Genomic DNA, 57,671 nt, shown 5'->3' on the forward strand with positions numbered 1-57,671 from the left:
TGATCTGGCTGGCGCTGCGCAACATCACCGAGGACTGGACCCGACCGACTCACCACTGGAAAGCCGCGATGAACCAGTTCGCAATCCTCTACGAAGATCGATTCACCAGACCGGTGTCGTAGGATCCCCCACCGCCTTCACGAAATCGGTGAAGGCTCAACGAGCCTCACACACAGAAATTCGGACAGGCCCGACAAGGTACAGCCGACGAGGAAATCTAGCCTTGATGAGGCTCGCGAAGCGGGTGATCCGATTGAATACAGCGCTCCCCGAGTAGGTCTCGATCGGCACGAAGTTCAGCGACGCACCGCATATGGCATTGACGCCTTTACTGTCTACGTTGCCAAGAACCGTAGTTCTTTGTCTGGGCAGAGTCATCCCACGCTGTATTGTCGAATGGGCCACTGCACTTCAGGTGATCGCCTACAGCCAGATCTCCTCGTTGACTACCGTGTTGATGAAAGTCATGCCAATGACTGGCCTGAAATACATGCTGAGATCGTAAGAATCATCCAACTCCTGCGACCAGTCGGACCAGCAGCGCCTATTGACCGTCGACCACTCGCCTGCCGCCAGCCTGCAATCAGATAGCCAAGCTCACTGCTCCCATCGATTTCACTGAGCTTTCCGGACAGTATTTCTAGGACGGCTTCCAGCCTCTACCCGTAGTTCGCCCAAGTTCCGCTTTGGGCACATAGCGCCATTCCAACGCTTCGAGCAGCAGACATTCGCCGACGTTTGACGCGGTGAACGGCGGCCAGACCGCTTGGACGGCTGCTTCACCGCCAACAACGGTCATCGCCGCTGGCGCGACGCCAGGCGAGCCAATGAGGGCTTCGTGACCCGGAGCGTGAACCTGATAGTTCCAGGCTGTCGCAGACGTCGGCTGCGACTATGGCTACCGCAAGACCGACCGGCGTCAGCGGTGAGTTGGTGCCGCCGCATTCAATGCGTTTGAGCGCGCGCTAGTTGGCCTCAACGAGTTGGCGAACAGCCTCGATGGCCTGAGGTTCCGGGAATGTTTTCAGCATGTAGCGTGTGGGTGAGTAGTCGGTGGTCTCGAAGAACTCCCCGAAATGCTCTTGGGCCATCGACCACGAGATCATCAAGGGACTGAACTCCTTGTGTTCGGGCCGGACCAACGCGATGCGATCTGCCTGCGGCAACAGGATGTCGATCCCTTCGGTCCAGACGGCATAGGAGCTCAAGTGGTCGCCATCCCTTTGCACCAGTTGGTGCGCGCCGACGTAGATGTCGATTTCCTTGGCTTCGAAATGAGCGTCGAGGATCTGCTTTTGTGAATCATAGGCATCGGCCAGGTTGCGTTTTGACAAGTCCTGAAGCTGGGCCTGATGTTCTGCGGGGGCATACGATTCCCAGCGAACGCCGTTCAAGCGCAGTAGCTCAAAGCTGACCCACCGTGTGTTGTTGTCGATGGAGCCGACGGCAAGATCGACGATCTTTTGCACGGCCTGAACGTTAGCCTGGGATGTCACCAACAACACGTCACGGAACGGAACCATGGCAACGGGGTCGGTGACGCCCAGTCGGTGAATTAGGTCGGGCAAAAGAATGCGCGAACTCTCGTAGGTGTCGCCCCAGGTCCCTTGCCATAGGCCGGGATGGATCTGTGTCCATCCTCCGTGCTCAGGAAGTACGCGCAAGTTGTGCAGCGCGTCGTCAATGGCCTGCTCCAGGCTGACATTCCAGTCAGCGAGGTGATCGATGTTGACGTAGGACATGGACCTTGGGCGATCAATGACGAGGCTGACGGCGAGGTCGGCAACCAATGGCCGCTGCACGATGGCCGGCATGGGTTTCCCATCCGGATTGCGTATTGCCGCTGTCATCGCGACGCCAAGGGCTCCAATGGATCGAATGACCGGGAGCAGCATGGTCCTGGCATCCGCATAGCTTGCAGGATGCGCTGAGTCCTCGTTGACGATGCTGGCTAGGAACCCTCCGAGCACACTCTGGCGATCGCGGCGCTTGGCCTTGATGTATTCGTGGCGGAGGTTGCCAAGGTAGACGCGAATGGGAGAGCCATTTCGCTCGACGACGACCTCCTGTTGCTCGGGATGGACCTTGACAACTGCGAGCCCTTGAGCTTGCATAAATCGTCTTACATCGCGGATGAGGTTGGTGAGCGTGGGGCGGCCTAGCAGGCGGTCGATGAGGTCCATGAGTTCTCCCTGTCTTTGCGCATTGGAACATCGGGCAATGACTCACAGAAGAAGCGCAGTTCCCTTCAGCAGACGAGGAAAGCGAATGCCAATTTGGCAATCTTCGTGCCATCCGACTCCGCTTTGGATACCCGTGCGCATCGACCGGTTTGCAGCGGGTGCAGCCGGTGGCCGTCAGCGGGTGGCTTCACGGGGAGCGCCAACAAGCCGACGCTCGGTCTCGCGGCCGGCACCGCCACTGGCGGCAGCAATGCGGCGGTTAGCTGACGCTCGGTCTGCCACAATGCGGCCTAAGCCACGTGGCGCCTGGAAGAATGATGGGCTACGCCACAGAGTACAAGCTCAACGGCAGGGGCGGCGGCGCGCTGGCGAAGCCGTGCAACGTTCTGCTGAAGAACCCGGCCATCCACTACTTCCAAGAGGACGAATAGTCGCTGGACCGCGTGCTGAACGTCTTCGTGCGGCTCAACAGCGGTGGCATGCCTTCAGTCGCACCGCTGCTGAAGACGAGGCGACCCGAGGTGAACTTCAGGACGCGACGGGCGCCGTCCCGTACCTCATCGAGCAGAGCGCGCGCTCGCAGGCCGGTGCTGTGCACGCTGCCGGGTTGCCTTACGAGGCGGCCATGACGTTAAGTGCGGCCTCCAGAGCGGCCGGGAGAACGGCCGACGTTGCATTGGAGTCGAGGTAGATTCCATGCGAAAAATTCTGCCGACACACCCCCGAAATCCGCTTGCCGATGCACGATGCCACGCATACTCGGCATGCGTGGTCTTTCCCCCACTGAGTGCTATGCGGCGTCAACCCAGGAGTGTTCTCCGGGACTCTCGTATAGGGCCTCCAGCAGGGCCGGGATATCGGCCCATTCGTTGATCCACAGCGGCTTCACGCCAATCACTTCCAGAAGGACCGTAGTGGCGGAGTCCAGCTCAGGCGTGTTTTTTTTCATGACGGCCCAGTGGCGCAGCGAGCGCGCGCAGGCGGTTTCCTCGGTCTCGCCTTCTGCCAGCAACTCGCGGATGCGTTCCTTGAACGAGAGGTGCAAGGCACGGCGTAGGTTGGGGTCGCGCATGGAGAGACCGATGAAAAGGAACCGGTACTCGCGCAGCAAGTACAGCAAGGTGTAGTTGACGAAGCCGTTTGCGTCGGCCACCACATCGAAATACTGCTGCTCGGTCAAAATGAGCCGGTCAGCCGATTCCACCGCTTCCCTGCGCCGGGTGGCGCTGGTGAAGTCGCGCACCAGGAAGCCATGCAGGTGGTAGGAATGGATGCGGGATGAACTGGCATCGGCTGCCGCACGTTCCACGGTGCGCAGCACCCGCTTGCGGAATCGGGCGCGGGTGTACATCTCCAGCAGCGCGTCCAGGTTGAGGGTCAGCACGGCGCGCACGCGCGGGTTGGGCAAGAAGGTTCTTTGGGTCTCGCGTACGCCGCAGAACGTGCCAACGGCGTGCAGCGTGGGATTGGTCTTGCGGATGTGGGCCACAAACTGGGTATGCGTCTCCTTGCCCACCACGGGCCGGAAGGGGAAGTCGCGGTACAGCGCCTGGCGGACCAGCTCGGCAAACTCCTTCTTGCCCGGCGCGCTGGCGCGCAAGATAGTGGCCAGCACGGTGGCGTCGTAGCCGGCCGCGAGCAGTGCCTCCGCGGACTGGCGGCCCACGTTCGGGAACTGCTCCGCCAGCCGACACACCAGTTCATTCCATTCCGGCAGCTTGGAGGCTTGCGAGACGCCCGCACCGAGGCCGAGCGCCAGATGGCGATCCACAAACGCCGTCTGCAGGTCCTTGGGGATTCGCACTGCTCCGCCCGTCATGGCGTCGCGGCGCGCTGGATCTCGTTGTTGGTCAACCAGCCTAGGATGGCGGAATCCGCCTTGCCGGTGCTGGTCAGGAACACGTCCTGGCAGCCCTTGCGCGCCTCCATGGCCGCCTTGGCTTCGGCCAGGGTGGCCGTGGCGGGGATGCAGACCACGGAGTCCTTCACCACCTGACCGATGGGGTCCTTGAGCAGGTCGGCCAGCGTGAGAGTGGAGAGGGCGTTGGCCCCGGCCAGGGTGGCTTGCGCCACGCGGAAGGAATCCAGCGGCTGGCGGTGCACCACGTACAGCGGAAGGCGCTCGTTGGTGATGATGGGCGCGCGGGCGAAGGTGGTGGTCTTCAGGTGCAGGTCGATGTTGTCCAGCGCCAGTGCCTGGGCGTCCGCGTCGTCCTTCACTTTGATGGGCTTGATGGCGTCGAAGGCAATTGCGAACTCCACGGCCTTGGAGTCCAGTGGCTGCGCGGCGGAGCGCCTCGCCTCGCGGGCCCCGGCCTCGAAGTTCTCCTTGCCGAAGTAGAACGCCAGCACCGTGCCGATCCAAGTGCCCACGACGGGGAGCAGCAGGGCCAAGATGTTCTTTGCCTCTACGGCGGCTTCCTTTACTGGCGCCGCGAAGATGATGGCGGTGACCGCGCACAGCCCCACGACCAGCATGCCGCTGATCACGACCCAAGCGGCCAACTTCTGTTGAAACCATCCACTGTCTTCCGGTGTCGCCATGCGCTGTACTCCTCCTGGCGCCAGTATTGGGGAGCGGCGGGGCCGGCGTCAATGCGCGGCGGCCGCGCCGTCCTCTTGATTGAGGATGCCGGGCCATCCCTTGCGTCCTAGCCTCTCGCACCCTACTGGGAGGACAAGATGATGAACGTACACCGCGCGAAGCCGCTGTTCCTGATGGGCGTGCTGGCCTTGGGTGGCTGTGCCACCCCCATCGTCACCTGGCAGCGGGCGCCGGAAGGCAAGGACCCTGGCGAATCCATGCCTGCCGCGCTGGCCACGCTGGAGCGCGGGCGCACCGCGTACCGCGGCGCGGTGGAGGAACAGATGCGCACCGAGGCGGTGCTGGGCAACGGCCTGGTGGTGGCGGGCGCGGCGGTGGCGGCGCTGGCGGTGGGCAAGGCGCATCGCGACGCCATCTTCGGCACCTCGCTGGTGGCGGGCACCGGCTATGCGCTGGGCAACAAGAACCTGCCGCGTTCGCGCGTGCTGGTGCTGCTGGCCGGTATCGACGCACTGGACTGCGCCGAGCGTGCGGTGCTGCCGCTGGCCATTAGCGACCGGGAATGGACGGCGCTGGTCAAGGCCATCCAGGAGGTTCAGGACAGGAAGGAGACGTTGGTGGCGGCGATGGACACATTGCGCAAGAAGATGGCGGCGGTGCCGGCATCCGCGTCGACCTACACCGCCGCGCTGGAGGCCGCGACCAAGGCCAAGGAGTCGGCCGAGCTGGCGGCCGGCACGGCCAGCCAGTTCACCGACCTGGCGGGGCGCGCCGCCCGGGAGCTGGTGGCGGCGGTCAACCGGATCGACACCGCGGTGATCAAGGGCCATGTCGAATCCACCGGCACGTTGGCGGGCACGCCGGGCATCGTCTCCGGACTGGCGGGCATGGCCGGAGCATTCGCGCCAGGTTCCAATGTGGAGGGCCTGATCACCGACTCACTCAAGGCGGCAGGGGGCATAGGCGCTAAGTCCGCCACGGGCGCGGTCGACCAGGAACTGGCGGACCTGGAGGCGGCCACCAAGGCCACCGCCACGGCCACGGCCACGCTCAGTCGCCTGATGCGCGGGCGGGCCACCTCCTGGGCCGAGGACGCGTTCAAGGACTGCGGCGTGGCCCAGGTGTCCTCCGCCTTGTCCACCACCGCCACGTCGCTGAACTTCCTCGCCAATGCGGAAAGCCTGCGCACCTTCGACATCGCGGGTGGCGTCAAGCCCTACTTCGTCCAGTGGGATGGACCGGTGGTGGAGGGCCTGGAACTGCGCGCTCCCATCCGCTTCGACAGCCGCGTTGAGATACGCGCCACGGGCAGCAAGCTCAAGCAGGCGGCGGAAACCGCGCTGCGCATCAGCGACAGCTCGCCTACCGTGCGGGTGGCCTCGGTGGCGGTGTCCGTGGCGGCGGCTGGTGGCAGCGGCGGCGGCGGAGGGCCGTTGACGCCCGCGGCCACCCAGGCAGCCAGCGACTCCATCGACGACGCGCTGAGGGCGCTCAAGGAAAAGACCAAGTTCACCGTGGACGGCAAGACCTTCGACATCACCGCGATACCCATCAAGGTCGACGCCAAGACGCTGAAAGTGACGCTGCGCTGCCCGGCAGACGCGTCCAACGTGGACCGCGCCGCCCTGGCCAAGGGCCTACTCAAGGACATCGGCATCCCGTCCGAGCCGGCGGCCCGTGGCTGGGATCTGGCGTTCGAGGCCTCGGCCACGACCTGCCTGAAGCCGGCCTAGCGTGGGCGATGCAGCCATGCCCGCGAAGACCAGCAAGCCGAAGGACCAGCGCACCCGCATGGCGCGCGTGGAGGCGCACGCCGTGGCCGCCCGCCATCCCGGCGAGGAGGCCGCCATCGCGCGCTTCGCCCAGCTCGACGACGTGGCCGCGCAGATTCGGCTGGCCCGCGAGATCGTGGAGACACGCTCGGCCGAACTCACCCGGGCCTACAGCAACGTCATCAGCGTCACCGTTGGCTTCAAGTCGCGCCAGACCGGGCAGGGACAGGCGGCCCTGCATGACGAGGTCTGCATCGTGTTCGTGGTCAAGCGCAAGTGGTCCGCCGGGCAGTCGGATGCGGCGCAGTCCCTGCCACGCCACTTGCTGGCCTACGGCGACGTGGACGGCCGGCGCGAACTGCTGGCCGTGCCCACGGACGTGCAGCCGGCCAAATGGTTCCTGGGCGGCGTGGCACGGGGCCGCACGGCGGTGGATGTGCTCAATCCCCACAGCTCCGGCGTGGGCACGGTGACTTGCGGCGTCACGCTCGTCGGCGCGCCCGGCGCGTCGTCGCGCCTGCTGCTGAGCGCGCTGCATGTGCTGAGCCCGGTGGCTCGCATCAACGAGGTGGCCCCGGGCGCCGGGCTGCCATTCAGTGAGGTGGGCGGCGGCGCGGTGGGCGCGAGCGCGCCCTGGGGCGGGCGTTTGTCTCCGGCGGGCTTGAGCTTCGACGCTCAACTGGCCTCGGCCACGAACGACGCCTGGCTGGGCCAGGCCTTTGTCGGCATCAGCTTGTCCAAGACGCTTCCCTACGCGAAGACCGAGAGCCAATTCAACGCGCTGGTGAAGACGCATCGCTTCCAGATCCTTGCTCCCGCCAACCATCCCCGGCATCCGGTGCCGCGCGGCAGCATGCTCTCGCAGTTCGATGCCTTCATCGGGTCCGAACTGCCGCTGGAGTATCTGGTGCTGATGAATGGCAGCGTCGCGACGCTGGACATCCGCCACCGTGACCTGGTCCGGCTGCGCGTGTTGGCGGACTGCCCCGCACCGGAGGCGGGTGACAGCGGCTCGGCCGTGGTGGCCTGGAACCCGGACGGCAGCGCCACGCTGGTGGGCATGTTCATCGCCAGTCCGGACGATCCGGCGCAGGCGCGCATGGCCTACGTGCTGCCCGCCTGGCATCTCTTCAATGTGCTGGAGTGGGACAGGCTGCCCGGCGGCACCACGGAGATGCGGCCGCGTCTCGAGTAGCGGCGCCTGCCTAGTCGTGGGGGTATCACCCCCGTTTGCCTGGGAGTCTGCGCGCATGGATCCTTTTGCTGTGACTTCCTTGTTCTCTGCAAGGAAGTTAATTGCATGGCGATGCCGGTGAGCGCCGCCGGATGGTTCTGGCTTGGGCGGATCTGCTTGACGAGTTGCCGATGGGGAAGAACATTCAGCCCGTGGCCACCAATTTGCGAGCGCGAAACAGCCGCCAAGCTACGCATTGGAGCTGTTGTCCTCCTGGCTGAAGAAGCCTTCGACGCTAAGCGCCGGTGCACGCCGAACCCCGGTGTGTGGGAAGCTGGTCCTAGACGCCGCGTTGATACCGTCGTTCGCTCAACTCCGAGTAGGTGATCTTGGATGAGAGCGCTGGGCTGAGGGAGTCAAGCAATGCCCGGAGTTCGGCTTCAAAGTGAGCGGATGCATATGGGCTAACCACGATCTCGTTGGCGATCGATTCTGTCCGGAAGGGGAGGAAGACGAAGGGTTCCACTTTCCCTGGGGGCAGATCGGTGAATCCTGCAATGAACTTTGTATGCTGATATGCGGCATCGGCGTTGTATATGAGGACCCGAAGCTCCTGCTCGAATGCGAATCCCAACCGTTTGTGGAAGAAGGCGTCAACCTCCGTCTCGAATGGTCTCCCCTCGTGGTAGTTCCGGTATTCAACCGCACCGACAATGGCGTCCGTGGTTGCAAGCTCGCGCACAACTTGGCCGAACGACGTGAGTATGGCGATACCCTGCCCGCCGTTAGCGCAATAGAGGCGCCACATGCCATCAGATTCGGTGCCATGTCGCCAGCAACTGGCATGAGCGCATCGAATTTGTGCTTCGCGTCGTTGTCGCATTTCCTCGCGCCAACTAATGCTGCGGCGACGGGGATCTATCGCCTGGCGTGAGCGCTGCCGATAGATGGGCTCCGTGGGATCGACAGCAGCTGCGAACTGCTGATTCATTTGGACGATTTGGCTGTGTGGAAGTGTGCCCTCGAAGGGGTCGTCGAAGCCATCCAGGCGAGTCAGGCGCAGCGTATTGGAGGTCAACATCGCCGTGAGGCCCTGCAACCCCATGTAGCGCCAGAGGCGCGTATCGTCCGGGAGCGCTGATTGATCTCGAAAATAGTGCATGTCTGCGCGATCAAACCGATTGAGGGATAGAGGGCCCTTCGTGCTCAGAGTTCGTGAATCCGCCCTGGTGAGGCGGCTCACGCTCCATTGCCATCACGTCACCTTCTGATGAAGTGGAGCATGCACTCCGGATCGAGCAATCCTAAGCCCTTGGGAGGCTACACGAATCCGATCGTCAGATGACTCGACGCTCCTGCCAAGGAATCTGGTCCTACGGCAAACCCTCGCGCTGCATGTCTATGCAGGTGTGGGTGGCAGTCGTTGCGTTGCGGCCCAACCTGTTGCTGCAGCGGACGGCTTCGCCGCCCGCTGAGCGCGAACGTTGCGAGGTCCAAATGGAGTACGCTGAACTGAAGGTGCGGGAAGCTGTCCTTGCTCTACTCGGTGTATTTGAGTTTAAGGGCGGCCGCGCGTGGAAGCCCTACGACTTCGAAGTGATGGATGCGGTGCATGCTCAGGGTCTGATCAGCGATCCCCATAGGCGTGAGGAGTCGGTTCTCCTGTCGGACGAGGGGTTGGCAAAGGCGAAAACGTTGGCAGCGAGCTCTTCGGAGGGGGACCGCATCCGTAAGAGTTCCAGTGACTGACTGCTTTACGGCGATGAGATGGCCCGGCCGGGTGTCGCAGATGGGTCGGGTCCAGTCGATGATCGCGAGCGCAAAGAGTCGCTCGCGAACCACGAACCGGCGGGCCGAGGTCGACTCACCGGTGTTGGAGGTACAGCGGTCGATCGAGGCCGCGGTCGGCGGTTGACCGCTTTTTGCGGCCGCCGCCATTCACCATAAGCGGCCCAATGTCTCTGAACAGCCTGGTGCTGCCCTTGCAATAGCGACCGGCAGGTCCGCAGCGTCTCCGGTCCTTCGGTCGCCGCGGCCGAACTCATGCTCTCGGCCACCTACCGGTCACTGAGTAGCTCGGCCCACGGTCGGATAGGTTGTCGCTTCGAGAGGCTCTGCGGTCGTGCGTGCCTGGCTTGCGGCACCGCCAGGGCATCACGCAATCGGAAGACCGCTGCTCCAGCCGGCGGAAATGCGCAATCGACCCGGAGCAGGGCTTCGGGTAGCCAGGTGCGCAGCCGAAAAGCAGTCGACCGTCTCCAATAGTTCAGCAGTTTCGGGGGCGCGTTTAAGCTCAAAGCCGCAGACCGAGCAAATCATGCCGTTGACCTATTCGCTCAGGCTCGTCGCCGCGGCCGCCATCTACTGCCCGATGCTGGTCACGAGACGTTCATCGTCTCGCCCGCCCTGTCGACCAGCGCGGCCCGCTCGACGCTCGTCGTTGCCAAGTGCTTGGTCTCGCGCCCTGTCGCTGCCCTCCGGCCGGCCAGCTGGCGCACTTCTTTCGCGACGACCGCGACTCCTGCCCGGCCGTTCACGCCCGTGCCACCCCGCCCCCCGCGCCGCCTTTGGCGGCGATCGCGCGCACCAGCTTACCGACCTCGCCACGACGCGCCGTCTCGAGTCTGGCGTGGAAACCGATCAGCTCACGACCAAAGCGGTCGACGTCAAGAAGGCATCGAGGAGACGCTCGATGTCCCTCAACTCATCTGCCCGTAGACCGATAATGAGCTAGCGCTTTGGCTGGGATCGCCATGAACAACACCCTCTTCCTGACGCCAGGCTCCGGCAACAGCTTCAAGCCGGCTCTGGTGATGCGCCAGACCGAGCGCCGCTGCGCCGTGCGCTACCTCGACGTGCTCGTCGGCGAGAACCGCCAGCCGGAGTACCTCGCCGTCAACCCGCGCGGCAAGCTACCTTTTCTCGTCCTGGCAGATGGGCGCGGCATCGGCGAATCGAATGCAATCGCTTGGTGGCTGGCCGAAGGGACGGCGCTGATGCCTGCCTGCGCAGCGACCCGGGCGCAGGCATTGCAGTGGATGATCTTCGAGCAGACCTCGCTCGAGCCGGCCATTTCCCCGGCCCGGTTCTTCACCCATATCGTTCCGTCACAACGCGAGGCGCACGCGGCCGAGATGCCCCGCTGGCTCGATCAAGGCTATCGAGCGCTGGCGATCCTCGACGAGCACCTGGCCCAACGCGACTATGTCACCGACCATGGATACAGCGTGGCAGACGTCGCGGTGTTCGGCTACACGCACCTCGCCGGCGAAGGCGGCTTTGATCTTTCCCGATTTCCGAGCGTGGCACGCTGGATGCGCAACGTCCGCCGGTCGCCCGGCTACGTCGAGATCGACGCCCTGCTTGCGCCGTGAGCCGCACCGAGGTCGCTATGAACCTTGAGGAACGCAACCGGCAATACGCTGCGCTCGACCTTGTGACCGAGCCAGTCTGGATCTTCGACATTGACTGTCGTCGGATCCATTGGGCCAATCGCGCGGCTCTCGCGGTCTGGTCAGCACCGGACCTGTCCGAACTGTGCGGGCGCGATATGGGCACCGGGATGTCCGAGTCGGTCGCGCGTCGACTGGCGCAATACCAAAGCGATTTTGAATCTTGCGGAGCCAGTTTCAACGAGCAGTGGACTCACTATCCCGGTGGCAAGCCCGTGGCGTTGAACGTCCGTTTCAGCGGCCATCGGCTTCCCGATCATCGGATGGCGATGTTTTGCGAGGGACGCGTCTCCGGGCTGATCGAACCGGAGTCGCTGCGGTCGGTAGAAGCCCTGCTCCATACGGCGGTGATGATTTCGCTTTTCAGCGCCGACGGACAGGCGCTCTACCGCAACCCGGCAGCACGCGACTCGGTCCGATCTCCCACCGAGACACTGAAAGACCGCATCGTCGACGGCACAGCGTACGCGGCACTCGTCAGGGCGCTGGACGAAGCGGGCAGCGTGACGCGGACCCTCCAGGTGAGCACCGCGAATGGCGAGCGCTGGCACGAGGTCTCTGGACGGCGGTGCACCGACGCGGTCACCGGGCAGTCGGCCCTGCTGATCAGCGAAGCCGATGTCAGCGCGATCAAGCGCACCGAGGCCCAGGCCCGCTTCCTTTCCATGCACGACTCGCTGACCGGCCTGGCGAACCGCACCCACCTGATGCAACGCTTTGAGTCGATCGTCGCGTCGATGCGCGCTGTCGGCGAGCAGGCCGCGCTGATCTTCATAGATCTCGACCAATTCAAGGACGTCAATGACACGCTGGGCCACGCCGCAGGCGACCTGCTGCTCGTGGAGACCGCGCAGCGGTTACGCCGGCTCGTTCGCTCCGAAGACTTGGTCGCACGCCTCGGTGGCGACGAGTTCCTGATCCTGATGGTCGGCGAGAACGTGCGCTACGAGCTCGAGCGGATCAAGACGCGACTGATGCTCAGCGTCTCGGAGCCGATGATGATCGACAACCATGAAGTGCGTGTCACGCCGAGCATTGGGGTCAGCTTTTTCCCGGACGACGGTCACGACGTCCAAACGCTGCTTCGCAACGCCGACCTGGCGATGTACACAGCCAAGGCGCGCGGACGCAACGAGGTGGCGTACTACGACCCGGTGATGACCGAGGCGGTCAAGAACCGCACGGCTCTCGAAGCAGATCTGCGCCACGCGCTCGATCGCGGTGAATTCGTGGTCTTCTACCAGCCGATCGTCGACGTCGCAACCGGCGTGATCGTCGGCGCCGAAGCGCTCGTGCGCTGGCGCCACCCGGAGCGCGGATTCGTGTCGCCCGACGTCTTCATTCCGACCTGCGAAAGCACCGGTATGGTCCACGATCTCGGTCGATTTGTCTTCCGCACTGCTGTGGCACAGCAGGTCGCTTGGCGCGTCGCCGGCCACAACCTTCGCGTGTCGGTCAACTTGTCGCCTCGGCAGTTGCTGCACGCCGAGCTTCTTGCCGATCTGACGCAGGCGCTCGGCGATGCGCAGGGAGACGCTTGCCAGATGCAGGTCGAGATCACTGAATCGATGCTGGTTGGCCGCGGCGAGACCGCCCTCGAACTGCTGCACGAGATCCAGGCGCTCGGCATCGGCATTGCTCTTGACGACTTCGGGACCGGATACTCAAACCTGGGCTATCTGCAACGTTACCCGATCGGGACCCTCAAGATCGACAAGTCCTTCGTCCAATGCGCCGAAGCCAATCGCCCGTTGGCCGAAATGATCGTCGCGATGTGCCGTTTGATGCGGCTGAAGGTCGTCGCTGAAGGCGTGGAGACTGAGGAACAGTTAGCGTGGGTCCGGCAGCATGGCATCGAATTCTGCCAGGGCTACCTGTTCGCTAAGCCGCTCCCCGCGGACGAGTTCGCGGCGTTGTTGCGATAGGGCACACTCGCCGCAGTCGCGGGAGCGGCAGCAGCCGCACCGACTGGCCCTGCGCTATAAGACCAGCGTGTTTGCAGCCGCGCCCCAGCGGCGACGGCGACTGTCCGCTCGTTGCGTCAGTAGGCAAACTGGAGTCACTCGCCCTCGACGTGCCGCTCAAGATCGTTGGCATGGTTCATTCAAGCAGCGCGGCCTTGACCATGCAGCGCTGTCAGCGACGGGGAAGCCGCCCGCCGCGAGGACCTGCTCCCGGCCGGGTGCGGGTGCCCGCTCGGTCAACGTCATCGCCCGAGAGCAGTCGCTCAAAGATTGCGTCCTGAACGGCTACTTCAGGGCGAGCAATTCCGAAAGCTGGCGGGCGCGACCAGGCCAGGAGCAGTCTTCCACTTGACTGGTTCGTACGACAGCTCATGGCCTTGCAGCCGACATTCACGAGCACATCTCGGACGACCTACAGCTGCGCAGGCTCGTCACCGTGCGAAACTCGCTGTTGGCCGGCTCGCGTCTGCATTGGACGAACGGGTTCCTCTGGCAGCGTCGGCGCCTTCGCCGAGCGCCTTGAACAAGGCCGCAAGCGCAATGCGCATCCGCGCCTGGCCGTCGGCAATGTCGCGATGGGCTTGCAGCACCGTAGTTCTCGCCGCCAGCACCGGCAGGTGGTTGCTCATGCCCGTGTCGTAGCGAGCCTGGCTGCGTGCTGCATGATCATCGCCCAGGCGTAGCCGCTGCTGGCTTTGCCGCAAGCGCTGCGCTTCGGCCACATAGGCCGCCACGGTATCGTCGACCTCGTGCCAGGCCTGAAGCACCACCTGCTGGAACGCCACTGCGGCCTCCTGTTGCTGCAGTTCACGCAGGGCGACCACAGCGCGGCGGCGACCGCCATCGAATAGCGGCAGGCTCAGGCTCGGCCCCACGCTCCACTGCCGCGTGCCCCAGGCGGCGATGGACGCGCTGTCCATGGTCTCGAAGCCAAAGCTAGCGCCCAGCGTGATGCGGGGATAGAGGTCGGCTTGGGCGACGCCGATGCTGGCCGTCGCGGTGCGCAGTCGAGCTTCGGCCGCGGCGACATCCGGGCGCCGCCGCGCCAGGTCCGACGGCAGGCCAAGGCGCAGGTCCGGCAATGGTGCCGACGGCGGTTCTACAGCATCGGTCATCAGTCGCTCGTTGAACGCGCCGGGCTCAGTGCCACACAGCAGCGTCAGCCGATTGATCGCCTGTGCCGCCTGCCTTTGAAGTGCCGTCAGCGTGGCCTGCAAGCCGGTGATGCCGGCGCGCTGGCTCAGCAGCGCCGAGTCGTCCGCCAAGCCCTGCTCGTGGCGGCCCTGAAGCAGTCCTTGCGTTTCTAGCCCAACGGCCAGTTCCTGTTCGGCGAGCCGATACTGCGCTTGCGCCTGGCGCAACGCGAAGTAATTGCGTGCGACTTCGGCGGCGACGCCCAGTTGCATCTGCCGCAGATTCGCTTCGTGCCCTTGCGTGGTGGCCTGCGCGGCCTGTTCGCTGCGCAGCACACGCCCCCAAAGGTCAGGCTCCCACGATGCGTCGAAACCGGCCTGGTACAGGTTGAAGGGCGCACTCAGCGCGCTGATGACCTGCTCACCAGCAGGACCACCCAACGCGCCCGCGACGCGCGATCCGGAGCCGGATTCACTCTGGCGCTGTCGCGATACCGCTCCTTTCGCGCCGGCTTGCACGCCGCGCAGCGCCGAGGCCGTCGTTTCCTCGACGCGGGCCTGCATTAGCCGCAGCGCGGCCGTGCGGGCATCGGCATTCGATGCTAGGGCTAGGCCTTGCAATTCGACCAGCATCGGGTCGCCGAACACCGACCAGCGGTCAGCCGGCCAGGCGGCTATGGCCTCAAGCGGCGCCGCGAGGTTGGGCGCACCACCGTGCTGGTCGGCCCATTGCGCCGGGGAAATCACAACTGGTGGGTTGTACGCGGGTCCCAGGGTCGTGCAGGCGCCCAGTGCTATCAGCAGCGGCAGCCAAAGGACCGCACTGGGCAGCCGGTATCCGCGCATCGCGGCAAAAGGCGACCGGGGTGTCGAGTGCAGGACAGCGATTGTCATGACGAGCTTCCCTTCAAGCGAGTCGGTTGCGGAACAGCCATGCTGCGGCGGGCAGCGTAGTGACCGCGATCAGCATCAGCGGCAACAGGTCCGGCCACACGGTGGACAGTCCCGCGCCTTCAAGATAGACCCGCCGCACCATGTCGATGCCGAAGCGGATCGGGTTGGCCAGCGTCACCGCCTGCAGTACCTCAGGCATCGTCGCCACCGGCGTGGTCAAGCCCGACAGCAGCATCATGGGCATGAGCAGCACGAAGGTGTAGATCATGGCTTGCTGCATGTTTAGCGACAGCGCGCTGATTGTCAGGCCGATCCCGACACCGGCTGCCAGAAAGGAAACCAGCCCGATGTAGAGCACAGGCAGGGATCCGACCATCGGGATTTGGAACCACCAGCGCGTCATGGCAAGCACGATCGTGGCCTGAACCAGCCCGATGAGAACTGGCGGGATGGCCTTGCCGATCATGATTTCCGTGGGCGTCATCGGCGTCACCAGCAACTGGTCGAAAGTGCCTTGCTCGCGTTCGCGAGCCACCGACAGCGCCGTCAGCAGCAGGGTCTGCATCATGCTCAGCGTGGCGATTAGCGCGGGCATGAAGTTCCAGCGTGTCTGCAGGTTGGGGTTGAACCAGGCGCGGGTTTCGATAAGCAGCGGCGGCCCCTCGATGCCCTCGCGCGTGCGCCGTTCGGCATTGAACGCATCGACAACGGCCGCCATCGACGACGCTGCGGCGTTGGCGGTGGTGGAGTTGCGCGCATCCAGGATGAGCTGCACTGGCGTCGTCTGGCCGGCCAGAAGTTGCGACTCGAAGCGCGCGTCAATGCGGATCGCCATCAGCGCCTTCTGGCTGTCGATCGCGGACTCCATCTCGGCTGTGGACGACACGCTGGCCACGCGGCGGAAAAAGCCGGTACCGTCCAATTTGGCCAGCAGCGCCGCCGAGGTCGGGCTGCGGCTCTGGTCCAGCACCACATAGGGCGCGTTGCTCAGGTCGTAAGTGGCGGCATAGCCGAAGAGCAGGCTTTGCATGATCACCGGGCCGATCAGGATGGTACGGCTGGACTTGTCCATCAGCACCGACAACAGCTCCTTGCGGATCAGCGCCAGCAGGCGGAAGACGAAATCGGTCATGGCGGCTTTCAGGCGGGGGGGCAGGCGATCGTCTTGCGGGTGGCCAGCCGAGCTGCCCCGATGAGCGCCACGGCATAGCCGGCGAGGAGGGCGCAGTCCTGGATGACGATGGGCCAGACGTTGCCTGCCAGCATCAGCGTCTTGATCAGGTCAAGGAAGTGCGTGGCCGGCAGTGCCTGGCCGACGATGCGCACCGGCAGCGGCACGTTGTTCAGGTCGAACAGGAAGCCCGAGAGCATCAGCGCCGGCAGGAAGCTCGTTAGCAGCGCGACCTGGCTGGCGACAAACTGGTTCTTGGTCACCGACGAGATCAGCAGCCCGACGCCGAGCGCGACGAACATGTACAGCACCGAGGCCAGCAGCAAGAGGAAGACGGAGCCCTGCAGCGGTACCCCGAACAGCCAGCGCGCGGCGGCCAGGCACATCGCGAAGCCCAGCATGCCGACGACGAAATACGGGATCAGCTTGGCCAGCAGGATCTCGGTGGCCCGCGCCGGGGTGACGAACAAGGCCTCCAGCGTGCCGCGTTCCCATTCGCGGGCTACCACCATCGAGGTTAGAAAGGCGCCGACCAGCGTCATGATCAGCACCATCAGCCCCGGCACCAGGTACCAGGTGCTGGTGTTGGCGGCGTTGAACCACAGGCGCGGCTCGACATGGACGCTGCCGAAAGCATCGGTGCCTACCGTGATGGCCCGCGCCGGCAGGTCCTGCGCACCGCTGACGCGCAGCGCGCCGCGCGCCAGCGCGCCAGCGACGTAGGACTGCACGGTGCGCGCGGTGGACGCGTCGGCGCCATGCAGGAGGAGTTGCACACGGCCGCGCCCCGCGGCGAACTCGCGGCTGAAGTTGCCGGGCACGCGCAGGATGGCGTCTGCCCGCCGCTCGGCCAGTGCGAGCTCGGCGGCTTGCATCGAGGCTGCGGTCACGGGCGTGATGTAGTTGGAGCCGCGCAATCCCGACAACAGTTCCACCACCGTGGGCGAGTGGTCGTCGACCACCAGTGCCACGCGCGCGTCCTTCACGTCCAGTGAGATGCCGTAGCCGAAGAGCACGATCAGCAGCACAGGCAGGACTAGGCCGATGGCAACGTTGCTGCGGTCGCGCAGCAGCTGGCGCGTCTCCTTGCGAGTCAGCGCGAACAGCCGGCGCCAGAAGCCGCCCTGCGGGGTCGTGCCGTGGCTTCCCGGTGCGCTCACGACGCCTCCACAGCGGCGGCCGAAGGCAGGCCTTGTCCTGCCGCTTGTCTGGCCTGTTCGACGATGGCAATGAACGCGGCTTCCATGCCCATGGCGCCCTGTCCATCGTTCGCCCCGGGCGTCGAGCCCAGGTGTATATGCTGCTGCGCTTGCTGCCGCACCTGCAGCGGCGTGCCCAGCGCCAGCACATGACCAGCGTCCTGGATCACGATGCGGTCGCAATACTCGGCCTCTTCCATGAAGTGCGTCGTCACGACCACCGTCGTGCCCTGCTCAGCCAGGGCAGTGATGCGGCGCCAGAACTCGCGCCGCGCCAGCGGGTCTGCACCACTGGTGGGTTCGTCCAGGAAGAGGATCTGCGGTTCGTGCAGCAAGGCGGTGGCCATGGCCAGGCGCTGGCGGTAGCCGCCGGGCAGCTGGCCGCTGGGAGTGTGGCTAAGGCCGTCGAGGTCGAACTGTGCGGTCACCGTGGCCATGCGCTGCGCCGCATACTCGCCCCGCAAGCCGTAGGCGCCAGCAAAGAAGCGCAGGTTCTCGGCGACGGTGAGGTTGCCGTACAGTGAGAACTTCTGCGCCACGTAGCCGATGCGGCGACGCGCCTCGGCACGCGCATGGCGCAGGTCGATGCCGGCCATACTGAGACTGCCGCTGGTGGCCGGCAGCAGGCCGCAGAGCATGCGGAAGGTCGTCGTCTTGCCGGCGCCGTTGGGCCCGAGCAAGCCAAAGACCTCACCACGCCGGACGCTAAAAGTCGTGTTGGCCACGGCAACAAAATCGCCGAACTTGCGCACCAGGTCGCGCACCTCGATCATGGTCTCGGCGTCGCACTTGGTTCGCGGCGATGCGGCTGCATCGTTGGCCTGAACAGGCATCGCGGAAGCGGTGCTGTTCAACTTCAACAGCACCATGAAGCCATCCTCCAGCCGCGCCGGAACCGCGCGCCTCGCCAGGCCCAGCAGCGCGGCAGGCGCTTCGGCGTCATCGCCCATGCCGATGGTGCGCACCTCGCCGGCCTGCGGCACGGCGTCCACAACGTGCGCCGTGTCGTCGAGCAGACGCCCCTGCAGCCAGCGTGCCGGCCGGCCGGCAGGCGGTGTCACGATGAAGCAGCGCCCGTGGGCATGCTGCCGCAGCGAGGCCGGGTCGCCTGCGGCCAGCAACTTGCCCTGGCGCAGCAGGAACACCTGCGAACAGCGCTCGGCCTCGTCCAGGTAGGCGGTGCTGACGATCACGGTGAGCTGCTCATCGGTGACGAGCGACTGCACGATCTCCCACAACTCGCGCCGCGAGAGCGGGTCCACGCCCACGGTGGGCTCGTCCAGCAGCAGCAGCTCGGGCGAGCGCACCAGGGTGCAGGCCAGGCCCAGCTTCTGTTTCATGCCACCCGACAACTGGCCGGCCAAGCGGGTTTTGAAGCGCCCGAGGTTGGTCATCGCCATCAGCTGCGCGTAGCGGGCCTGGCGCCGATCGGCGGGGACGCCGTGCAGGTCGGCGTACAGGTCCAGGTTCTCCTGCACGCTGAGGTCGTCGTACAGACCGAAGCGCTGCGGCATGTAGCTGATGCGGTCCTGCACCGCCTGCGGGTGCTGCGCGACATCGATGCCCAGCACCGTGAGCGTGCCGGCGTCGGGGACGATCAAGCCAGCGGCCATGCGTAACAGCGTCGTCTTGCCCGCGCCATCGGGCCCGACCATCGCCGCCAGCGAGCCCATCGCCACCTGCAGCGAAACGTCGGCTATGGCCTGCGTGTGTTCACGCGTCCCGGCGACGGCAAAGCGCCGGCAAAGATGTCGGCCGTCCAGGGCCAGCGTTGCGTTCATGGCCGGCTGCCAGTAGTGAGGGTGTCTGTGGAGGCTGCCGCGGCCGTGCGCTGCGGGCCCAGATTGAGTTGTGCTGTGGCCGGCATGCCCAAGCGCAAGCGGTTGTCGGGGTCTTCGACCTGCATCCGAAGCTCGTAGACAAGGCTGGTCCTTAACTCGGGCGTCTGAACCGTCTTCGGCGTGAATTCCGCCACCGAGCCTATCGAGCTCACCTTGGCCGTCAGCGGGTGATCGGGATCGCTGTCGATGCGGATCTGCGCCGGCATGCCGACGCGAAGGCGACCCAGGTGGGCTTCGTCGACGTAGGCGCGCAGCCATTTCGGTGCCGTGATGGCCAAGGTATAGACGGGGCGCTGCGGCGTGGCCATCTCGCCGGGCTCGAGCAGGCGTGCCCGCACCACGGCGTCGGTCGGGGCGCGCAGTTCCGACTCGTCGATTTGCCGCTGAACCAGCGCCAGTGCAGCTTGCGCAGCGGCCAGCGCCTGCTGGGCTTGAGCGATGTCTTCCCGGCGCGGCCCGGCGAGCACCAGTTCTGCCGCCTTGCGCGCAGCTTCGGCCTGCGCCAGCGTGACCTGTTGCTGCGCGCGAGCATTGTCCAGGTCCTGCCGGCTAACGCCCTTGCCGTGCGTGACGTCGCTGGTGGCCTGTACGCGTGCGAGCTGGCGGGTCGCGAGCTCGGCCTGGGCCTGCGCTGCCGCCAGCTGTGCTCGCGCCTGCGCCTGCTCTTGCGCGCGGCTGCCGGCCTGCAGGCGTCGCAGTGCCTGCTCCTGCACGCCTACCTGCGCCTGGGCCTGCGCCAGCCGCAGCCTGGCCGCCGTAGTGTCCAGCCGTCCCAATACCTGGCCGGCACGCACGCTGTCACCTTCGCTGGCACTCAGCGAGGCAATGCGGTCGCCGCCATTGAAGGCCAGTGCCACCTGACGGATGTCGACGTTGCCATACAGCGTCAGGCGGTTGGGGTCATCGGCGGGCAGCTGTAGGGCCCACACCCAAGCCAAGCCCGCAGTGAGCGCGACGGCCACGACGGCGACGGGAACAAGGATCTTCGGATTCATGGTCAGGGGTCTCCGGGTCTTGAAGCGGAATCAGCCCACTGCTGAGGCAGCACAAGCGTGCGTCGGATCGCATCATAGCCTACTTCAAATTCTAATTTGAATTAGATATGAAGACTTTTGTTGGTACGCTTGCGCCATGACATCCAAGCCCGGGCGACAGACCCCACCACGACCCCGCTCGGTCCGATCCGACGGCGTCGAGACGCGGGCGCTGATACTTCAGGTGGCCGGACGGCTTTTTGCCGAGCAAGGCTTCGAGCGCACCACCAGCCGCGAAATCTGCCTGGCAGCAGGTGCCAATATGGCGGCCGTCAACTACCACTTCGGTAGTCGCGAAGGTCTATACGAGGCGGTGCTCATCGAGGCGCACGGCCAGTTGGTGCGCCTCGACGACCTCGCGGCCATCGGGTGTGTCTGCGCTGAGCCGCAGGCCCGATTGCGCGCGGTGATCGGGCTGCTGGCGCAGCGGGTCAGCGGTCAGGAGGTTCCCTGGGGCTTACGCGTCCTCGTGCACGAAATGATGGTCGCCCCGTCGCCGCACATGGCCGTGCTGATGCGCAAGGCCGTGCTGCCCAAGATCCAGATCGTGATGTCAATCGTGGCCGAGGTGCTGGGCCTGCCCGCAGGCCATCCTGCGGTTCAGCGCTCGCTGGCCATGATCGTGATGCCGTGCATCATGATGACCATCGCGCCGCGCGACTTGCTGCGACAGGTCATGCCGGCGGCGTACGACGATGAGCAGGGGCTTGTCGACGACATGACGCGATATGCCTTGGCCGGGCTGGCGGCGGTCGCGAGCGCGCATAGCGCAGACAACTCGCAAAGCTTGTCATCCGGAACGTCCTCCAAGCCGCCGCGCTTGCATACCAAGCCAACGTAGCCCGACAAGGTGAGGAAAGGACTTCGATCCGAATGGGTTGATTACCAGTCGGTTCGACCGGCGTTGGCGCCGCACGGTCGGCCAGGCCAGAGCACTTGGCCTCGCGCAATGAGAAGTACCCAGGCCTAAGGTTCCCAAAACACAACAAGTCCGACGAACTCTATTTTGTTCCGACGGACTTTATTTGTTTGAGTCACAGCGCTACGTGTGGATGGCCGGATTGGTCATCGTGCTGGCGTTCTTGCCGGTGTGGGCGGAACCGGCGGTCGGCGTTTTCAGCTGAGTGACGCCCTGTCCTGAGCACGGTACATCGACGGCATGGTCATTGCTGCTGCGCAGCAGTCAGCATCGCCACCATCGCCGCGACGGCCTCCCCGCAGGCTGGTTCGACATCTACGCTCACGCCGGTGTGGCGCCCGTGCCGTACTGAAGCCGTGAAGGCGTCAGTACAGACCGCGGGCGTAGCTGCCAGTCGCCTCAGCTGCCCGGCGAGAACCTGTCCACGGCGTCCGTGATGATGCCGTCCACCCCATTGGCCATCAGCCATTGTGCCGACGCAGGGTCGTTGACCGTGTAGACCAGGGCCTTCAGTCCGGCCGCATGCAGCTGCTCGACCAGGGCCTGGTTCATCAGCGCATAGTTCGTGATCACGGCGCGGCATTGCATGCGCAGTGCTTGGTCCAGCCAGCCCTGCGACAGCTTGTCCAGCAGCAGCCCGCGCGGGAGCTCCGGCGCGGTCTGCAGGGCGCCGGCCAGGGCCTCGGGCTGAAAGGAGCTCAACAGCGGCATCAGGCCCGAGCCCTTCCACAGACGCAGCACCTCGCGGCCCACCACCTGGCCGGTCACGAGCTCCTGGCCCGGTGTCGGCTTGATCTCGATGTTCAGCGCGAAACCGTTCGCGATGACGTAGCGGGCCAGCGCGTCCAGGCTGGGTATGGGCTCGCCGGCATAGGCGCGGCTGTGCCAGGCGCCGGCATCGATACGCGAAAGCTCGGCCCAGCCGCGCTCGCCGGCCACACCGCGCTCGGGTGTGGTTCGGTTCAGCGTGGCGTCATGCAGCAAGAAGGGGATGCCGTCGGCGCTGAGCTTCACATCGCACTCGAAGGCGCGATAGCCGTGCCTTGCACCCTCGCGGAAAGCCGCGAGCGTGTTCTCCGGGGCGAGTTTGCCGGCGCCGCGATGGGCGATCCACATAGGCATCGGCCATTCACCCATCGCTCAACTCCCGACGCGCTTTTGCGTCTGCGCGTCGAACCAGTGCAGCTGCTTGGCGCTGAGCTCCAGCATCAGCGTGTCGCCGACCGCTGGCGGCACCAGGGTGCCGTCAATGCGCAGGGTGAACTGCTCAGTGCCCAGGCGGCCATAGACCAGGCGCTCGGCGCCCAGCATCTCGATCATCTCAACCTTCAGAGGCCAGCCGGACGTGGCGTTCCAGTGGTCCAGATGCTCGGGGCGCAAGCCCAGGATCAGCTCGCCTTCGCGCGGTGCCGGGGCCGGCAGGGCCAAGGTGATGCCGCCGACCGTGAAGCTGTTGCCCTTGGCCTGGCCTTTGAGTAGATTCATCGGCGGCGAGCCGATGAAGCTGGCGACAAAGGTGGTGGCGGGGCGCTGGTAGACCTCCTCGGGCGTGCCGATCTGCTCCATGTGACCGCCGTTCATCACGATCATGCGCTGGGCCAGGGTCATGGCTTCGACCTGGTCATGGGTCACGAACAGCGAGGTCACGCCCAGCTCGCGGTGCAGCTTCTGGATCTCCAGCCGAGTCTGGGCTCGCAGCTTGGCGTCCAGGTTGGACAAGGGCTCGTCGAACAAGAAGACCTGCGGATTGCGCACGATGGCGCGGCCCATCGCGACGCGCTGGCGCTGACCGCCAGACAGGGCGCGCGGCGTGCGGTCCAGCAGATGGCCCAGCTCGAGGATCTTGGCGGCCTTGTCGACGCGGGTCTTGATTTCGGCGATCGGCACCTTCTTGATCTTCAAGCCGTAAGCCATGTTCTCGAACACGCTCATATGCGGGTAGAGCGCGTAGTTCTGGAACACCATCGCGATATCGCGCTCGGCGGGCTCGATGTCGTTGACCACGCGCGCTCCGATGGCGATCTCGCCGCCGGAGACCTCCTCCAGCCCGGCCACCATGCGCAGCAAGGTGCTCTTGCCGCAGCCGGAGGGTCCGACGATGACGATGAACTCGCCGTCCTTGATCTCGGCGTTGACGCCGTGGATCACTTGATTGGCCTTGGGGCCGTGGCCATAACGTTTGACCACATTGCGAAGGGAAATGCTTGCCATATTTTTCTCAATCGGTTGGTGTCCGGGCCTGCCGCTGCGCGGCTGCGGTCCGGCACGCAAATTCATCTGATGAGTCGGGGACACAGCCTGCCGCTGCGCAGCGGCGGTCTGTTCCGCAAGTCATTATTTTTCAGTGTCGACGAGGCCCTTGACGAACCACTTCTGCATCAGCATCACGACCAGCGCCGGTGGGATCATCGCCAGCAGCGCGGTGGCCATCACGACGTTCCACTCGGTGTAGGACTCGCCTGTGATCAGGCGCTTGATGCCCATCACGACCGGATACATGTCCTCTTGCGTGGTGACCAGCAGGGGCCACAGGTACTGGTTCCAGCCGTAGATGAACTGGATCACGAAGAGCGCGGCGATGCTGGTGCGTGACAGCGGCAGCAGCACGTCCCAGAAAAACCGCATCGGCCCGGCGCCGTCCATGCGTGCGGCCTCCACCAACTCGTCCGGGACCGTCATGAAGAACTGGCGGAACAAGAAGGTGGCGGTGGCTGAGGCGATCAGCGGCACGGTCAGGCCGGCATAAGTGTTGAGCATCTTCAGATCCGACACCACCTGGTAGGTCGGGCCGATGCGCACCTCCACCGGCAGCATCAGCGTCACGAAGATGGCCCAGAAGAAAAAGCTCTTGAAGGGGAAGCGGAAGTAGACGATCGCAAAGGCCGAAAGCAGCGAGATCGCGATCTTGCCCAGCGAGATCACCAGCGCGCTGATCAGGCTGATCTTGAGCATGGGCAGGGCCGGCGGAATTCGGCTGCCGGCGCTGGTCTCGCCGCCGAACAGGGCCAGCTTCCATGTTTCCAGCATGTGGTCACCGGGCAGCAGCGACAGCGGGCGGCTCTGCGCGATCTGCTCGGCACTCTGGGTCGAGGCGACAAAGGTCAGGTAGACCGGGAAGGCCACGATCAGCACGCCGAGAATCAGCGTCAGATGGGCCAGCACGGTAAGGGCGGGGCGACGTTCGATCATCTCAGTACTGCACTTTCTTCTCGACAAAACGGAACTGCAGCACGGTCAGCGCGATCACGATGACCATCAGCACCACCGACTGCGCGGCCGAGCCGCCCAGGTCCAGGGCCTTGAAGCCGTCGTAGTAGACCTTGTAGACCAAGATGGCCGTGTCCTTGCCCGGGCCGCCGTGGGTGGCCGCGTCGACGATGGCGAACGTGTCGAAGAAGGCGTAGACCACGTTGATCACCAGCAGGAAGAAGGTGGTGGGCGAGAGCAGCGGGAACACAATGGTCCAAAAGCGCCGGGCCGGGCTGGCACCGTCGATGGCGGCCGCCTCGATCAGCGACTTCGGGATCGACTGCAGGCCCGCCAGGAAGAACAGGAAGTTGTAGGAGATCTGCTTCCAGACCGCGGCGACGACGATCAGCGTCATCGCATGGTTGGAGTTCAGCAGATGGTTCCAGTCCGTACCGGCGGCCTGCAGCATGTAGGAGACCACGCCGAAGGAGGGCGCGAACATGAACAGCCACAGCACGCCGGCCACCGCCGGCGCCACCGCATAGGGCCAGATCAGCAAAGTCTTGTAGGCGAAGGCGCCCTTGATCACGCGGTCGGCCATCACGGCCAGCAGCAGCGCGATGGCCAGGCCGAAACCCGCCACCAGCGCGGAGAACAGCGCGGTGATCTTGAACGAGGCCAGATAGCTCTCGTCACTGAAGAGTTGGCGGAAGTTCTGCAGGCCCACCCACTCGGTGGACATGCCGAAGGCATCCTGCTGCTGCAGCGATTGCAGCAGCGCCTGGCCGGCCGGCCAGAAGAAGAACACGGTGATGACGATGACCTGCGGTGCCAACAGCACCCAGGGCAGCCATCCCGATTTGAAAAGCACGCGTTTTTCTACGGACATGATGTCCCTTCCCAAAAGCATCAACCCGCCGCCCCGGTTTCCCAGGGCGGCGGGTTCTATCGATCATTCAAAGCGGGGAGCTTAGCCCTTGTTGGCTTTCTCGAAACGCTCCAGCTGTTCGTTGCCGCGCTTGATCGCGGCGTCGATGCCTTCCTTGGCGCTCTTCTTGCCACCCCAGACCTGTTCCATTTCCTCGTCGATGATGGTGCGGATCTGGACGAAGTTGCCCAGGCGCACGCCGCGCGACTTGTCGGTGGTCTTGCGGATCATCTGCACCACGGCCACCTCGGTGCCCGGGTTGTCCTTGTAGAAGCCCGACTTCTCGGTGGCGTTGTAGGCTTCCTTGGTCACCGGCAGGTAGCCGGTGCGCTTGTGGCTGTCGGCCGCCACATCGGTGCGGGCCAGATAGCTGAAGAACGCGGCCACGCCCTTGTACTCGGGCGCCTTCTTGCCCGACATCACCCACAGGCTGGCGCCGCCGATCACGGTGTTCTGCGGTGCGCCGGTCACGTCTGGGTAGTAGGGCAGCGGCGAGATGCCGAAGCCGAACTTGGCATTGCGCTTCACATTGGCATACAGGCCCGAGGAGCCGGTGGTCATCGCGCACTCACCCGAGACGTAGGTGGCGTCGGCCGCATTGCCGCGACCCTTGTAGACGAACAGGCCCTGCTTGGACATATTGGCCAGGTTCTCGATATGGCGCACATGCAGCGGCGTGTTGAAGTTCAGCCGTGTGTCCAGACCGCCGAAGCCGTTGTTCTTGCTGGCGAACTCGACGTTGTGCCAGGCCGAGAAGCTCTCGAACTGGGTCCAGCTGACCCAGCTGGTGGTGAAGGGGCACTTGTGGCCGCTGGCCTTGAGTTTGGCGGCGGCCAGGGCCACCTCCGGCCAGGTGGCCGGCGCCTTGTTCGGGTCCAGGCCGGCGGCCTTGAAGGCGTCCTTGTTGTAGTGGAACACCGTCGTCGAGCTGTTGAAGGGGAAGCTCAGCATCTGGCCGTTGGGGGCCGTGTAGTAGCCGGCCACGGCAGGCACATAGGCGCTCGGGTCGAACTTGGCGCCGGCGTTCTTCATCACCTCGCCCACCGGCACGATGGCGCCCTTGCTGGCCATCATCGTGGCCGTGCCGACCTCAAAGACCTGGAGGATGTGCGGTGCGTTGCCGGCGCGGAAGGCGGCGATTGCGGCCGTCATCGACTCGTCATAGCTGCCCTTGAAAGTGGGCACGATCTTGTAATCTTTTTGGCTGGCGTTGAAATCCTTGGCCAGGTCATTGACCCATTCACCCAGGGCGCCGCCCATGGAGTGCCACCACTGGACTTCGGTTTGTGCTTGGGCGCCGGTGGCAAGGCCGGCAGCCAGCAGTGCGGCGACGAGGTGTTGTGCTTTCATTGTCTTTGATGCTCCGTTATTCGACAGGGCTGGTGTGGATCATGTGGATCACAGCATGAGCCAACAAGCTTATGTGTCAATTGTGACATCCGTGTTGTGACATGGGCGTCGCGTCCGGGCAATAGGGCCTGGCCCGGGTGTGGTGCCCGATGCGCCTGAAGATGGCATGGGTGCCGCAATTTGGTGCGCCGCCATTGGCGTGGACGCCACAGCCGCGCGCCCAAGCCGCCCCAAACAGGCCTGTCGGACAAGGGCTCTTGGCCGTGCGCAGGGCGAGCATGTTGCACTGCGGTAGGATCATGGACCCGACGCGAATGGGGTTGGCCGCCGGTGTCATGCCGGCGTGCGCACCTGATGAGGCTGCCGCCCGCATCCCCGCCAGCAGGTCACAAGCCCGGCGCGTCGATGCAGATCGAATGAGAGATTTCCAGCTTTCGCCGGGTGTTTCGCCTTGACCGGCTGCCCGGCCAACCAAGGGTGCGCAAGCGCCTGGCCGCCATGAATGCACCGCATCCGCTGATGCCTGTCGACCCGACCCAAACCGCCATCGCTGGGCGTGAGGATGCCCCGCACGCCGCCCGGCTGCGCGAGATTCCCTACAACTACACCTCCTTCTCCGACCGCGAGATCGTGATCCGCTTGTTGGGCACGCGTGCCTGGGAGCTGTTGAACCGGCTGCGTGAGGAGCGCCGCACCGGCCGCTCCGCGCGCATGCTCTACGAGGTGCTGGGCGATATCTGGGTGGTGCAACGCAACCCCTATCTGCAGGACGACCTGCTGGACAACCCCAAGCGCCGGGGCCAGTTGATCGAAGCGCTGAACCACCGGCTGCACGAGGTCGAGAAGCGCCGCGACCCGGCCAGCGATCCTCAGCGCGACGCCTCGGTGGGCGAGCTGCTGGCAGCCGCGCGCCGGGCGGTGCAGCAGTTTTCCAGCCAGTTCGACGAGGTGGCCGAGCTGCGCCGCCGCGCCACCAAGCTGCTGGGCAAGCGCACCGCCAAGGACAACATCAAGTTCGACGGCCTGTCGCGCGTCTCGCATGTCACCGATGCGACCGACTGGCGGGTCGAGTACCCCTTTGTCGTGTTGACCCCGGACACCGAGGCCGAGATGGCCCACCTGGTCAAGGGCTGCATCGAGCTGGGCCTGACCATCATCCCGCGCGGCGGCGGCACTGGCTACACAGGCGGCGCGGTGCCTCTGGTGTGGAACAGCGCGGTCATCAACACCGAAAAGCTCGAAGCCCTGCGCGGCGTCGAGGTGATGGCGCTGCCGGGCGTCGACAAGCCGGTGGCGACGATCTGGAGCGAGGCCGGTGTCGTGACTCAGCGCGTGGCCGATCTGGCCGAGCTGCATGGCTATGTGTTCGCGGTTGACCCGACCTCGGCCGAGGCCAGCTGCGTCGGCGGCAATGTGGCGATGAACGCCGGCGGCAAGAAGGCCGTGCTGTGGGGCACGGCGCTGGACAATCTGGCCAGCTGGCGCATGGTCACGCCGGAGGCCAAATGGCTGGAGGTGATACGGCTCAACCACAACCTGGGCAAGATCCATGACGTGGAGACGGCCAGCTTCGAGCTGCGCTATTTCGACGCCAGCGGCAAGAAGCTCGAGCGCACCGAGCGCCTGGACATCCCCGGGCGCACCTTCCGCAAGGAAGGCCTGGGCAAGGACGTCACCGACAAGTTCCTGGCCGGCCTGCCCGGCATCCAGAAGGAGGGCTGCGACGGCCTGATCACCAGTGCGCGCTGGGTCGTGCACAAGATGCCCGCCCATGTGCGCACCGTCTGCCTGGAGTTCTTCGGCAACCCGAAGGACTGCGTGCCCTCCATTGTCGAGATCCGAGACTTCATGTTCGCCGAGGCGCAAAAGCCCGGCGGCGCCATTCTTGCCGGTCTTGAGCATCTGGACGACCGCTATCTGAAGGCGGTGGGATACGCCACCAAGAGCAAGCGCGGCGGCCTGCCCAAGATGGTGCTGGTCGGCGACATCGTCGGCGAGGATGCCGATGCGGTGGCGCGGGCGACCTCGGAGGTCGTGCGCCTGGCCAATGGCCGCAGCGGCGAGGGCTTTGTCGCGATCAGTGCCGACGCGCGCAAGAAGTTCTGGCTGGACCGCAAGCGCACCGCCGCGATCTCCAAGCACACCAATGCGTTCAAGGTGAACGAGGACGTCGTGATCCCCTTGCCGCGCATGGGCGAGTACACGCTGGGCATCGAGCGCATCAATATCGAGCTCTCGCTGCGCAACAAGCTGGCCCTGGTGGACGAGCTGCAGGCGTTTTTCGAGCGAGGCAATCTGCCGCTGGGCAAGACCGACGATGCCAGCGAGATCCCCAGCGCCGAGCTGCTCGGCGACCGCGTCGCGCAGGCGCTGGGCCTGCTGGGCGAGGTGCGCGGGCAGTGGCAGCAATGGATGCAGGAGCTGGATATCGACCGCGGCGAGGAGCGCAGCTTCTTCGACCAGCTGCAGGACCACAGCCTGCGGGCCTCCTGGAAGACCCAGATCTTCAAGCCGCTGCAAGACATCTTCAGCGGCGGCGCCTTCGCGCAGATCCTGCTGGAGTGCAAGCGCATCCACAAGGAAGTGCTGCGCGGCCGGGTCTGGGTCGCCCTGCACATGCATGCCGGCGACGGCAATGTGCACACCAATATCCCGGTCAACTCCGACAACTACCAGATGCTGCAGACGGCTCACGAAGCCGTCGCCCGCATCATGAAGCTCGCACGCAGCCTGGACGGCGTGATCTCGGGTGAGCACGGTATCGGCATCACCAAGCTGGAGTTCCTCAGCGACGCCGAGCTGGCGCCCTTTGCCGACTACAAGGCAAGGATCGACCCGGAGGGCCGCTTCAACAAGGGCAAGCTGCTGCGCCTGGGCGGGCCCGACGCGATGACGACCTACGCGGATCTGACCAATGCCTACACCCCGAGCTTCGGGCTGATGGGGCATGAGTCCTTGATCATGCAGCAAAGCGATATCGGCGCGATCGCCGACAGCGTCAAGGACTGCCTGCGCTGCGGCAAGTGCAAGCCGGTGTGCGCCACCCATGTGCCGCGCGCCAACTTGCTGTACAGCCCGCGCAACAAGATTCTTGCGACCTCGCTGCTGGTTGAGGCCTTTCTCTACGAGGAGCAGACCCGGCGCGGCGTGTCGATCAAGCACTGGCAGGAGTTCGAGGATGTGGCCGACCACTGCACGGTCTGCCACAAATGCGCGAATCCCTGCCCGGTCAAGATCGACTTCGGCGATGTGACGATGAATATGCGCAATCTGCTGCGCAAGATGGGCCAAAAGACCTGGCGTCCCGGCAACGCCGCGGCCATGCTGATGCTCAACGCCACCAATCCCGAGACGATCAAGCTCGCCCGCAGCGCGATGGTCGGCGTGGGCTTCAAGGCCCAGCGCCTGGCCCACGACCTGCTGAAGACCTTTGCGAAGAAGCAGACCGCCGCGCCGCGCGCGACGCTGGGTGCCGCGCCGATCAAGGAGCAGGTGATCCACTTCATCAACAAGAAGCTGCCGGGCGGACTGCCGAAGAAGACCGCGCGGGCGCTCTTGGACATCGAGGACAAGGACTACGTCCCCATCATCCGCAATCCCCAGGCCACGACGGCCGAGACCGAGGCGGTGTTCTACTTCCCGGGCTGCGGCTCGGAGCGGCTGTTCAGCCAGGTGGGTCTGGCGACCCAGGCCATGCTCTGGCACGCCGGGGTGCAGACCGTGCTGCCGCCGGGCTATCTGTGCTGCGGCTATCCGCAGCGCGGCTCGGGCCAGTTCGACAAGGCCGAGAAGATCATCACCGACAACCGGGTGCTGTTCCACCGCGTCGCCAACACGCTGAACTACCTGGACATCAAGACCGTGGTGGTGAGCTGCGGCACCTGCTATGACCAGCTGCAGGGCTACAAGTTCGAGGACATCTTCCCGGGCTGCCGCATCATCGACATCCACGAATACTTGTTGGAGAAGGGCATCACGCTCGACTCCAAGCAGGCTTTTCTGTATCACGATCCCTGCCACAGCCCGATGAAGCTGCAAGACCCGATGAAGACGGTCAAGGCCCTGGTCGGCCCCGAGGTGGTCAAGAGCGAGCGCTGCTGCGGCGAGAGCGGCACGCTGGGCGTGACACGTCCCGACATCTCCACGCAGATCCGCTTTCGCAAGGAAGAGGAGTTGCGCAAGACCGAGACCCAGCTGCGCGAGAGCGGCAAGGTCGCGGCGGCCGAGAACCTGAAGATCTTGACCTCCTGCCCGAGCTGCCTGCAGGGCCTGAGCCGCTACGGCGGCGATCTGCAGAACGGCCTGCTGGAGGCCGACTACATCGTCGTTGAGATGGCCAACCAGATCCTCGGCAAGGACTGGATGCCGCAGTACGTGGCCAAAGCCAACGCCGGTGGCATCGAGCGCGTGCTGGTCTGATCGAAACGCATCTTCGAGCTGGAACTGGCACACTCCGAAGCTATCGGAGCCAGGCCGAAGATCGTGAGCACCAGCAATTGTCCAGCGTCTCAGGCGTGCGCCCGCACGCCGCTTGCATCCGCAGATCTCGGCGGCACCCATCGCCGTTGTCTGCTTCTGGCCGCACTCGCAGGGCTTGCAGCACCGGGCGGGGGCAGCGCGGCGGCGGAGCGTTTACGGGTGGCGGTGGTTTTGAAGGCCATGCGCAATGAGTTCTTCGCACTGATGGGCGAAGGCGCGCGTGCCCATCATGCGCGGCGACAGGCCGAGTACGAGCTCTTGGTCCAGGGTATCGACGGCGAGACGGATGTGGCGGCGCAGGAACGCTTGGTTGTGAAGCTCATCGAGCAGCGTGTGCATGCCCTGGTGATCGTGCCGGCGGATTCGAACGCCATGCTGCCGGTCCTGCTCAAGGCCTTGAAGGCGGGTGTGCTGGTCGTCAATCTGGACAACAAGCTCGACGACCGCGCCCTGGCCACCGCCGGCGTCAACATTCCCTTTGTCGGACCGAGCAATTTTCAGGGCAGCCGCAGCGTTGGCGACTATGTGGCCAAGCAGCTGCCTCGCGCCAGCCGCGTCGGCATCATCGAGGGCCCGCCGGGCTCCATCAATGCTAAGGCGCGCAGCGACGGCTTCAGGGCGGCGATTGCCGCAGCAGGCCTGCGGCTGGCTGCGGTTCGTTCCGGCCATTGGACCCAGACCCAGGGCCGGGCGGCAGCCAGCGAGTTGATGCGATTGGCGCCGGACATCAAGGCACTGCTGTGCGGCAATGACAATATGGCCCTGGGTGCGGTGCAGGCCCTTCGCGAGCTCGGGCGCAGCAGCGACGTCCTCGTCTGCGGCTACGACAACATTCCCTCGGTTCGTCCGCTCATCGCTCAGGGCCTGATACTGGCTACGGCAGACCAATTCCCGGTCAAGCAGGCCGAGTACGCGCTGGATGTCGTGCTCAAAGCCTTGCAAACGGGGCAGCGTCAGACCGAACTCCCCAGCATCATCCAGTCGCCCGTGCAGTTGGTCACCCGGTCATGAACCGCTGGCGCAGCCCCGCCATCGTGTTTGCAGCGCTCACGCTATTGGCCGCATCAGCATCAGCTGCGCAGGTGCTAAAGATATTCGTCGAGCCGGATCCTCCCTTTGTGCTGCTTCGCGATGGGAAACCGGCAGGCCCCTACCTGGAGGCATTGCAGGCCCTGCTCGTCGGGCACAAGCTCAGCTTGCAAGTCACCCTGATGCCGCACCGGCGGATCTCAGCGATGCTGCCGATCAGCCCGGGCAGCTGCGGTCTGGCGATCGATTTTTCGCCGGGCGAGGCCGAGACCCTGAGTTTTGTGGGTCGAGTCGCCCCGGTGAAGTTGGCTGTCTATGCCCTCAAGGGGGCGCCCTCGGTGCGCAATATCGAGGACTTGCGACCTTACCGGGTTGGGGCTGTCGACACGGCCGAGGTGCGCGATCTGCTCGGCGCGGCGGATATCGCCTTCGAGCCCATCGCCCCCACGGCACAAAGGACGGGGATGTTGCAGCGCAAACGCTTTGACTATCTGGTCAGTGACGAAAGGCCGGGCATGCTCGATGGCGACAGTGGTGCGCAGGTTCAGCGCGTCTTTGTGCTGGCCAGGGTGGATCGGTGGATGGCCTGTCATGCCGGCTTGCCGCCGGCCCTGCTGGCTACATTGCGACTGGCTTTGCAGGAAGGGCTGTTCGCTGAGTCCGTGCGACCGATCTGGGTTCGTGCCGGTCTGCGACCCTACTATCAGGCGGTGCGGTCCGAGTGGGAGCTGATTCCCAAATCGCCCGCAAATGCGGCAAGAAGGCCAGACCTGCCGCCATAAGGGGACGGGGGTGAGGTGAGCGGCCCCGCTCGCGCGATGCTGGCGCCGGCTTGCCCACCCTGATCGGCACATGTGGTCACCACCGTGCCAGCGTCGGCCCGCCGCCCGGCGAGTCATCGAGCGTGATGGCTGTTGTCATCTCGGCACTCAGGCCTTGATGATGGGCACGCACTGGGCCTGCACTAGGCACGCACTAGACCCGCACTAGACCCGCCGCCCTTGGCGAGGGGAGGCGGCTTACGCCGCCGAGTCGACCCGGAAGCGCCCGACTTGCTGCACCAGCTTGTCGGCCTGCTCCTGCAGGCTCTCGGCCGCAGCCGTGCTCTGCTCCACCAGGGCCGCGTTCTGTTGCGTGCCCTGATCCAGATCGGCCACGGCCGCATTGATGTGGCCCACGCCGATGGCCTGCTCGCGGGCAGCCGTCGAGATCTCGCCGATGATGCCGGCCACGCGCTTGACGCTGCCCAAGATCTCCTGCATCGCCGTGCCGGCCTCGCCGACCAGGCGGGCACCGGACTCCACCTTCTCGCCGCTGCTGCTGATCAGGCTGCGGATCTGCTTGGCCGCTTCGGCGCTGCGCTGCGCCAGCACTCGCACCTCGCTGGCCACCACCGCGAAGCCTCGACCCTGCTCGCCGGCGCGGGCCGCCTCGACGGCAGCGTTCAGCGCCAGGATGTTGGTCTGAAAGGCGATCGAGTCGATGGTGCCGGTGATCTCGGCGATCTGGGCGCTGGCGCTGCGGATTTGCTCCATGGTCTGCACCACTTGCGCCACCACCTGGCCGCCATGCTCGGCCGCCTGGTTGGATGCGCCGACGAACTGATGCGCTTGCTCGGCGGCGGCCGCCGTCTGGCTCATCGAGCCGGTGAGCTCCTCCACCGCGCCGGCCGTCTCCTGCAGGCGGCTGGCCGACTGCTCGGTGCGCTGTGACAGGTCGCGGCTGCCGGCCGCTACCTCGGCGCTGGCCAGACCGATCTGGTCGCTGGCGCGCGAGACCTCGGCAATCGTGCCCGCGAGCTGCTGACGCATCAACTCCACGCCAGCCGCCAGTGCGCCGAGATCGTCGCGGCGTGCGATGCCGATCCGTTGGGTGAGGTTACCCTCGGCAATCGCCTGCACCGCGCTGTTGAGCGCGCCCAGCGGCTGGCCCACCCAGCGGCGCAGCAGCGCGGTGATGCCCACGCCCAACACCAACACGGCCAGCATCATCAGACCCCACAAGGTCTGCAGCGAGCGGTAGTGCGCGGCCAGCGCGGTCGATTGCGAGGCCTCCGCCACCACCCACCAGCCGGTGCCCTCGCTGCGCTGTGCCACCGCGAAAGCATCATCGTGTTTGTCGTTGTACAGGGCCGGTGCCTCGCTGAGCAGGCCCTTGGGCGCCTCGGCCAGCGCCTTCAGCAGGCGTTCGGCACCGGCGGCATCCGGGATCAGCTCGGTCAGTTTCTTGCCCTGGGCGCTCGGATGGGCGCGCAGATAGGCGTCGGCAGGCGACTTGGCCGGGTCGATGATGTAGAGGCCGCCGCTCTCGTAGAGCTTGACGGCCTGGGCCATGGTCACCAGCTCTTGCTGCAGGCCGCGCATGTCGAAGCCGACGAACAGGATGCCGACCACCTGGCCCTGTGCGTCCTTGATGGCCTGATAGCGTGTCATGTAGGGCACACCGAACAGCGTGGCCGGGCCTACATAGCTGCCGCCGGCCATCATCTTGGCGAAGGCCGGGTGCTGGCTGCCCAGCAGCGTGCCCATCGCGCGCGAGCCGTCCTGCTTGGTCAGCGAGGTGGTGACGCGCATGAAGTCCTCGCCCTTGCGCGCAAAGATGGTAGCCACGCCACCGGTCTTGGCGCTGAAGCGATCCACCAGGCCCAGCTCGCCGGCCAGGGCCTGGCCCTCGTGCATCAGCTCGGCCTCACCCTGCAGCGCGAAGCTGCCGGGCAGCTCGGCGGCCAGCACCGCGTACAGCCGGTCGGCGGATTGGCGGGCGGTGCGGTCCAGCGCATCGGCCACCCGAGCGACGGCAGCGGCCTCGCTGGCCATGTAGTCGACGCTGCGCTGGCGCGCCTGTTCGGTCAGCACCCAGGAGACCAGGGCGCAGATGGCGATCAGCAGCGTGGCGATGCCCAGGCAGGTGATCAGCGAGACGCGACGCGCCACGCTGGCGTAGCCCAGGGTCGAGGCACGGGGGGCGGAGTTGTCAGTTCTCATGATGTTCTTCGTTGGCGAGCCAGGCATTGCGATGCGCACGCGCGGCTCTCGCTGCAGCCGCATGGGCTGAGCGTGGTCTATGCATGGGGATCGGTACCAAGCCGCAGAACGAGCCCTGAGGGCGTGCTCGCCTTGTCTGTGCGGTCTGCGCAGTTGCTGCAAAGCAAGGCGCGGTCCGCTCATCGCACTCGCCCGATCGGGCAGGCTTGAAATGTACGGTATTCGCCCCCTTATGGGGGTGCGGACCTAGCAGAAACCCGAATGTCGCGGGTTGATCTCGGTCAGTCCGTGAAAAAGTTGTCGGCCCTTATTCAGTCGGCCGCCAGCTTGCGCTCCCTGATCAGCGCGTGCCAGAACTGGGTTTCTTGCTGCACAAAGCGACCCAGCGCCGGCCCGTCGCTGGGGGCGACCTCCAGGCCGAAGTCTTCCAACTTGGCCTTGACCTCGGGCAGCGCGATGGCCTTTTGCATCTCGGCGGTCAGCCGCTTGACGACAGCCTCGGGCGTGCCCTTGGGCACGAACAGCCCCTGCCAGGCCGCCACGTCCACACCCTTGAGTCCCAGCTCGGCAAAGCTCGGCACCTCGGGCAGCTGCGGCACGCGCCTGGGTGAGAGCACGGCCAGCGCCTTGAGCTTGCCGGCGCGGATGTGCGGCAGGCCGGCGGCCGTGTCCAGAATGCCCATGGGCAGTACGCCGGCGATCAGGTCCTGGGTCGAGAAGGCCGTGCCGCGGTAGGGCACATGGACGATGAAGCTGCCGCTGCGCTCCTTGAGCAGCTCCATTGCCAGATGGTGCGGGCTGCCGATGCCCGGCGAGGCATAGCTGTACTTGCCGGGGCTCTTGCGCACCTCGTCCAGCCATTGCCGCGCGCTGGCGAAGCCGGAGTTCGGGTTCACGACCAAGATCAGCGGGAAGCGCGCCATGAAGCCCACCGGCGTGAAGTCGCCGGGGGCATAGGGCAGCTTCTTGTACATCGCGCTGTTGAACACCATGGCGCCGTTGTCGCCGGTCAGCAAGGTGTAGCCATCGGCTGGGGCCTTGGCCGCCACATCGGTTCCGATCATGCCGCCGGCGCCGGGCCGGTTCTCGATGACCAGCGTCTGGCCGAGTTGGGCACCCAGCGCCGGGGCGAGCTGGCGCGCCAGAAAGTCCGAGCCGCCGCCGGCGGGGTAGGCCACCACCCAGCGTATCGGTTTGCTGGGCCAGGTGTCGGCCTGGGTCGCCAGCGGTGCCAGGGCCAATGCAGCGAGGCCCAGCGGGGCAAGACAGAACAGGCGGCGGGCGGTCAGCGAAGCGGGCATCGGCGGTCCTCAAAGGCAAGGAGTACAAGAGACTCCTCTTATCTTAGGGGGCCGCCGAGCCGTCCTCGCCGATGGCTTCGCTTCAGTTTTCTTGCAGGGCCACGCGATAACTTGCGTCGTCATCCTCCTTGGGTGCCACGAAACTGACATCGAAGCTGAAGAGCTGGCCGTCCGTGGCCTGCTTGGTGCACTGCATGGCGATGACCGCGCGGCGCACGGCCATGCGGTAGGCCAGCGGTCCGCCCTTGGAGCTGACATCGGTGGTCTCCTCGCCCTGCAGTCGGAAGGTGACGCGCACCGTGGCCTCCTGCCCTTCGAGGTACCAAGCCTTTTCCAGGACGTCTTGCATCGTGGCGGCCACACCCGGGCAGCTGCGGCTCACATCGCGGCGTACCGGCTCGCCTTGCTTGCCGCTGACTTCAACGCGCGTGAGTCCTTCGGGTTGTGCTTGAGCTTGGGCCAGGCCGGTGAAGAGAATCAGTGCGGTGGCGCTGAGCGTGCGGTACAGAGTTTTTGTCATGGGGATCTCCTTGATCGATGGCTGTCGGTGGGTGCGAAGAACCGGAGCGCTTGCTCCGGAACATGGGCACAGCCTAGGGTTGCCCCTGGGGTCGGACCAAGGACGCCGCGACCAAATGCCGAAGCCGCAGGATGATCGACCTGATTGCGCGACGAACTGATTTCGTCACGGACCCAGCTGTGACGGGCCTTATGTGCCGGAAGTCATGAGGCCGCGCGGCCGGTTAAAGTGCCGATGCCATGGACATCCACACCGACTGCCCCCTGTGCCGCGACGACGGCGACCTGCTGATTGCGCAAACCCCGCTGTGGCGCGTGATCCGCGCCGACGAGGCTGCGTTCCCGGCCTTCTATCGCCTGATCTGGCGCGCCCATGTGGCCGAGTTCAGCGATCTCGACGCCGCCGCGCGCCTGGCCTGCATGGAGGTCGTCAACCGCATCGAGACGGTGCTCAGGCAAGACCTGGCCCCCACCAAGATCAATCTCGCCAGCTTGGGCAATGTCGTGCCCCATCTGCACTGGCATGTGATCGCCCGCTTTGACTGGGACAGCCACTACCCGAACCCGGTCTGGGGCAGCGCTCAGCGCCCCGCCGACGAGGCCAGGCTGGCGGCGCTGCGTCAGCGCCTACCCGCGCTGGACGCGGCCATCGCGGCCGCGGTGACCACACCCGCCTGAGCCTTCGCCCGAGCCTTCACCCAAGCCTTTGCCCGAGCCTTCACCAGACCCTGATCGGCTCGGCCGCCACCATCGCGTCGCCGGGCTTGCAGGCAAAGGCTTGGGCGAAGGCCGGCAGATTGGACATCGGGCCCAGCACACGGAACTTGGACGGCGAGTGCTGGCCGGTTCGCAGCTGGTTGATCAGCAGCTCGTTGCGCATCTTGGTTCGCCAGATCAGCGCGTTGGACAGGAAGAAGCGCTGCTCGGGCGTGTAGCCGTCAATCTTGTCACGTGCGCCGCTGCGGGCCAGGGCCCGCTGCAGGCCCTCGAAGGCGATCGGCATGCCGGCGATGTCGGAGATGTTCTCACCCAGCATCTGCTGGCCGTTGATGCGCTGGCCCGGCAGCGGCTCATAGCCGCTGTAGAGCGCGGCCACTTGCGCGGCTCGGGCCCGGTAGGCGGCCGCGTCCTCGGGCGTCCACCAGTCGACCAGATTGCCGACGCTGTCGTACTGGCGGCCGCGGTCATCGAAGTGGTGGGTGATCTCATGACCGATCACCATGCCGATGCCGCCGTAGTTGACCGCGTCGTCGGTCCGAGCATCGAAGAAGGGCGGCTGCAGGATGCCGGCCGGGAAGATGATCTCGTTGAGACCGCCGGCAAAGGCGTTGACGATGTGGGGGCTGGTGGTCCAGCGCGAGCGATCCACCGGCCGGTCCAGATCGGCCAGACGCTGGGCTGTCTGCCAGGCACTGGCGCGCAGCGCGTTGCCGGCATAGTCATCGACCTTGAGTTGCAGGCCGGCATAGTCGGGCCAGCGCTCGGGCGCGCCGATCTTCAGCGCCATCGCGTCGAGCTTGGCCAGCGCGCTCTGCTTGGTCGGCGCGCTCATCCAGGCCAGGCCCTCGATGCGCCCGCGCATCGCCGCCTTGATGTCGGCCACCAGCTGCAGCGAGCGCGCCTGCGCCTCGGCGGAGAAGGCCTTGGCCACGAAGAGCTCGCCCAGCCCCAACCCCACCGGCGCGCTGCCAGTGCGCCCGCCTATGCTCACGATCACATCTTCGCTGCGCGGCGCCGGCGCCTTGAGCCCGGCGATGGCCGCACCGTGATAGGCGAAATGTGCGTCGGCAAAGACCTTGGGTAAGCGCGCCGCACTGGCGTCCAGCAGGCGCAGGCTCAAATAGCTGCGCCAGACGGCAGGCTGCGCCTGGCTGGCCAGCTCGCCCAGGCGCTGGGCGAACTCGGGCTGACCGACGATGAAGCGCGCCACGCCCTCAGGCCGGCCGGTGTAGCTGGCGAGGTAGGCGCCCCAGTCGAGTCCCGGGGCACTGGCCGTCAGGGCCTTGACATCGAAGGGGTTGTAGTTGGCATTGGGTTCGCGAAGCTTGACGCGTGTGCGCGAAGCCTCGGCCAGCCGGGTCTCGAAGGCCATCAGCGCCTCGATATCGGCGGGCTCAGCCGGCAGCCCGGCCGCCGACAGCAGCGTCTTGGCGTAGGCGCGATAGGCGGCCTGCAAGCCAAGCGAGACGGCATCGCTCTTGAAATAGTCCTCGCGGTCGGGCAGGCCCAGGCCAGCCTGGGAAAAAATCAGCGCATGGCGGCGCGTGTCTTTGGGGTCGTGCCACACATAGGCGTTCAGCGGTGCTGCGACCTGCACCCGGTTCAGCGCCGCCAGCGCCGCGGGCAGATCGGCCGGCCCGCGCATCGCCGCGATCTGTGCCAGCAGCGGCTGCAAAGCCTTGAGGCCGCCGGCTTCGATGGCCTCCAGGTCCATGCCGCTGGCATAGAAGGCGGCCACGGCCTTGAGTCCCGGGCTGGTCTGCCGCGCCGGCTGGGCGATCAGCTCGTCCAGACCCTGCTGCAGGACGGCGTCATTGGCGATGCGCAAATCGATGAAGCTGCCGATGCGCGCGCGGCCATCGGGCAGCGATGTGGCGGCGTCCCATCTGCCGTTCACAAACTCGTAGAAGTCATGGCAGGCCGCCACATCGGGCGATAGATTCTTGAGGTCCAGCGCCCGCGCCGAGGGCAGGGCGAGCGTGCTGGCCGTCAGCACAGCGGCGGCGATCTTTGTCAGGCGTTGCATCGGTCTGGCGGAGCTTGTTGAGGCCGCAAAGCCTAGCGGCAAGTGGCGGGGTTGGCCATCCGGGCCCTCACCGGTACCGCGCTGTTTTCATGGTCTTGTCATCATTGGCGGGTCAAGCTTGCAGCTTTGGCATCCACCCACACGAGGCAGACCGCAATGGCCAAGGACTTTCTGACGATGGAAGACAGCAACCGCAGCGCCAACGCTAGCATCCACGAGGTCTCCGACCCGACAAGGCGCACCCTCTTGCGCGGCGGTCTGGGCCTGGGTCTGGGTGGCCTGTTCGGTTTGGGGGGCTGCGCCAGCGGCGGGGCCTCGGGCGGCCCGCTGCTGGGTTTTAAGAGCGTGCCGGTGTCGACGGCGGATGCAATCGCGGTGCCCGAGGGCTACAGCGCCCAGGTGATCGCGGCCTGGGGCGAACCGGTAGGGCTGTCGGGCGAGGACAGCGCTTTTCGCTTCGACGGCAGCAACACGGCGGCTCAGCAAGAAACCCAGCTCGGCATGCATCACGACGGCATCCACTTCTTCACCCAGGAGGGCTCCAAGTCCGGTTTGCTGGTGATGAACCATGAATACACCGATGACGGGCTGCTGCACGCCGACGGCATGAAGAGCTGGAACGCCCAGAAAGTCCGCAAGGCCCAGGCCGCGCACGGCGTTTCGGTGATTGAAGTTCAGCAGCAGCCCGGCGGGCGCTGGGAGCTGGTGCGGCCTTCGCCCTGGGCGCGCCGGATCACCGCTTACACGCCGATGCAAGTGGCCGGCCCGGCCGCCGGCCACGCGCTGATGAAGACCGCGCAGGACGGCGCTGGCCGCCGCGTGCTGGGCACACTGAACAACTGCGCCAGCGGCATCACGCCCTGGGGCACTTATCTGACCTGCGAAGAGAACTTCATCAACTACTTCAAGGGCCCGGACGCCCCGAATCCGCATGAGCGCCGCTGGGGCCTGCGCAAGGGTGACCCGGCCGGCTACCGCTGGCATGAGCACGACGAGCGCTTCGACGCGGTCAAACATCCCAACGAGCCCAACCGCTTTGGCTGGGTGGTCGAGATCGACCCCTTCAATCCCAGCAGCGTGCCGGTCAAGCGCACCGCGCTGGGTCGCGCCGCCCACGAAGGGGCGACGGTGGCCGTCACCCGGGATGGCCGCGCCGTGGTCTATATGGGCGAGGACGCCCGGTTTGAGTACATCTACAAATTTGTCAGCCGCGACAAGATCCGCCCAGGCGGCTTTGCCGCCAACAGCGAGTTGCTGGACCACGGCACGCTGTATGTGGCCCGCTTCGATGCTGACGGCTCCGGCCGCTGGCTGGCACTGAGCCAGGGCCAAGGCCCGCTGACCGCGGCCGCCGGCTTCGCCGACCAGGGCGAGGTCGTGATCAAGAGCCGCCAGGCCAGCGACCTGCTGGGCGCCACCAAGATGGATCGCCCCGAATGGATTGCCGTGGACAAGGAGGGCTATGTCTACTGCACGCTGACCAATAACAGCAACCGCGCCGGCGACAAGCAGCCGGCCGTGGACGCGGCCAATCCGCGCGCCAACAACAGCATGGGCCACATCATCCGCTGGAAGGAGCAGGGCGATTTCGATGCCACGACCCTGCGCTGGAATCACTTCGTGCTGGCCGGGGACCCAAGCAACGAGCGCGCCGAGGCCAAGGGCAATGTCAAGGGCGATGCCTTCGGCTGCCCCGACGGCCTGTGGGTCGATGGGCGCGGGGTGCTCTGGATACAGACCGATATGTCCACCTCGGCGATGGGCAAGGGCGATCTGGCACGGCTGGGCAATAACTGCATGCTCGCTGCCGATCCGCGCAGCGGCGAGGTGCGACGCTTTCTGACCGGCCCGTCCGGCAGCGAGGTCACCGGCGCGACGATGACGCCCGACGGCCGCACGATGTTCATCAATATCCAGCACCCGGGCGAGAGCCCCAGCGAGCGCAGCGACCCGGCCCAGCCGCGCCGCTTCTCTAACTGGCCCGACCAGCGAGCCGACGGCCGACCCCGCTCGGCCACCGTGGTGGTGCGCAAACTCGATGGTGGGGTGATCGGCAGCTGAGGAGGGGCTGGCCCGGGGCTGCCGGCTACACTGGCGCCCTCGCTCGCGCAGCAGTCTTCTTCCATGGCCGGCCTCACCCCCAATTCCCCCACGCCCACCGACATCACCGTGCACCAGCAGTCGCGGGTGCTGGAGATCGCCTTCTCCGACGGGGCGCGCTTCTCGATCCCCTTTGAGCTGATGCGCGTCTACAGCCCCTCGGCCGAGGTGATGGGCCATGGTCCGGGCCAGGAAACCCTGCAGACCGGCAAGCGCGATGTGGGCATCACGGCACTGGAGCAGGTGGGTCATTACGCGATCCGCCCGCAGTTCAGCGACGGCCATGACAGCGGCCTGTTCTCCTGGGACTATCTCTACCAGCTCGGCGCCGAGCAGGCCCGGCTGTGGGCCGACTACGAGGCCAAGCTGGCCGCTGCCGGCAAGGGGCGCGACGATGCCATGCCGGCCAAGGGCGGCAGCGCCTGTTCGACGCATTGAGGGCATATCTATGAGCAGCACCCATTTCGGTTTCCAGACCGTCGACGAGCGCGAGAAGGCCAGCCGCGTGCGCGGCGTGTTCGATTCCGTCGCCTCCAAGTACGACGTGATGAACGATCTGATGTCCATGGGCATGCACCGGGCCTGGAAGGCCTACACGGTGGCCGTGGCCAATCTGAAGCCGGGCGAGCGCGTGCTTGATATCGCCGGCGGCACCGGCGATCTGTCGCGCGCCTTCGCCAAGAAAGTCGGCGAGACCGGCATGGTGGTGCACACCGACATCAACGAGGCCATGCTTCGCCAGGGCCGCAACCGCCTGCTCGATGAGGGCTTGGTGCTGCCCACCAATCTGTGCGACGCTGAGAAGCTGCCCTACAAGAACGAGAGTTTCGATCTGGTCAGCGTGGCCTTCGGCCTGCGCAATATGACCCACAAGGACCAGGCTCTGGCCGAAATGTGCCGGGTGCTCAAGCCCGGCGGGCGCTTGCTGGTGCTGGAGTTCTCCAAGGTGGCAGCGCCGCTGCAAAAGCCTTATGACTGGTACTCCTTCAAGATCCTGCCCAAGCTGGGCCAGATGATTGCCGGCGACGCCGAGAGCTACCGCTACCTGGCCGAATCGATCCGCATGCACCCGCCCCAGGCCGAACTCAAGGCCATGATGAAGACGGCCGGCTTCGGCCATGTGGACGTGCACAACCTCAGCGCCGGCATCGTCGCGCTGCACGCCGGCATCAAGTGCTGATCTAGCACGCCAGCGAGACCCTGCGGGCTCGCTGACGCATGCCAAAGAGCGCTTCGCGGATCGCGCCAACCATGCGGCCTGCTTGGCTGAGGTCTCGGTTCGCCTGAACCGATCTGGCCGTTTTCGGGGCGCCGACACTCCCGATACCTGAGCTACCCCCCGATCCAAGGGGGTGGCCGGAACTCGGCGTGACTAAATGGATCAGTCATTGAGCCGACCGGTCAACAATATGCCGGACAGGCCGCAGACGCCGGGTTTTCCCGGTGTTTGACTAATAAATGACGAGGGGTTCCCGACGGCTGGACTGGGGTCCGGAAGGGCGCGATTGAACTGGTTTCCTGTAGCAATATGGAACGGGTTCACGCCTTAGGGGGGGGTCAATTGTCATTTTGCAAAGTTACACTCGCCGACTGCCACCGGGCGCCATTGTGCGCTGCAACATAGTGCCGTCGGAGAGCCCGGGGTGCACGCTCTCACCCGAGAGCCCAAAAACAGAAAGTCATAGCTATGAATCTGATGAAGCAAGAGCAGTCGCGCGGCCTGAGCGGCATGCGCGCCAGCGCGATTGCGCTGGCGGCGGTAGCAGTGGTGCTGCTGGCAGCCTGCGGCGGCGGTGAAAAGAAGGACAAGGCCTCCCAAACGGCAGCCAAGGTCAACAAGGAAGAGATCACCGTTCATCAGATCAACTTTGTGCTGCAGCGCCAGCAAGGCCTGAAGCCCGAGCAGGCCGAAGCAGCCAGCAAGCAGGTGCTGGAGCGCTTGATCGAGCAGGAACTGGCGGTGCAGAAGGCCGAAGATCTCAAGCTCGACCGCGACCCGCGCGTGGTCCAGCAGATTGAGGCTGCCAAGCGCGAAATCATCGCGCGCGCCTATGTCGAGCGGCTTGGCGAGAGCGCTGCCAAACCCACGGCCGAGGAGGTTTCAAAGTATTACAACGAGAAACCCGCGCTGTTCAAGGAACGTCGTATTTATAGTCTGCAGGAATTGGCAATTGAGGCCAAGCCCGAGCAGATTCCCGAGATTCGCGCCAAATTGCAGGCGGCCAAGAATCTGGCCGAGTTTGCCGAGTATCTGAAGGCCAGCGATATTCGTTTTGCTGCGAATCAGGCTGTGCGCGCCGCCGAGCAGCTGCCGCTGGCCAGCTTGGACGCCATCGCCCGCATGAAGGACGGCGACTCAGCCGTCACTTCCGCGCCCAACGGCCTGCAGGTGTTGTTCCTGGTGGGCTCGCGCAGCCAGCCTGTCGACGAAGCCCGCGCCCGCCCCGCCATCGAGCAGTTCCTCAGCAACCAGCGCAAGTCCGAGCTGGTCGTGAAGGAGATGAAGGCCATGCGTGAAGGCGCCAAGATCGAATATGTCGGCAAGTTCGCCGAGGGCACGCCGCCCGCCGCTGCTGCTGCAGCGCCTGCTGCGGTGACGACGCCCAGCCCAGTTGCTCCCGCTGCCACTGTCGCCACGCCGGCCGCCCCTGCCGCCAGCGGCATGGACGCCAACACCATCTCTAAGGGAATGGGTCTCAAATAATGATGCATCGCAGCTCGCACCACCTTCTAGCCATCGCCCTGGCCGCCGCCGGCCTGCTCGGCGCTGTTGCCCCGGCTTTGGCTCAGACCAGCGCCGCCGCGCCGGCCACCGCCACCGCCGAATACCGGCTGGGTTCCGGCGATGTGCTGCGCATCAGCGTTTATCAGAACCCCGACCTGACGCTGGAGACCCGCGTCTCCGAGGCCGGCGTGCTGAGCTTCCCGCTGCTAGGCACGATCAAGATCGGCGGCCTCTCAGTTACCCAGGCCGAGAAGCTGATCGCCGACGGCCTGAAGAGCGGCAACTTCGTGAAGCAGCCCCAGGTCACCATCGTCGTCCTGCAGGTCAAGGGCAACCAGGCCAGCGTGCTGGGCCAGGTCAACCGTCCCGGCCGCTTCCCGATCGAAGTGGCCGATATGCGCCTGACCGATCTGCTAGCTAATGCCGGCGGTGTGGCGAGCAGCGGCGCTGAGATCGTCATCCTGAGTGGCACCCGCAACGGCCAGGCCTTCCGCACCGAGATCGATCTGCCCGCGCTGTTCGCCCCCGGCGGGCGCAGCCAGGACATCCTGGTGCAAAACGGCGACGTGCTGTGGGTTGACCGGGCCCCGATGGTCTACATCTACGGCGAGGTGCAGCGCCCCGGCGCAATGCGCCTGGAGCGCGGCATGACCCTGATGCAAAGCCTGGCCACCGGCGGTGGCCTGACCCAGCGCGGCACCGAGAAGGGCATCCGCGTGCACCGCAAGGGCGCCGACGGCAAGGTCCAGATCTTGCAGGCAGCGATGGATGAATCGCTGAAGGATGGCGACGTCGTGTACGTCAGGGAAAGCCTGTTCTGATCTAGAACCGCGCTGGGCCAGGGGCCGGCGGAATAAGGGAGTTGGGAATGACGTTTGCACAGTTTTTGTCGATCTTGCGCGCGCGCAAGTGGGCGGCGCTGCTGGTGTTCAGCTTGGTGGTCGCGACCACGGTGGTGGTGAGTCTGATGCTGCCCAAGCAGTACTTGGGAACCGCCAGCGTGGTGATCGACATCAAGCCCGACCCGGTGTCGGCGACCCTGTTTCCCGGGATGGCTACCCCCGGCTTTATCGCGACTCAGGCCGACATCCTGATGAGCGAGCGCGTTACGCTGCGTGTCATCCGCGATCTCAAGCTGATGGATAACGCCCCCATCCGCGAGCAGTGGCAGACCGAGGCTGAGGGGGCGGGTACGTTCGAGCAGTACTTGATTGAGCTGCTGCAGAAGTACCTGGAGGTGAAGCCCAGCCTGCAGAGCAATGTCATCAGCATCGAATACAAGAGCCCGTCGCCGCAGTTCGCCGCCGGCCTGGCCAATGCTTTCGCCCAGGCCTATATCGCCACCACGCTGGAACTGCGTGGCGACCCAGCCAGACAGTTCAACAGCTTCTTCCAGGCCCAGACTAAGGACGCCCGCGACTCGCTGGAGCGTGCCCAGCAGCGCCTGTCGGCCTTCCAGCAGGACAAGGGCATCATCGTCACCAACGAGCGGTTGGATATCGAGAGCGCTCGTCTGGCAGAGTTGAGCAGCCAGCTGACGCAGTCGCAGAGCATTTCGGCCGAGAGCAGCAGCCGTCAGGCCCAGGCCCGGGGTGACCAGAGCGACCGCCTGCAGGAAGTGCTGAACAATCCGCTGATCAGCGGCCTGAAGGCCGACCTGACGCGCTACGAGGCCAAGCTGCAGGAGCTGTCCCAGCGTCTGGGGGATAAGCACCCACAAGTGCTGGAGGCCCGAGCCAATATCGCCGAGCTGCGCAGCAAGATCGACGTGGAAACGCGCCGCGTGACCAGCGGTGTGTCCGTCAGCAACACGATCAACAAGTCGCGTGAAGGCCAGCTGAGTGCGGCGCTGAATGCCCAGCGCACCAAGATGCTGGAGATGAAGGCTGTGCTTGACGAGGGCCAGGTGCTGCAGCGCGAAGTGCAGAACGCGCAGAGCGTGTACGACAACCTGGTGGCGCGCCTGAATCAGTCGGCGTTGGAAGCCCAGAACACCCAGAGCTACGCCAGCGTGCTGACCGTTGCTCAGCCGCCTGCCGAGCACAGCAGCCCCAAGACGCTGCTGAATACGCTACTAGCGATCTTCCTGGGGGCGATGCTGGCCGTTGGCGTCGCGCTCTTGATGGAAATGACCGATCGCCGGGTCCGCAATCCTGAGGATGCGGTTGCCGCGCTGGGCCTGCCGGTGCTGGGTTCCTTGCCGGTTCCCGGTGCCAAGCGATTCAACCCAGCGCGCCCAGTGGGTCTGAGCCTTGCCACGCGGCAGCGCGCCATGAGCCTGCCAGCTCCCGGCGTGCAAGCCGACATCTGAGTTGTCGCCCGATCACCGTACCCAGCCGTGCAGAAAGACCGCCCCGTGAACGTCGACACCCAAGATTCCAATATCGCTGACCGCTCGATTGGCAGCATCCTGGCCGATCTGCGCAATCTGTCCGCAGATCAGGTGGAAAAGATCGTGCGCCACCAGCGCGAGAAGAGCGTGCGCTTCGGCGAGGCCGCCGTGGCGCTGGGCTTTGCCAGCAGCGATGACGTGCTGGTCGCGCTGAGCCAGCAGTTCCACTATCCCTACGCCCCCGAAGAGCGCCGTGAGGCCAGCCCGGAACTGGCGGCGCTGAACCAGCCCTTCGGCGTGCAGGCCGAGAGCTTCCGTGCCATCCGCAGCCAGCTGATGATGCGCTTGTTCAATGAAGGCCAAAAACGTCGCGCCATCTCGGTGGTGAGCCCCGAATCGGGCGACGGCAAGACCTTCTTCGCCGCCAATCTGGCCGTGGTGCTGGCCCAACTGGGCGGTCGTACCCTGCTGGTGGATGCCGATATGCGCCATCCGCGCCAGCATGAGGTGTTCGGCGTGGACAACAAGTCCGGTCTGTCGGGCATCTTGAGCGGGCGCGCCGAGGCCAATGTCATCCGGCAGGTGGCCGGCGTGCCGAGCCTGTTCGTGCTGCCGGTGGGCATCACGCCCCCGAACCCGCTGGAACTGGTGGAGCGTCCCGCATTCGGCTTGCTGATACACGAACTGCTGTCCAAGTTTGATTATGTGGTCGTTGACACCCCCGCCGCTTGCTACGGCAGCGACAGTGCGGTAATCGCTGCGCGCTGCGGCGCAGCACTGGTCGTGGCGCGCAAGAACCAGGCGCGTGTCTCCTCCCTCCAGGACCTCGTCGCCAATCTGGCAGAAACGCCGACCCAGGTCGCCGGCGTTGTATTCAACGAGTTCTGAAACCCATGACTGCCACGTCTTCCACGGATCCTGGTTCCGGTGCAGTGTTCCCGCCGGGCACGGACCTGACAGTGTTCGCCGTCCTGCTCGGCAGCTTTGCGCTGCTGTTCCTGCCGGCCTACTACGAGCTGTCCAACACCTACTGGATCACCGACGAGCAAGGGCATGGTCCCATCATTCTGGCCGTCAGCTTCTGGTTGCTCTATCGCGCCAGGCACAGCCTCGCCGAGCTCCCCAGCCAGCCACGGCCTGTGCTTGGCTGGGTGATCCTGGCGCTGAGTCTGCTGGTCTATGCCTTTGGCCGATCGCAGGACATCAGCATCTTTGCCGTGGGCTCGCAGATCGGCGTGCTCATCGCTTTTCTGCTGCTGTTCAAGGGCATGCAAGGTGTGAGGCTGGTCTGGTTTCCGCTGTTTTTCATGCTGTTCATGGTGCCCTTGCCCGAGGCGCTGGTCGCGGCGGTGACCGCGCCCTTGAAGAGTGCGGTGTCGGCCGTGGCCAGCAACCTGCTGTATGCGATGGGCTACCCGGTCGGGCGCAGCGGAGTGGTCATGACAGTAGGGCCCTATCAGTTGCTGGTGGCCGATGCCTGTGCAGGCCTGAACAGCATGTTCACGCTGGAAGCGTTGGGCATGCTGTACATGAACCTGATGAAGTACACCAACCCAGTGCGCAATGTGGCTCTGGCGGTGCTGCTGGTTCCGACGGCCTTCGTGGCCAATATCGTGCGCGTGATGATTCTGGTGCTGGTCACCTATCACTTTGGTGATGAGGCCGGCCAGGGCTTTGTCCACGGTTTCGCCGGCATGGTGCTGTTCATGGTCGCTCTGGTGCTGATGTTGGGTCTGGATAAGGTGTTGGGCTGGTTCATTCCGGCCGGGCGCACGCAGGGAGGCAAGGTATGAGCCCGTCGCGCCGACATGCGCTGGCCGTGGGTATCGCCAGCTTGGCGGCGGCCGGCTGTGGGCATTGGCTGCGGCCTACGCAGCGCTTGGCCGACACTCTGCCCAAGTTCGATCTGGAGACCGCGTTTCCCAAGGCCTTCGATGGTTGGGTCGTGGACGACCGCATGCCGGTGCAACTGGTGTCGCCGGATCAGAAGGCCGTACTTGACCAGATCTACAGCCAGACGCTGAGTCGCACCTATGTCAGCGCCGAGGGTCAGCGCATCATGCTGTCGGTGGCGTATGGGGGCGACCAGTCGGATGCCACCCGTGCGCACCGACCGGAGGTTTGCTATCCGGCACAGGGTTTCCAGATCAAGGGTGACCAGAGCGGCAGCATCCAGTTGGCCGACCGGGCGGTGCGCGCCCGGCAACTGGTGGCGGTGCAGGGTGGACGCATCGAGCCCATCACCTACTGGGTGATGGTCGGCGACCGGGTGGCCGCCAGCGGCACCGAGCAGAAGCTCCATCAGCTGGGCTATTCGACCAGAGGCCTGATCCCTGACGGCATGCTGGTGCGCATCTCCAATATCAGTCCCGATGCCGAGCTCAGCTACCAGTTGCACCGGCGCTTTGCTCAGCAGTTGGCAGGGAGTTTGCGTGCTCCCGAGCTGGATCGCATTTTCGGGGCTCCGCGTTCCTCTGGCGCCAGCTGAGGCGACAGCTGCAGTCCATTGGCATCGACGGACGAATGCCGGCCAATCCTTTCCGACCACACTGATCCTATGAAGAAGTTCTATCTTGCAGGGCACAACAACTTCGGCAACCGCGGCTGCGAGGCTCTGGTTCGCTCCACCGTGCTGATGCTGACCGAGAAGTTCGGGCCCAGTGAGTTCCTGGTGCCGAGCTACGACGCTGCGGCCGATGGCCGGCAATGGCCCGACCATGCCGACCATGGCGTGCGCTTTGTCGATGTGCCGGTGTATCCGTTCAATATCAAGCTGTGGGGCCGGGCCGTGCGTCAGTCCGACCTGTTCAAGTCCGTGTGGAAGCCGGGCTTCAGCGTGCCTGCCGAGTACCGGCGTATGGTCCTGGGCTGCGACGCCACCATCATGATCGGTGGTGATGTGATCACGCTCGACTACGGCCTCGGCCCCTTGCTCTGGCACCGCGCCTTTGCCGAGGACTTCTTCAAGGACAAGCAGCCCACCGTGCTGTGGGCGGCGTCGGTGGGGCCGTTTGCCAAAGAGCCGGTCATCGAAAAGCACATGGCCGCCTTCCTGAACCAGCTTGACCTGGTGACCATCCGCGAGTCGATCACGCTCAAATATCTGCAGGGCATCGGCGTCTCGCACAATCTGCATGGCGTTTGCGATCCGGCCTTCGTGATGAAGCCCGAGCCGGTCGATGCGGCCCAGCTAGGTTTTGATCTGGAGCCGGGCTTCCTGGGTGTCAACGTCAGCCCGCTGATCGCCAAGTTCCGCGCCGCCGGAGAGAACCCCGAGGTGTTGCAGCGGGAGGTGGCCGGCTTTTTGCGCGAGGCCCATGCCAAGTACGGCCTGCCATGCGTGCTGATCCCTCATGTGGGGCCTCTGAACGCCGGCATAGAGTCGGACAACTGCGATCACCGCTACATGTCGGCGGTGCTCAAGCTGGCTCACGATGTGCCGAATGTGCGCCTCTTGCCCAAGACGCTGAATGCGGCCCAGCTCAAATTCGTGCTTGGGCAGGCCCGTTACTTCATCGGCGCGCGCACGCATGCCACCATCGGCGCGATCTCACGCGGCACACCGACCGTGTCCATCGCCTACAGCACCAAGGCTCGTGGATTGAACAAGGACCTGTTCGGGCACGAGGACTTCGTGCTGAGCACGCCGGACGTCAGCACCCGCACGCTGATGGACAAGCTCGAGCTGATGGTGGAGCGCGAGGATGCGATCCGTGCCCAGCTGCGCGAAGTGCTGGTGCCGACGGTGGAGCGCTCGCGCAGCACCGCCGAACTGCTGGCCAAACGGCTTGCGGCATGATGCAGCGCTTTGAGGCCCCGCTGAGCCACGCGGCGCGCGGGGTTACGCATGGGCCAAATGCGGCTGTTCGCGCCTGAGCAGGGAACACCATGAAGCGCATGCCCTCCTTGCCAATGATTGCCGTGCTGGCGACAGCGGTGCTGCTTGCCCTGTTCAGTGGCCTGATATTGCCGGTGGCGGGTGTGATCCCGTTGGTGGCGCTGTGGGCTCTGCCTGCGGCATTGGTCATCGTTTTTTATCCGCAGGCCTTCTACTGGATGATGTTGGCCCTGGTGCTGCTGGTCAGTGGTACGGTGCAGTACTTCACCGACCACGGGCAGTTGCAGTGGGTGGCGTCGGGCATAGGCGTTTGCCTGCTTGTCAGCGGCTTTCTGCGCGGCGCCAGCGCTGGCAATGGGGTGCAGCGGGTCACCGCCATAGATGCCTCTTTGATGGTATTCGCCATCACGGCGACGGTGTCGACTGTCTTTGGCGAGGGTGGCGCGGGGCATCTGGCAGCAGGCTTGCGGACTTATCTGCCCTTCCTGGGCCTGTATGCCTATATCCGGCTGGGAGGGCTGCAGGCTGTTACCTTGAGGCGCACCGTCTGGTTCCTGCTCGTGGTCGCGCTGCTGCAATGGCCGGTGGAGTTGTATCAGGCTATGGTTATCGTGCCGCAGCGAGCGGCGATGAGCCAAGTCGGCTCGGCGTTTGACAGCGTCGTCGGCACCTTTGGTGGTCCCAGGTTTGGCGGTGGGGCCAGCGGGTCGCTGGCCATCTACCTTGTCTTTGGCATGGCGCTCACGCTCGCGCTGTACCGCAACGCGCTGCTCACCGGCAAGGTCACGGCCCTGTGCCTGCTCGCCTTGCTGGTCGGTATCGGCTTGGCCGAGACCAAGGTGGTGTTCGTGCTGATCCCTGTGGCGCTCGCCATGCTCTATCTAGATGAGCTCTATCGGCGACCGATTCGCTTCTTGGTTGGGTCGCTGTTTGCCTTGGGTGTGTTGGCGCTGCTGCTCTACTTTTATTTCATCTTCTTCTGGGAAGCCGAGAACCGAGGCAATGTCTGGCTCGTGATCGTTCGACGCTTCAGCTACAGCTTTGACCCCGATTTCATGCCTGCTTACAACTGGCCGGGCCGCATGACGGGGCTCTTCATTTGGGGGCGCAATCAGGACTTCAGCGGGGATGTCTATCATTGGCTTGTCGGCTATGGCGTCGCTGCGGCCACCAGCCAGTCCACTATCGCCGGCCCCGGGGTGGCTGCGCTGAAGTTCGGACTAGGCACCGATGTGACTGGCGCCACCAAGTTGCTGTGGGAGGTCGGTTTAATCGGGACGCTGGCCTATGTGGCGCCGCTGTTCCTAGCATTTGTCAGCTTCGGTCGGGTGCTGCGCGAACGTGCTTTTGACCCGCTGCTGCGCGCGTTTATAGAGGCGCTGCGTGCCTCAACGCCGGTTTTGGCGTTGGGCGTGCTGTACGAGGTGACCATCGTCAGCAGCCCGACGATGCAGCTGCTCGCGATGATTCTGTACGCAGTTGCTGCGCGGCTAGAGCTTCCACGCCTGGCATGCGAGCCTCGCTCCCTGCGCTCGGTACATGCCTAGATAGCGGCCTGCATCTGCTGGCAGCTCGCCCGTTCAATGGTTGCACCGCAGCAACTTTCACTGTGCTCTCCGTGCTGACGGAACTGCCCGAACTTTGATTGGCCTAGTTGCTGCCGCCTTCCAACATGCAAGATTTCGACTTCACATCTTCGCGGCAATCTTTGCCTCCTTGCGCTCTGAAGGACGCGCGGATCATTGTGGTTCCCAATGAGCTGCCCTTGCCGGTGAACTCCGGCGGACGGGTAGACGTCTGGCGCCGCCTGCTCGCCCTACGTGGCGCAGGCGCCGTGATGGGCTTGCTTACGTGGTACGACGGTCCGCGCGACGGGGAGCCCGGCGCCGAGCTGCGCGCCCAGCTCGCTGCGCATTGCGAGTCGATACATCTGGCCTGCATTTCCAGGCGTTCGACGGAACTGTTCGGCCGGCTGCTCAACGCCTGGCGCTGGCCATCTCATGTTGCCTCGCGCTGGGTGACGCTGGACCGACCCCGTACGCTTGAATGGGCGCGCGGTTTCAGGCCCACGCTGCTGTTGGCCGATGGCTTGTACGGAGCACATGTCGTGCGCTGGCTTGCGGCCGAGCTGGGAGTGCCGTGGGTTTACCGCTCGCACAACATCGAGCATCACTACATGCAGATGCAGCTGGCGCAGGCCAGCCGCCTGAAGTCGCGCCTGGGGCTGATGGCCAATCTGTGGGGGCTGGCCCGCTTCGAGCGTGAGGTCCAGGCCCACGCGGGAGCCGTGCTCGACATCTCCACGAGCGATATGGCGTACTGGCGTGCCCAGGGCATCATCCGATCGCACTGGATGCCCCCCATCGTGGATCGCGCGTTCGCCGAGCAACTGGCTGGTTCCAGGTCCGCCTCGCGCCCCTATCACGCGATGTACTTTGGTAACCTCAACACGCCTAATAACGTGGAGGCGGTCCGCTGGTTTGTGCAGCGGGTGTTGCCGCTGGTGCGGGCACCTGACTACCGCTTCGCCATCGCCGGCTCGCGCCCATCGGCCGAGGTGGAAGCCTTGGCGCGTAGCGATGGGCGCATCCAACTGATCCCCAATCCGGTTGAGATTGCGCCGCTGCTGGTCCAGGCTAGGGTGCTGGTCAATCCAGTGCAAGGTGGTAGTGGTGTCAATCTCAAGAGTGTGGAGATGCTGTACAGCCAAGCGCATCTGCTGAGCACCCGTATCGGTGTGCAGGGCCTGCCGGCCGAGGTGGCCGAGTGCTTTACACAGGCCGATGACCCGCAGAGCTTCGCCGACCAGCTTCAGTCGCTTGCCAGCGTCGACACGCCGGTGCTTGATGCTCAGGGTCGCCGCTTGCGGGCCCGAGCGTGCTTCAGCAGCGAGCAGGCAGTATCCAGCTTTGCCGAAGCCATCCGCCCGCTGAGCCCGGGGCTGGCGAGAACCGCATGAGTCATCAAGCATTGAACATCCTCTTCGTGCACCAGGCGGCCGAGCTCTACGGCTCCGACCGCGTGCTGCTCGCGCTGGTGGAATGGCTGGCCCGCCATGGCCAGGTACATCCCATCGTGGTGCTGCCGTGCGAGGGCCCGCTGATCGCAGAATTTCGCCGCATCGGTGTCGAGGTGCATGTGCGCACGCTGGCCAAGGTGCAGCGCAGCGCATTCACGCCCGGTGGGCTGCTGCTCTTTGTGCGGCAGGTGCTGGGTTCGGTGGCTGAACTAGATTCGGTGGTGGCCGGCCGCCCGATCGCGGCCGTGCACAGCAACACGATTGCCGTGATGTCGGGCGCGGTCTGGGGCTGGAAGCGGGGTGTGCGCCATGTGTGGCATGTGCACGAGATCATCCTGCGGCCGCGGCCGGTGGCCAAGGCCCTGGCCTGGCTGGCCTCGCGACTGTCCGACAAGGTAGCCTGCATCTCCGAGATGGTGCGCCAGAATTTAGTGAACCAGTGCCCGCGCATCGCCAGCCAGGCTGTTGTGGTGCCCAATGGCATGGTGATGCCCGATCGCGGCATCGAGCCCGACCGCGCCCAGTGGCGCCGCGAGCAGGGTCTGGAAGCGCAGGTGGTGGTGGGCCTTGTGGGCCGCATCAATGCCTGGAAGGGTCAGGGCGTGCTGGTGAAGGCGGCCCAGCGCATCGTGGCGGCTGACCCTGCAACGCCACTGCGCTTCGTGATCGTGGGCAGCCCGCCGCCGGGCCAAGACGAACTGCGCGACCAGCTGCTGCAGCAGATCGGCGAGGCCGGCCTGCAGTCGCATGTGCGGGTGCTCGACTTCAGGCCCGATGTATGGCCTGTGTGGTGCGGCATGGACATTGCTGTGGTGCCCTCTACCGACCCCGAGCCCTTCGGCATGGTGGCGCTGGAAGCGATGTGCGCGCGTCGGCCGGTGGTGGCCGCCGGCCACGGCGGCCTGGCCGATATCGTGGTAGACGGCCAGACCGGTGCCCTGGTGCGCCCTGGCGACGACGCCGATTTGGCCCGAGCCATCCAGAATTTGGCGGCGGATGCCGCGCTGCGCCAGCGCCAGGGCGAGTCCGGCTACGAGCGTGTGCGCAGCCACTACAGCCTGGACGCCCAGGGTCGAGGTTTCAGGAGACTGTATGAAGCAAGCTAGATCCCCCCATTGCCTGGCCTGGTGCGCGGGCCTGCTGCTTCTGTTGGCCAGCCTGATGGTGCAGGCCCAGGGTGTGCCTCAGGTGGGGGCCTACTACTTTCCGGGCTGGAAGAACGACATGCCGGGCGCACCGTCCAAACGCCCGTGGGAGCCGATCCAGAAATACCCCGAGAAGCAGCCGCTGATCGGCTGGTATGACGAGGGCCAGCCCGACGTGGTAGCCAAGCAGCTGGCCCAGATGAGGCAGGCCCAGCTGGACTTCCTGGTGTTCGACTGGTACTGGGGCGAGGGCAACAAGCCTTACCTGGAACACGCGCTTCGCGCCTTCCTGGACTCGCCCAAGTGGCCAGGCATGCGGTTTGCTCTTCTCTGGGCCAACCACACGAAGGTACCGCAGAACCGTGAGAATTTTGAACGCATGGTGGCGCACTGGTGCGAGCACTTCTTGAAGCGACCGGACTACGTGCGCATCGATGGCAAGCCTGCGGTGTTCGTGTTTTCACAGCAGAACCTGAGTGACCGTGCACAGGAGATGGGTTTGCACCCGCGCGATCTTCTGCAGACGGCGCGCCGCATCGCGCGCGAAACCGGCGTGGGCGAGCTGTTCATCGTGGGCAGCGCTGAGGCCGTGCCCCATTGGGTGACCCACTACGGCAAGGCCACCGGCTACGACGCTTACAGCACCTACAACTACCACCGCGGGTTTGAGGGCGTGTATGTGGCCGACCGGCGCTTCACGCACAGCTTTGCCGAGCTGGACGAGGCCTACGCCATGACCTGGCGCTGGATGATGGCCAACTCGCCGGTGCCCTACATCCTGCCGGGCACCGCCGGCTGGAACAAACGGCCCTGGGGTGGCAGCAAGGACCCGCGCCACGACGACAGCGAGGCCACGCCTGAGGAATTCGAGGCGCACCTGCGCCGCCTGCGTGCTGCTGTGCGTGCCAACCCCGAGAAGACGCGCAACACCGTGGTGCTGTGCTGCTGGAACGAACATGGAGAGGGCTCTGTCATCGAGCCCACGCGCGAATGGGGCAACAGCCGCATTGACGCCATCCGCAAGGTGCTGAAGGGAAATTGAGATCGTGAAACACCTGAGAATCCTGGGCATTCGGGGCCTGCCTGCCGCCCATGGCGGCTTCGAGACCTTTGCCGAATATCTGGCGCTCTATCTGCGCGACCGTGGCTGGAAGGTCACCGTCTACTGCCAGATCGACGGCCAGGGCCCGGTCTACGAAGACATGTGGGAGGGCATCCACCGGGTGAACATCCCTGTCGACATTCCCGGCCCCAAGGGCACGATAGCCTTCGACTGGCTCGCTACCCGGCACGCGGCCGCGCAGTCACGCGATCTGTGCCTGACCTTGGGCTACAACACGGCGGTCTTCTGTGCCTGGCTGCGCCTGAAGGGTGTGCCCAACGTCATCAATATGGACGGCATCGAGTGGGCCCGGGCCAAGTGGGGCGGCGTGGCCAAGACCTGGTTCTGGTTGAACGACTGGATGGGCTGCTGGCTGGGCAATCATCTGGTGGCCGATCATCCCGGCATCGCCCGGCACCTGCAGACGCGGGTGAAGGCGGCCAAGATCACGATGATTCCCTACGGCGCCGCCGAGGTAACGACCGCGCCGCAGGAGCCCGTGCGGGCTTTGGGGCTGGTCCCGGGGCGCTACCTGACCGTGGTCGCGCGCGCCGAGCCGGAGAACTCCATTCTTGAAGTGGTCACCGGATTCAGCGCAGCCCCGCGTGGCGTGCAGCTGGCGGTGCTGGGCAAGTACGACGAGGGCAATGCCTACCACCGGGCGGTCAAGGCGGCCGCCGGACCGGAGGTGGCCTTCCTCGGCGCCATCTACGACAAGACCGTGGTGCAGGCGCTGCGCGCACACAGCCTGGCCTATGTGCACGGGCATCAGGTGGGCGGCACCAACCCCTCGCTGGTAGAGGCGCTGGGCGCGGGCAATGCGGTGATCGCGCACGACAACCAGTTCAATCGCTGGGTGGTAGGCGAGGGCGCGGCCTACTTTGCTGACGCCGGGCAGTTTTCCGCGACGCTGGCCACCCTGCTGGCCGCGCCCGACCGCGTCGATGCGATGCGCGCGGCCAGCCGCAAGCGGTTCCTGGAGCGCTTCACCTGGCCGCAGGTGCTGACCGAGTACCAGGTGATGCTGGAGCAGTGGCTGCCACAGCGCTGACGAGCATCAGCAGGCGCATGGCGGCGGCGGCAGCCCCAGCCAGAAGGACAATCAGCGACCGAACAGCTTCTTGAGCGCACCGATGCCCGACTCGCCGAGCACCGACTTGGCGAACAGCTTGGCACGGCCGGCGGGGCTGTACTCGATTGTGCTCATGAGCTCCAGAGAGCTGCTTTCGTCGTCGGCATCGGTGAAGACTTCGAGCAGCATCGGGCGCTCGCCGAGCTCCGGGCGGAGGAAGGCCGTTGTGACGCGCTCCAACTCTTCCTTGTTGCTGGCGCTCAGGTATTCAAAACCCAGGTCTTGCGCAAAGTTCTTGACCAGGCTCTTCGACTTGTTGCCGAAGTGCCCGCCCGCCGCGATATAGGTGTCGGAGTTGTTGTCGAAGCTGGCCGCACGATGGTTGTAATTCTTGAACTCGACGCCGACGCCATTGTTGATGAGGACGATGCGCAGATTGCGTCCGACGTGTCGGTTGCCGATGCTGTTGAGGTCGTAGAAGAACGCAAGGTCGCCCACGACCGCAAAGTACAGCTGGTCAGGCTTCACCCAG

Annotated in this window: 44 protein-coding genes (1 of these 44 running past the window's edge); 25 read left to right on the forward strand and 19 right to left on the reverse strand. The window is 65.2% G+C overall.

What is annotated here, in order from left to right:
* Positions 1–965: 965 nt before the first annotated feature.
* The 3 genes from OOZ63_RS25765 to OOZ63_RS25775 form a co-directional block, all read right to left on the reverse strand.
* On the reverse strand, positions 966–2,183 hold the full coding sequence (locus OOZ63_RS25765) for a hypothetical protein (RefSeq protein WP_266008528.1): 1,218 nt from the start codon (positions 2,181–2,183) through the stop codon (positions 966–968).
* Between the two features lie 790 nt (positions 2,184–2,973).
* Positions 2,974–3,987 carry an SIR2 family protein gene (locus OOZ63_RS25770; protein WP_266008529.1) on the reverse strand — a complete coding sequence of 338 codons (1,014 nt, stop codon included), beginning with the start codon at positions 3,985–3,987 and terminating at the stop codon, positions 2,974–2,976.
* A gap of 11 nt (positions 3,988–3,998) precedes the next feature.
* Complete coding sequence (locus tag OOZ63_RS25775) at positions 3,999–4,727, reverse strand: hypothetical protein (protein ID WP_266008530.1); 729 nt, start codon at positions 4,725–4,727, stop codon at positions 3,999–4,001.
* A gap of 138 nt (positions 4,728–4,865) precedes the next feature.
* On the opposite strand from OOZ63_RS25775, the gene OOZ63_RS25780 reads away from it, so the two are divergent.
* Entirely contained in the window at positions 4,866–6,461 is a 1,596-nt protein-coding gene (locus tag OOZ63_RS25780; RefSeq protein WP_266008532.1) for a hypothetical protein, read from the forward strand.
* A gap of 16 nt (positions 6,462–6,477) precedes the next feature.
* Positions 6,478–7,695, forward strand: coding sequence for a hypothetical protein (locus OOZ63_RS25785; RefSeq protein ID WP_266008533.1), 1,218 nt, complete (start codon positions 6,478–6,480; stop codon positions 7,693–7,695).
* A gap of 319 nt (positions 7,696–8,014) precedes the next feature.
* Here the strand turns inward: OOZ63_RS25785 and OOZ63_RS25790 are convergent, their stop codons facing one another.
* Entirely contained in the window at positions 8,015–8,836 is an 822-nt protein-coding gene (locus OOZ63_RS25790) for a hypothetical protein (RefSeq protein ID WP_266008534.1), read from the reverse strand.
* Between the two features lie 335 nt (positions 8,837–9,171).
* Between OOZ63_RS25790 and OOZ63_RS25795 the strand changes: the two genes are divergently transcribed.
* The 3 genes from OOZ63_RS25795 to OOZ63_RS25805 all read left to right on the forward strand — a co-directional run bounded on the left by OOZ63_RS25795 (position 9,172) and on the right by OOZ63_RS25805 (position 13,051).
* Positions 9,172–9,423, forward strand: a complete 252-nt coding sequence (locus OOZ63_RS25795) for a DUF6429 family protein (RefSeq protein WP_266008535.1) — start codon at positions 9,172–9,174, stop codon at positions 9,421–9,423.
* Positions 9,424–10,427: 1,004 nt separating this feature from the next.
* Entirely contained in the window at positions 10,428–11,048 is a 621-nt protein-coding gene (locus OOZ63_RS25800; RefSeq protein ID WP_266008536.1) for a glutathione S-transferase family protein, read from the forward strand.
* Positions 11,045–13,051 carry a putative bifunctional diguanylate cyclase/phosphodiesterase gene (locus OOZ63_RS25805; protein WP_266008538.1) on the forward strand — a complete coding sequence of 669 codons (2,007 nt, stop codon included), beginning with the start codon at positions 11,045–11,047 and terminating at the stop codon, positions 13,049–13,051. Before OOZ63_RS25800 ends, OOZ63_RS25805 begins: the two co-directional genes overlap by 4 nt.
* 470 nt (positions 13,052–13,521) lie before the next feature.
* On the opposite strand, the gene OOZ63_RS25810 is transcribed toward OOZ63_RS25805, so the two are convergent.
* Genes OOZ63_RS25810 through OOZ63_RS25830 form a run of 5 tightly spaced genes read right to left on the reverse strand, consistent with a single transcriptional unit; the run spans position 13,522 to position 20,323 of the window.
* Positions 13,522–15,117, reverse strand: a complete 1,596-nt coding sequence (locus OOZ63_RS25810) for an efflux transporter outer membrane subunit (protein ID WP_266008540.1) — start codon at positions 15,115–15,117, stop codon at positions 13,522–13,524.
* A gap of 13 nt (positions 15,118–15,130) precedes the next feature.
* Positions 15,131–16,249, reverse strand: coding sequence for an ABC transporter permease (locus OOZ63_RS25815; RefSeq protein ID WP_266008541.1), 1,119 nt, complete (start codon positions 16,247–16,249; stop codon positions 15,131–15,133).
* A gap of 8 nt (positions 16,250–16,257) precedes the next feature.
* On the reverse strand, positions 16,258–17,448 hold the full coding sequence (locus OOZ63_RS25820) for an ABC transporter permease (protein ID WP_266008542.1): 1,191 nt from the start codon (positions 17,446–17,448) through the stop codon (positions 16,258–16,260).
* On the reverse strand, positions 17,445–19,268 hold the full coding sequence (locus OOZ63_RS25825) for an ATP-binding cassette domain-containing protein (protein ID WP_266008543.1): 1,824 nt from the start codon (positions 19,266–19,268) through the stop codon (positions 17,445–17,447). Before OOZ63_RS25825 ends, OOZ63_RS25820 begins: the two co-directional genes overlap by 4 nt.
* Positions 19,265–20,323, reverse strand: coding sequence for an HlyD family efflux transporter periplasmic adaptor subunit (locus tag OOZ63_RS25830; protein WP_266008544.1), 1,059 nt, complete (start codon positions 20,321–20,323; stop codon positions 19,265–19,267). The genes OOZ63_RS25825 and OOZ63_RS25830 overlap by 4 nt, the downstream gene beginning before the upstream one ends.
* A 136-nt stretch (positions 20,324–20,459) precedes the next feature.
* On the opposite strand from OOZ63_RS25830, the gene OOZ63_RS25835 reads away from it, so the two are divergent.
* Positions 20,460–21,203, forward strand: a complete 744-nt coding sequence (locus tag OOZ63_RS25835) for a TetR/AcrR family transcriptional regulator (protein ID WP_266008545.1) — start codon at positions 20,460–20,462, stop codon at positions 21,201–21,203.
* Positions 21,204–21,680: 477 nt separating this feature from the next.
* On the opposite strand, the gene ugpQ is transcribed toward OOZ63_RS25835, so the two are convergent.
* From ugpQ to ugpB, 5 genes are all read right to left on the reverse strand, one after another.
* Positions 21,681–22,418 (reverse strand): glycerophosphodiester phosphodiesterase, encoded by a 738-nt coding sequence (gene ugpQ / locus OOZ63_RS25840; protein ID WP_266008546.1) that lies wholly within the window; start codon positions 22,416–22,418, stop codon positions 21,681–21,683.
* A gap of 3 nt (positions 22,419–22,421) precedes the next feature.
* Entirely contained in the window at positions 22,422–23,492 is a 1,071-nt protein-coding gene (locus tag OOZ63_RS25845; protein WP_266008547.1) for a sn-glycerol-3-phosphate import ATP-binding protein UgpC, read from the reverse strand.
* Positions 23,493–23,615: 123 nt separating this feature from the next.
* Positions 23,616–24,470, reverse strand: coding sequence for a sn-glycerol-3-phosphate ABC transporter permease UgpE (ugpE, locus tag OOZ63_RS25850; RefSeq protein ID WP_266008548.1), 855 nt, complete (start codon positions 24,468–24,470; stop codon positions 23,616–23,618).
* 1 nt (position 24,471) lies between these two features.
* The gene (gene ugpA / locus OOZ63_RS25855) at positions 24,472–25,359 is read right to left on the reverse strand and encodes a sn-glycerol-3-phosphate ABC transporter permease UgpA (RefSeq protein ID WP_266008549.1); all 888 of its coding nucleotides are present in this window, start codon (positions 25,357–25,359) and stop codon (positions 24,472–24,474) included.
* Between the two features lie 81 nt (positions 25,360–25,440).
* Positions 25,441–26,748: a sn-glycerol-3-phosphate ABC transporter substrate-binding protein UgpB gene (gene ugpB / locus OOZ63_RS25860; RefSeq protein ID WP_266008550.1), complete on the reverse strand. Its 1,308-nt coding sequence runs from the start codon at positions 26,746–26,748 to the stop codon at positions 25,441–25,443.
* 498 nt (positions 26,749–27,246) lie between these two features.
* Between ugpB and OOZ63_RS25865 the strand changes: the two genes are divergently transcribed.
* The 3 genes from OOZ63_RS25865 to OOZ63_RS25875 all read left to right on the forward strand — a co-directional run bounded on the left by OOZ63_RS25865 (position 27,247) and on the right by OOZ63_RS25875 (position 33,038).
* Entirely contained in the window at positions 27,247–31,167 is a 3,921-nt protein-coding gene (locus OOZ63_RS25865) for a DUF3683 domain-containing protein (RefSeq protein ID WP_416234788.1), read from the forward strand.
* 225 nt (positions 31,168–31,392) lie between these two features.
* Positions 31,393–32,238 (forward strand): substrate-binding domain-containing protein, encoded by an 846-nt coding sequence (locus OOZ63_RS25870; protein WP_266008582.1) that lies wholly within the window; start codon positions 31,393–31,395, stop codon positions 32,236–32,238.
* The gene (locus OOZ63_RS25875; RefSeq protein WP_266008551.1) at positions 32,235–33,038 is read left to right on the forward strand and encodes a hypothetical protein; all 804 of its coding nucleotides are present in this window, start codon (positions 32,235–32,237) and stop codon (positions 33,036–33,038) included. The genes OOZ63_RS25870 and OOZ63_RS25875 overlap by 4 nt, the downstream gene beginning before the upstream one ends.
* A gap of 237 nt (positions 33,039–33,275) precedes the next feature.
* Here OOZ63_RS25875 and OOZ63_RS25880 read toward each other — a convergent pair whose 3' ends face one another.
* The 3 genes from OOZ63_RS25880 to OOZ63_RS25890 all read right to left on the reverse strand — a co-directional run bounded on the left by OOZ63_RS25880 (position 33,276) and on the right by OOZ63_RS25890 (position 37,061).
* The gene (locus OOZ63_RS25880; RefSeq protein WP_266008552.1) at positions 33,276–35,240 is read right to left on the reverse strand and encodes a methyl-accepting chemotaxis protein; all 1,965 of its coding nucleotides are present in this window, start codon (positions 35,238–35,240) and stop codon (positions 33,276–33,278) included.
* Between the two features lie 311 nt (positions 35,241–35,551).
* Positions 35,552–36,541, reverse strand: coding sequence for a Bug family tripartite tricarboxylate transporter substrate binding protein (locus OOZ63_RS25885; RefSeq protein WP_266008554.1), 990 nt, complete (start codon positions 36,539–36,541; stop codon positions 35,552–35,554).
* 82 nt (positions 36,542–36,623) lie between these two features.
* Positions 36,624–37,061, reverse strand: coding sequence for a hypothetical protein (locus tag OOZ63_RS25890; protein WP_266008556.1), 438 nt, complete (start codon positions 37,059–37,061; stop codon positions 36,624–36,626).
* A 239-nt stretch (positions 37,062–37,300) separates the two neighbouring features.
* On the opposite strand from OOZ63_RS25890, the gene OOZ63_RS25895 reads away from it, so the two are divergent.
* Positions 37,301–37,738, forward strand: coding sequence for an HIT family protein (locus OOZ63_RS25895; RefSeq protein WP_266008557.1), 438 nt, complete (start codon positions 37,301–37,303; stop codon positions 37,736–37,738).
* Between the two features lie 40 nt (positions 37,739–37,778).
* Here the strand turns inward: OOZ63_RS25895 and OOZ63_RS25900 are convergent, their stop codons facing one another.
* Positions 37,779–39,806 (reverse strand): M13 family metallopeptidase, encoded by a 2,028-nt coding sequence (locus tag OOZ63_RS25900; protein ID WP_266008558.1) that lies wholly within the window; start codon positions 39,804–39,806, stop codon positions 37,779–37,781.
* Positions 39,807–39,962: 156 nt separating this feature from the next.
* Between OOZ63_RS25900 and OOZ63_RS25905 the strand changes: the two genes are divergently transcribed.
* From OOZ63_RS25905 to OOZ63_RS25975, 15 genes are all read left to right on the forward strand, one after another.
* Positions 39,963–41,867, forward strand: coding sequence for a PhoX family protein (locus OOZ63_RS25905; RefSeq protein ID WP_266008559.1), 1,905 nt, complete (start codon positions 39,963–39,965; stop codon positions 41,865–41,867).
* Between the two features lie 63 nt (positions 41,868–41,930).
* Entirely contained in the window at positions 41,931–42,344 is a 414-nt protein-coding gene (locus OOZ63_RS25910) for a DUF971 domain-containing protein (protein WP_266008561.1), read from the forward strand.
* Positions 42,345–42,354: 10 nt separating this feature from the next.
* A complete protein-coding gene (ubiE, locus tag OOZ63_RS25915) occupies positions 42,355–43,086 on the forward strand; it encodes a bifunctional demethylmenaquinone methyltransferase/2-methoxy-6-polyprenyl-1,4-benzoquinol methylase UbiE (protein WP_266008563.1) in 732 nt (243 codons plus the stop codon).
* A 507-nt stretch (positions 43,087–43,593) separates the two neighbouring features.
* Positions 43,594–44,610, forward strand: a complete 1,017-nt coding sequence (locus OOZ63_RS25920) for an EpsD family peptidyl-prolyl cis-trans isomerase (protein WP_266008564.1) — start codon at positions 43,594–43,596, stop codon at positions 44,608–44,610.
* Positions 44,610–45,452 (forward strand): polysaccharide export protein EpsE, encoded by an 843-nt coding sequence (epsE, locus tag OOZ63_RS25925; RefSeq protein ID WP_266008565.1) that lies wholly within the window; start codon positions 44,610–44,612, stop codon positions 45,450–45,452. Before OOZ63_RS25920 ends, epsE begins: the two co-directional genes overlap by 1 nt.
* Before the next feature lie 47 nt (positions 45,453–45,499).
* Positions 45,500–46,942, forward strand: a complete 1,443-nt coding sequence (gene epsF / locus OOZ63_RS25930) for a chain length determinant protein EpsF (protein WP_266008566.1) — start codon at positions 45,500–45,502, stop codon at positions 46,940–46,942.
* A 45-nt stretch (positions 46,943–46,987) separates the two neighbouring features.
* Complete coding sequence (locus tag OOZ63_RS25935) at positions 46,988–47,851, forward strand: polysaccharide biosynthesis tyrosine autokinase (RefSeq protein WP_266008567.1); 864 nt, start codon at positions 46,988–46,990, stop codon at positions 47,849–47,851.
* Positions 47,852–47,856: 5 nt separating this feature from the next.
* Entirely contained in the window at positions 47,857–48,756 is a 900-nt protein-coding gene (gene xrtB, locus OOZ63_RS25940; protein WP_266008568.1) for an exosortase B, read from the forward strand.
* Positions 48,753–49,451: an exosortase-associated protein EpsI, B-type gene (gene epsI, locus OOZ63_RS25945; RefSeq protein WP_266008569.1), complete on the forward strand. Its 699-nt coding sequence runs from the start codon at positions 48,753–48,755 to the stop codon at positions 49,449–49,451. The genes xrtB and epsI overlap by 4 nt, the downstream gene beginning before the upstream one ends.
* Before the next feature lie 69 nt (positions 49,452–49,520).
* Positions 49,521–50,762: a polysaccharide pyruvyl transferase family protein gene (locus OOZ63_RS25950; protein ID WP_266008570.1), complete on the forward strand. Its 1,242-nt coding sequence runs from the start codon at positions 49,521–49,523 to the stop codon at positions 50,760–50,762.
* An 89-nt stretch (positions 50,763–50,851) separates the two neighbouring features.
* Positions 50,852–52,348 carry a hypothetical protein gene (locus OOZ63_RS25955; protein ID WP_266008571.1) on the forward strand — a complete coding sequence of 499 codons (1,497 nt, stop codon included), beginning with the start codon at positions 50,852–50,854 and terminating at the stop codon, positions 52,346–52,348.
* Between the two features lie 224 nt (positions 52,349–52,572).
* Positions 52,573–53,760: a glycosyltransferase gene (locus tag OOZ63_RS25960; protein WP_266008583.1), complete on the forward strand. Its 1,188-nt coding sequence runs from the start codon at positions 52,573–52,575 to the stop codon at positions 53,758–53,760.
* Positions 53,757–54,926: a glycosyltransferase family 4 protein gene (locus tag OOZ63_RS25965; protein WP_266008572.1), complete on the forward strand. Its 1,170-nt coding sequence runs from the start codon at positions 53,757–53,759 to the stop codon at positions 54,924–54,926. The genes OOZ63_RS25960 and OOZ63_RS25965 overlap by 4 nt, the downstream gene beginning before the upstream one ends.
* Positions 54,913–56,007 carry a glycoside hydrolase family 99-like domain-containing protein gene (locus OOZ63_RS25970; protein ID WP_266008573.1) on the forward strand — a complete coding sequence of 365 codons (1,095 nt, stop codon included), beginning with the start codon at positions 54,913–54,915 and terminating at the stop codon, positions 56,005–56,007. Before OOZ63_RS25965 ends, OOZ63_RS25970 begins: the two co-directional genes overlap by 14 nt.
* A 4-nt stretch (positions 56,008–56,011) precedes the next feature.
* Positions 56,012–57,118 (forward strand): DUF1972 domain-containing protein, encoded by a 1,107-nt coding sequence (locus OOZ63_RS25975; protein ID WP_266008574.1) that lies wholly within the window; start codon positions 56,012–56,014, stop codon positions 57,116–57,118.
* Between the two features lie 51 nt (positions 57,119–57,169).
* Here the strand turns inward: OOZ63_RS25975 and OOZ63_RS25980 are convergent, their stop codons facing one another.
* Positions 57,170–57,671: the 3' end of a thiamine pyrophosphate-binding protein gene (locus tag OOZ63_RS25980; RefSeq protein ID WP_266008575.1), read on the reverse strand. Its footprint extends 1,235 nt past the window's final position; 502 of the gene's 1,737 nt are visible here — the last part of the coding sequence; its start codon lies beyond the right edge, outside the window; the stop codon is at positions 57,170–57,172.

This window comes from Paucibacter sp. PLA-PC-4 (genome assembly GCF_026241155.1).
Lineage (GTDB): Bacteria > Pseudomonadota > Gammaproteobacteria > Burkholderiales > Burkholderiaceae_C > Roseateles_E.

Coding starts and splice junctions, on each gene's coding strand:
- OOZ63_RS25795 (WP_266008535.1), top strand. CDS start 9,172: ATGGAGTACGCTGAACTGAAGGTGCGGGAAGCTGTCCTTGCTCTACTC.
- OOZ63_RS25790 (WP_266008534.1), bottom strand. CDS start 8,836: ATGCACTATTTTCGAGATCAATCAGCGCTCCCGGACGATACGCGCCTC.
- OOZ63_RS25970 (WP_266008573.1), top strand. CDS start 54,913: ATGAAGCAAGCTAGATCCCCCCATTGCCTGGCCTGGTGCGCGGGCCTG.
- xrtB (WP_266008568.1), top strand. CDS start 47,857: ATGACTGCCACGTCTTCCACGGATCCTGGTTCCGGTGCAGTGTTCCCG.
- ugpA (WP_266008549.1), bottom strand. CDS start 25,359: ATGTCCGTAGAAAAACGCGTGCTTTTCAAATCGGGATGGCTGCCCTGG.
- OOZ63_RS25875 (WP_266008551.1), top strand. CDS start 32,235: ATGAACCGCTGGCGCAGCCCCGCCATCGTGTTTGCAGCGCTCACGCTA.
- OOZ63_RS25830 (WP_266008544.1), bottom strand. CDS start 20,323: ATGAATCCGAAGATCCTTGTTCCCGTCGCCGTCGTGGCCGTCGCGCTC.
- OOZ63_RS25825 (WP_266008543.1), bottom strand. CDS start 19,268: ATGAACGCAACGCTGGCCCTGGACGGCCGACATCTTTGCCGGCGCTTT.
- OOZ63_RS25880 (WP_266008552.1), bottom strand. CDS start 35,240: ATGAGAACTGACAACTCCGCCCCCCGTGCCTCGACCCTGGGCTACGCC.
- OOZ63_RS25920 (WP_266008564.1), top strand. CDS start 43,594: ATGAATCTGATGAAGCAAGAGCAGTCGCGCGGCCTGAGCGGCATGCGC.
- ugpE (WP_266008548.1), bottom strand. CDS start 24,470: ATGATCGAACGTCGCCCCGCCCTTACCGTGCTGGCCCATCTGACGCTG.
- OOZ63_RS25905 (WP_266008559.1), top strand. CDS start 39,963: ATGGCCAAGGACTTTCTGACGATGGAAGACAGCAACCGCAGCGCCAAC.
- OOZ63_RS25835 (WP_266008545.1), top strand. CDS start 20,460: ATGACATCCAAGCCCGGGCGACAGACCCCACCACGACCCCGCTCGGTC.
- OOZ63_RS25780 (WP_266008532.1), top strand. CDS start 4,866: ATGATGAACGTACACCGCGCGAAGCCGCTGTTCCTGATGGGCGTGCTG.
- OOZ63_RS25775 (WP_266008530.1), bottom strand. CDS start 4,727: ATGGCGACACCGGAAGACAGTGGATGGTTTCAACAGAAGTTGGCCGCT.
- ugpQ (WP_266008546.1), bottom strand. CDS start 22,418: ATGGGTGAATGGCCGATGCCTATGTGGATCGCCCATCGCGGCGCCGGC.
- epsF (WP_266008566.1), top strand. CDS start 45,500: ATGACGTTTGCACAGTTTTTGTCGATCTTGCGCGCGCGCAAGTGGGCG.
- OOZ63_RS25815 (WP_266008541.1), bottom strand. CDS start 16,249: ATGACCGATTTCGTCTTCCGCCTGCTGGCGCTGATCCGCAAGGAGCTG.
- epsI (WP_266008569.1), top strand. CDS start 48,753: ATGAGCCCGTCGCGCCGACATGCGCTGGCCGTGGGTATCGCCAGCTTG.
- ugpB (WP_266008550.1), bottom strand. CDS start 26,748: ATGAAAGCACAACACCTCGTCGCCGCACTGCTGGCTGCCGGCCTTGCC.
- ubiE (WP_266008563.1), top strand. CDS start 42,355: ATGAGCAGCACCCATTTCGGTTTCCAGACCGTCGACGAGCGCGAGAAG.
- OOZ63_RS25765 (WP_266008528.1), bottom strand. CDS start 2,183: ATGGACCTCATCGACCGCCTGCTAGGCCGCCCCACGCTCACCAACCTC.
- OOZ63_RS25965 (WP_266008572.1), top strand. CDS start 53,757: ATGAGTCATCAAGCATTGAACATCCTCTTCGTGCACCAGGCGGCCGAG.
- OOZ63_RS25955 (WP_266008571.1), top strand. CDS start 50,852: ATGAAGCGCATGCCCTCCTTGCCAATGATTGCCGTGCTGGCGACAGCG.
- OOZ63_RS25865 (WP_416234788.1), top strand. CDS start 27,247: ATGAATGCACCGCATCCGCTGATGCCTGTCGACCCGACCCAAACCGCC.
- epsE (WP_266008565.1), top strand. CDS start 44,610: ATGATGCATCGCAGCTCGCACCACCTTCTAGCCATCGCCCTGGCCGCC.
- OOZ63_RS25900 (WP_266008558.1), bottom strand. CDS start 39,806: ATGCAACGCCTGACAAAGATCGCCGCCGCTGTGCTGACGGCCAGCACG.
- OOZ63_RS25810 (WP_266008540.1), bottom strand. CDS start 15,117: ATGACAATCGCTGTCCTGCACTCGACACCCCGGTCGCCTTTTGCCGCG.
- OOZ63_RS25890 (WP_266008556.1), bottom strand. CDS start 37,061: ATGACAAAAACTCTGTACCGCACGCTCAGCGCCACCGCACTGATTCTC.
- OOZ63_RS25800 (WP_266008536.1), top strand. CDS start 10,428: ATGAACAACACCCTCTTCCTGACGCCAGGCTCCGGCAACAGCTTCAAG.
- OOZ63_RS25885 (WP_266008554.1), bottom strand. CDS start 36,541: ATGCCCGCTTCGCTGACCGCCCGCCGCCTGTTCTGTCTTGCCCCGCTG.
- OOZ63_RS25785 (WP_266008533.1), top strand. CDS start 6,478: ATGCCCGCGAAGACCAGCAAGCCGAAGGACCAGCGCACCCGCATGGCG.
- OOZ63_RS25950 (WP_266008570.1), top strand. CDS start 49,521: ATGAAGAAGTTCTATCTTGCAGGGCACAACAACTTCGGCAACCGCGGC.
- OOZ63_RS25845 (WP_266008547.1), bottom strand. CDS start 23,492: ATGGCAAGCATTTCCCTTCGCAATGTGGTCAAACGTTATGGCCACGGC.
- OOZ63_RS25910 (WP_266008561.1), top strand. CDS start 41,931: ATGGCCGGCCTCACCCCCAATTCCCCCACGCCCACCGACATCACCGTG.
- OOZ63_RS25895 (WP_266008557.1), top strand. CDS start 37,301: ATGGACATCCACACCGACTGCCCCCTGTGCCGCGACGACGGCGACCTG.